Source organism: Pseudonocardia kujensis (genome assembly GCF_021283305.1).
Lineage (GTDB): Bacteria > Actinomycetota > Actinomycetes > Mycobacteriales > Pseudonocardiaceae > Pseudonocardia > Pseudonocardia kujensis.
The window spans coordinates 1-56,292 of the sequence record NZ_JAJSOK010000025.1; the positions used below are offsets into that span (position 1 = coordinate 1).

At 68.9% G+C, this 56,292-nt stretch carries 58 protein-coding genes and 3 pseudogenes (1 of these 61 only partly in view); 43 read left to right on the plus strand and 18 right to left on the minus strand.

Features of this window, described 5'->3' with window-relative positions; translation table 11 throughout:
• Nucleotides 1-349 precede the first annotated feature (349 nt).
• A complete protein-coding gene (locus LWC35_RS18640; protein ID WP_232871523.1) occupies nt 350-1,138 on the plus strand; it encodes a transposase family protein in 789 nt (262 codons plus the stop codon).
• A 303-nt stretch (nt 1,139-1,441) separates the two neighbouring features.
• Here the strand turns inward: LWC35_RS18640 and LWC35_RS39360 are convergent, their stop codons facing one another.
• The 4 genes from LWC35_RS39360 to LWC35_RS18660 form a co-directional block, all read right to left on the minus strand.
• A complete protein-coding gene (locus LWC35_RS39360) occupies nt 1,442-1,957 on the minus strand; it encodes a transposase (protein WP_308194593.1) in 516 nt (171 codons plus the stop codon).
• Nucleotides 1,958-2,082: 125 nt separating this feature from the next.
• Nucleotides 2,083-2,340, minus strand: a complete 258-nt coding sequence (locus tag LWC35_RS18650) for a Txe/YoeB family addiction module toxin (protein ID WP_232871429.1) — start codon at nt 2,338-2,340, stop codon at nt 2,083-2,085.
• Nucleotides 2,337-2,591: a type II toxin-antitoxin system Phd/YefM family antitoxin gene (locus tag LWC35_RS18655; protein ID WP_232871430.1), complete on the minus strand. Its 255-nt coding sequence runs from the start codon at nt 2,589-2,591 to the stop codon at nt 2,337-2,339. The genes LWC35_RS18650 and LWC35_RS18655 overlap by 4 nt, the downstream gene beginning before the upstream one ends.
• A 508-nt stretch (nt 2,592-3,099) precedes the next feature.
• Nucleotides 3,100-3,879: a FadR/GntR family transcriptional regulator gene (locus tag LWC35_RS18660; RefSeq protein WP_232871431.1), complete on the minus strand. Its 780-nt coding sequence runs from the start codon at nt 3,877-3,879 to the stop codon at nt 3,100-3,102.
• Between the two features lie 135 nt (nt 3,880-4,014).
• Here LWC35_RS18660 and LWC35_RS18665 point away from each other — a divergent pair, with 135 nt between their 5' ends.
• Genes LWC35_RS18665 through LWC35_RS18715 form a run of 11 tightly spaced genes read left to right on the plus strand, consistent with a single transcriptional unit; the run spans nt 4,015 to nt 14,889 of the window.
• Nucleotides 4,015-4,614 (plus strand): nuclear transport factor 2 family protein, encoded by a 600-nt coding sequence (locus LWC35_RS18665; RefSeq protein WP_232871432.1) that lies wholly within the window; start codon nt 4,015-4,017, stop codon nt 4,612-4,614.
• Between the two features lies 1 nt (nt 4,615).
• A complete protein-coding gene (locus tag LWC35_RS18670) occupies nt 4,616-5,449 on the plus strand; it encodes a fumarylacetoacetate hydrolase family protein (protein WP_232871433.1) in 834 nt (277 codons plus the stop codon).
• A 40-nt stretch (nt 5,450-5,489) separates the two neighbouring features.
• A complete protein-coding gene (locus LWC35_RS18675) occupies nt 5,490-6,992 on the plus strand; it encodes a CoA-acylating methylmalonate-semialdehyde dehydrogenase (protein WP_232871434.1) in 1,503 nt (500 codons plus the stop codon).
• Between the two features lie 38 nt (nt 6,993-7,030).
• Entirely contained in the window at nt 7,031-8,029 is a 999-nt protein-coding gene (locus tag LWC35_RS18680) for an alcohol dehydrogenase catalytic domain-containing protein (protein ID WP_232871435.1), read from the plus strand.
• A 58-nt stretch (nt 8,030-8,087) separates the two neighbouring features.
• Entirely contained in the window at nt 8,088-8,921 is an 834-nt protein-coding gene (locus LWC35_RS18685) for a mycofactocin-coupled SDR family oxidoreductase (RefSeq protein ID WP_232871436.1), read from the plus strand.
• Between the two features lie 14 nt (nt 8,922-8,935).
• Nucleotides 8,936-10,057 carry a sugar ABC transporter substrate-binding protein gene (locus LWC35_RS18690; protein WP_232871437.1) on the plus strand — a complete coding sequence of 374 codons (1,122 nt, stop codon included), beginning with the start codon at nt 8,936-8,938 and terminating at the stop codon, nt 10,055-10,057.
• 10 nt (nt 10,058-10,067) lie between these two features.
• Nucleotides 10,068-11,582 carry a sugar ABC transporter ATP-binding protein gene (locus LWC35_RS18695; RefSeq protein WP_232871438.1) on the plus strand — a complete coding sequence of 505 codons (1,515 nt, stop codon included), beginning with the start codon at nt 10,068-10,070 and terminating at the stop codon, nt 11,580-11,582.
• Nucleotides 11,579-12,580, plus strand: coding sequence for an ABC transporter permease (locus LWC35_RS18700; RefSeq protein ID WP_232871439.1), 1,002 nt, complete (start codon nt 11,579-11,581; stop codon nt 12,578-12,580). Before LWC35_RS18695 ends, LWC35_RS18700 begins: the two co-directional genes overlap by 4 nt.
• On the plus strand, nt 12,577-13,539 hold the full coding sequence (locus LWC35_RS18705) for an ABC transporter permease (protein ID WP_232871440.1): 963 nt from the start codon (nt 12,577-12,579) through the stop codon (nt 13,537-13,539). The genes LWC35_RS18700 and LWC35_RS18705 overlap by 4 nt, the downstream gene beginning before the upstream one ends.
• Nucleotides 13,536-14,405, plus strand: a complete 870-nt coding sequence (locus LWC35_RS18710; protein WP_232871441.1) for a mycofactocin-coupled SDR family oxidoreductase — start codon at nt 13,536-13,538, stop codon at nt 14,403-14,405. Before LWC35_RS18705 ends, LWC35_RS18710 begins: the two co-directional genes overlap by 4 nt.
• 58 nt (nt 14,406-14,463) lie before the next feature.
• Complete coding sequence (locus LWC35_RS18715) at nt 14,464-14,889, plus strand: nuclear transport factor 2 family protein (protein WP_232871442.1); 426 nt, start codon at nt 14,464-14,466, stop codon at nt 14,887-14,889.
• Here the strand turns inward: LWC35_RS18715 and LWC35_RS18720 are convergent.
• Nucleotides 14,850-15,290 carry a nuclear transport factor 2 family protein gene (locus LWC35_RS18720; protein ID WP_232871443.1) on the minus strand — a complete coding sequence of 147 codons (441 nt, stop codon included), beginning with the start codon at nt 15,288-15,290 and terminating at the stop codon, nt 14,850-14,852. The genes LWC35_RS18715 and LWC35_RS18720 overlap by 40 nt on opposite strands.
• An 83-nt stretch (nt 15,291-15,373) precedes the next feature.
• Here LWC35_RS18720 and LWC35_RS18725 point away from each other — a divergent pair, with 83 nt between their 5' ends.
• From LWC35_RS18725 to LWC35_RS18790, 14 genes and pseudogenes are all read left to right on the plus strand, one after another.
• On the plus strand, nt 15,374-15,694 hold the full coding sequence (locus LWC35_RS18725) for a hypothetical protein (protein ID WP_232871444.1): 321 nt from the start codon (nt 15,374-15,376) through the stop codon (nt 15,692-15,694).
• Nucleotides 15,675-16,235, plus strand: a pseudogene (locus LWC35_RS18730) (sugar phosphate isomerase/epimerase family protein); the annotation flags it as partial. The gene LWC35_RS18725 and the pseudogene LWC35_RS18730, both read left to right, overlap by 20 nt.
• A 20-nt stretch (nt 16,236-16,255) precedes the next feature.
• On the plus strand, nt 16,256-17,092 hold the full coding sequence (locus LWC35_RS18735) for a mycofactocin-coupled SDR family oxidoreductase (RefSeq protein ID WP_232871445.1): 837 nt from the start codon (nt 16,256-16,258) through the stop codon (nt 17,090-17,092).
• 32 nt (nt 17,093-17,124) lie between these two features.
• On the plus strand, nt 17,125-17,655 hold the full coding sequence (locus LWC35_RS18740; RefSeq protein WP_232871446.1) for a cupin domain-containing protein: 531 nt from the start codon (nt 17,125-17,127) through the stop codon (nt 17,653-17,655).
• Between the two features lie 655 nt (nt 17,656-18,310).
• The gene (locus LWC35_RS18745) at nt 18,311-18,784 is read left to right on the plus strand and encodes a hypothetical protein (protein WP_232871447.1); all 474 of its coding nucleotides are present in this window, start codon (nt 18,311-18,313) and stop codon (nt 18,782-18,784) included.
• A 209-nt stretch (nt 18,785-18,993) separates the two neighbouring features.
• Nucleotides 18,994-19,665, plus strand: coding sequence for a hypothetical protein (locus tag LWC35_RS18750; protein WP_232871448.1), 672 nt, complete (start codon nt 18,994-18,996; stop codon nt 19,663-19,665).
• A gap of 279 nt (nt 19,666-19,944) precedes the next feature.
• Complete coding sequence (locus LWC35_RS18755; RefSeq protein ID WP_232871525.1) at nt 19,945-21,024, plus strand: ISL3 family transposase; 1,080 nt, start codon at nt 19,945-19,947, stop codon at nt 21,022-21,024.
• 374 nt (nt 21,025-21,398) lie between these two features.
• Nucleotides 21,399-22,364, plus strand: coding sequence for an isopenicillin N synthase family dioxygenase (locus tag LWC35_RS18760; RefSeq protein ID WP_269804409.1), 966 nt, complete (start codon nt 21,399-21,401; stop codon nt 22,362-22,364).
• The gene (locus LWC35_RS18765; protein ID WP_232871450.1) at nt 22,361-23,056 is read left to right on the plus strand and encodes a dienelactone hydrolase family protein; all 696 of its coding nucleotides are present in this window, start codon (nt 22,361-22,363) and stop codon (nt 23,054-23,056) included. The genes LWC35_RS18760 and LWC35_RS18765 overlap by 4 nt, the downstream gene beginning before the upstream one ends.
• Entirely contained in the window at nt 23,053-24,429 is a 1,377-nt protein-coding gene (locus LWC35_RS18770; protein ID WP_232871451.1) for an amidohydrolase family protein, read from the plus strand. The genes LWC35_RS18765 and LWC35_RS18770 overlap by 4 nt, the downstream gene beginning before the upstream one ends.
• A gap of 28 nt (nt 24,430-24,457) precedes the next feature.
• Nucleotides 24,458-24,874, plus strand: a complete 417-nt coding sequence (locus LWC35_RS18775; protein WP_232871452.1) for a Rid family hydrolase — start codon at nt 24,458-24,460, stop codon at nt 24,872-24,874.
• A complete protein-coding gene (locus tag LWC35_RS18780) occupies nt 24,871-25,674 on the plus strand; it encodes an ABC transporter ATP-binding protein (protein WP_232871453.1) in 804 nt (267 codons plus the stop codon). The genes LWC35_RS18775 and LWC35_RS18780 overlap by 4 nt, the downstream gene beginning before the upstream one ends.
• Before the next feature lie 139 nt (nt 25,675-25,813).
• Nucleotides 25,814-26,794 carry an ABC transporter substrate-binding protein gene (locus LWC35_RS18785; RefSeq protein ID WP_232871454.1) on the plus strand — a complete coding sequence of 327 codons (981 nt, stop codon included), beginning with the start codon at nt 25,814-25,816 and terminating at the stop codon, nt 26,792-26,794.
• 26 nt (nt 26,795-26,820) lie between these two features.
• The gene (locus tag LWC35_RS18790) at nt 26,821-28,521 is read left to right on the plus strand and encodes an ABC transporter permease (RefSeq protein ID WP_232871455.1); all 1,701 of its coding nucleotides are present in this window, start codon (nt 26,821-26,823) and stop codon (nt 28,519-28,521) included.
• Here LWC35_RS18790 and LWC35_RS18795 read toward each other — a convergent pair.
• The gene (locus LWC35_RS18795; protein WP_232871456.1) at nt 28,496-29,497 is read right to left on the minus strand and encodes an Lrp/AsnC family transcriptional regulator; all 1,002 of its coding nucleotides are present in this window, start codon (nt 29,495-29,497) and stop codon (nt 28,496-28,498) included. The two genes, LWC35_RS18790 and LWC35_RS18795, sit on opposite strands and share 26 nt — an antisense overlap.
• Before the next feature lie 1,057 nt (nt 29,498-30,554).
• Entirely contained in the window at nt 30,555-31,124 is a 570-nt protein-coding gene (locus LWC35_RS18800) for a TetR/AcrR family transcriptional regulator (protein WP_232871457.1), read from the minus strand.
• Nucleotides 31,125-31,213: 89 nt separating this feature from the next.
• Here LWC35_RS18800 and LWC35_RS18805 point away from each other — a divergent pair, with 89 nt between their 5' ends.
• Both LWC35_RS18805 and LWC35_RS18810 read left to right on the plus strand, forming a co-directional pair.
• The gene (locus LWC35_RS18805) at nt 31,214-32,179 is read left to right on the plus strand and encodes a ketopantoate reductase family protein (protein ID WP_232871458.1); all 966 of its coding nucleotides are present in this window, start codon (nt 31,214-31,216) and stop codon (nt 32,177-32,179) included.
• Between the two features lie 159 nt (nt 32,180-32,338).
• Nucleotides 32,339-33,544, plus strand: coding sequence for a cytochrome P450 (locus LWC35_RS18810; RefSeq protein ID WP_232871459.1), 1,206 nt, complete (start codon nt 32,339-32,341; stop codon nt 33,542-33,544).
• 262 nt (nt 33,545-33,806) lie between these two features.
• Here LWC35_RS18810 and LWC35_RS18820 read toward each other — a convergent pair.
• Both LWC35_RS18820 and LWC35_RS41230 read right to left on the minus strand, forming a co-directional pair.
• Nucleotides 33,807-34,004 (minus strand): annotated as a pseudogene (locus tag LWC35_RS18820) (replicative DNA helicase); the annotation flags it as partial.
• A 65-nt stretch (nt 34,005-34,069) separates the two neighbouring features.
• Nucleotides 34,070-34,210, minus strand: a pseudogene (locus tag LWC35_RS41230) (hypothetical protein); the annotation flags it as partial.
• Nucleotides 34,211-34,335: 125 nt separating this feature from the next.
• Between LWC35_RS41230 and LWC35_RS18825 the strand changes: the two are divergent.
• Entirely contained in the window at nt 34,336-34,683 is a 348-nt protein-coding gene (locus LWC35_RS18825) for a histone-like nucleoid-structuring protein Lsr2 (RefSeq protein WP_232871460.1), read from the plus strand.
• A gap of 114 nt (nt 34,684-34,797) precedes the next feature.
• Here LWC35_RS18825 and LWC35_RS18830 read toward each other — a convergent pair whose 3' ends face one another.
• Entirely contained in the window at nt 34,798-35,136 is a 339-nt protein-coding gene (locus LWC35_RS18830; protein ID WP_232871461.1) for a HepT-like ribonuclease domain-containing protein, read from the minus strand.
• 6 nt (nt 35,137-35,142) lie between these two features.
• The gene (locus LWC35_RS18835; protein WP_232871462.1) at nt 35,143-35,448 is read right to left on the minus strand and encodes a nucleotidyltransferase family protein; all 306 of its coding nucleotides are present in this window, start codon (nt 35,446-35,448) and stop codon (nt 35,143-35,145) included.
• A gap of 328 nt (nt 35,449-35,776) precedes the next feature.
• On the opposite strand from LWC35_RS18835, the gene LWC35_RS40985 reads away from it, so the two are divergent.
• From LWC35_RS40985 to LWC35_RS18855, 5 genes are all read left to right on the plus strand, one after another.
• Nucleotides 35,777-35,905 (plus strand): antitoxin VbhA family protein, encoded by a 129-nt coding sequence (locus tag LWC35_RS40985; protein ID WP_372463065.1) that lies wholly within the window; start codon nt 35,777-35,779, stop codon nt 35,903-35,905.
• Entirely contained in the window at nt 35,902-36,126 is a 225-nt protein-coding gene (locus LWC35_RS18840) for a hypothetical protein (protein WP_232871463.1), read from the plus strand. The genes LWC35_RS40985 and LWC35_RS18840 overlap by 4 nt, the downstream gene beginning before the upstream one ends.
• An 8-nt stretch (nt 36,127-36,134) precedes the next feature.
• Nucleotides 36,135-37,317, plus strand: a protein-coding gene (locus LWC35_RS18845) for an IS3 family transposase (protein ID WP_232871464.1) whose coding sequence is annotated in 2 segments (ribosomal slippage) — nt 36,135-36,403 and nt 36,402-37,317 — 1,185 coding nt in all. Because the reading frame shifts where the segments join, the coding sequence is not laid out codon by codon here.
• Between the two features lie 62 nt (nt 37,318-37,379).
• Nucleotides 37,380-37,910 (plus strand): Fic/DOC family protein, encoded by a 531-nt coding sequence (locus LWC35_RS18850; RefSeq protein WP_308194595.1) that lies wholly within the window; start codon nt 37,380-37,382, stop codon nt 37,908-37,910.
• A gap of 89 nt (nt 37,911-37,999) precedes the next feature.
• Nucleotides 38,000-38,254 carry a hypothetical protein gene (locus LWC35_RS18855; RefSeq protein ID WP_232871466.1) on the plus strand — a complete coding sequence of 85 codons (255 nt, stop codon included), beginning with the start codon at nt 38,000-38,002 and terminating at the stop codon, nt 38,252-38,254.
• A gap of 657 nt (nt 38,255-38,911) precedes the next feature.
• Here the strand turns inward: LWC35_RS18855 and LWC35_RS18860 are convergent.
• The 4 genes from LWC35_RS18860 to LWC35_RS18875 are packed head-to-tail and all read right to left on the minus strand — an operon-like array spanning nt 38,912 to nt 42,915.
• Entirely contained in the window at nt 38,912-39,904 is a 993-nt protein-coding gene (locus tag LWC35_RS18860; RefSeq protein ID WP_232871467.1) for an acrylyl-CoA reductase family protein, read from the minus strand.
• A 7-nt stretch (nt 39,905-39,911) separates the two neighbouring features.
• Complete coding sequence (locus tag LWC35_RS18865; protein WP_232871468.1) at nt 39,912-40,328, minus strand: tautomerase family protein; 417 nt, start codon at nt 40,326-40,328, stop codon at nt 39,912-39,914.
• 3 nt (nt 40,329-40,331) lie between these two features.
• Nucleotides 40,332-41,354 carry an NAD(P)H-dependent flavin oxidoreductase gene (locus LWC35_RS18870; RefSeq protein ID WP_232871469.1) on the minus strand — a complete coding sequence of 341 codons (1,023 nt, stop codon included), beginning with the start codon at nt 41,352-41,354 and terminating at the stop codon, nt 40,332-40,334.
• A 31-nt stretch (nt 41,355-41,385) separates the two neighbouring features.
• On the minus strand, nt 41,386-42,915 hold the full coding sequence (locus LWC35_RS18875; RefSeq protein WP_232871470.1) for a CoA transferase: 1,530 nt from the start codon (nt 42,913-42,915) through the stop codon (nt 41,386-41,388).
• A 15-nt stretch (nt 42,916-42,930) separates the two neighbouring features.
• Between LWC35_RS18875 and LWC35_RS18880 the strand changes: the two genes are divergently transcribed.
• The 7 genes from LWC35_RS18880 (at nt 42,931) to LWC35_RS18910 (ending at nt 51,719) form a co-directional block, all read left to right on the plus strand.
• Nucleotides 42,931-43,797, plus strand: a complete 867-nt coding sequence (locus LWC35_RS18880; protein WP_232871471.1) for a LysR family transcriptional regulator — start codon at nt 42,931-42,933, stop codon at nt 43,795-43,797.
• Nucleotides 43,798-43,918: 121 nt separating this feature from the next.
• Nucleotides 43,919-44,365: an RrF2 family transcriptional regulator gene (locus tag LWC35_RS18885; RefSeq protein WP_232871472.1), complete on the plus strand. Its 447-nt coding sequence runs from the start codon at nt 43,919-43,921 to the stop codon at nt 44,363-44,365.
• A 72-nt stretch (nt 44,366-44,437) separates the two neighbouring features.
• Nucleotides 44,438-45,625 (plus strand): globin domain-containing protein, encoded by a 1,188-nt coding sequence (locus tag LWC35_RS18890; protein WP_232871473.1) that lies wholly within the window; start codon nt 44,438-44,440, stop codon nt 45,623-45,625.
• Nucleotides 45,626-46,805: 1,180 nt separating this feature from the next.
• Nucleotides 46,806-47,621: an enoyl-CoA hydratase/isomerase family protein gene (locus tag LWC35_RS18895; RefSeq protein ID WP_232871474.1), complete on the plus strand. Its 816-nt coding sequence runs from the start codon at nt 46,806-46,808 to the stop codon at nt 47,619-47,621.
• A gap of 86 nt (nt 47,622-47,707) precedes the next feature.
• The gene (locus LWC35_RS18900; protein WP_232871475.1) at nt 47,708-49,882 is read left to right on the plus strand and encodes an acetate--CoA ligase family protein; all 2,175 of its coding nucleotides are present in this window, start codon (nt 47,708-47,710) and stop codon (nt 49,880-49,882) included.
• Nucleotides 49,879-50,238, plus strand: a complete 360-nt coding sequence (locus LWC35_RS18905) for an ArsR/SmtB family transcription factor (RefSeq protein ID WP_232871476.1) — start codon at nt 49,879-49,881, stop codon at nt 50,236-50,238. Before LWC35_RS18900 ends, LWC35_RS18905 begins: the two co-directional genes overlap by 4 nt.
• Nucleotides 50,239-50,399: 161 nt before the next feature.
• A complete protein-coding gene (locus LWC35_RS18910) occupies nt 50,400-51,719 on the plus strand; it encodes an MFS transporter (RefSeq protein WP_232871477.1) in 1,320 nt (439 codons plus the stop codon).
• 442 nt (nt 51,720-52,161) lie between these two features.
• On the opposite strand, the gene LWC35_RS18915 is transcribed toward LWC35_RS18910, so the two are convergent.
• Nucleotides 52,162-53,172 (minus strand): IS110 family RNA-guided transposase, encoded by a 1,011-nt coding sequence (locus LWC35_RS18915; RefSeq protein ID WP_232871478.1) that lies wholly within the window; start codon nt 53,170-53,172, stop codon nt 52,162-52,164.
• A gap of 58 nt (nt 53,173-53,230) precedes the next feature.
• Between LWC35_RS18915 and LWC35_RS18920 the strand changes: the two genes are divergently transcribed.
• Together LWC35_RS18920 and LWC35_RS18925 are read left to right on the plus strand one after the other, a co-directional pair.
• Nucleotides 53,231-54,157, plus strand: coding sequence for an IS110 family RNA-guided transposase (locus tag LWC35_RS18920; RefSeq protein ID WP_308194589.1), 927 nt, complete (start codon nt 53,231-53,233; stop codon nt 54,155-54,157).
• A 735-nt stretch (nt 54,158-54,892) separates the two neighbouring features.
• Nucleotides 54,893-55,141 carry a hypothetical protein gene (locus tag LWC35_RS18925; RefSeq protein WP_232871479.1) on the plus strand — a complete coding sequence of 83 codons (249 nt, stop codon included), beginning with the start codon at nt 54,893-54,895 and terminating at the stop codon, nt 55,139-55,141.
• A gap of 44 nt (nt 55,142-55,185) precedes the next feature.
• Here LWC35_RS18925 and LWC35_RS18930 read toward each other — a convergent pair whose 3' ends face one another.
• Entirely contained in the window at nt 55,186-55,404 is a 219-nt protein-coding gene (locus LWC35_RS18930) for a response regulator transcription factor (RefSeq protein WP_232871480.1), read from the minus strand.
• A 593-nt stretch (nt 55,405-55,997) separates the two neighbouring features.
• Nucleotides 55,998-56,292: the final stretch of an acyl-CoA dehydrogenase family protein gene (locus LWC35_RS18935; RefSeq protein WP_232871481.1), read on the minus strand. Its footprint extends 869 nt past the window's final position; the window shows 295 of its 1,164 coding nt (coding positions 870-1,164); its start codon lies beyond the right edge, outside the window — the gene reads right to left on this strand; it ends in the stop codon at nt 55,998-56,000.

The window sequence follows — 56,292 nt, forward strand, 5'->3', positions numbered from 1 at the left end:
GCTGAGCGAACTGCTGGTGATCAATCCGAGCCCGCGGCATGGGCTCGATCGTGTCGGTCATCGCTGGTCCTTCCCCCGGGACACGCCCGGAGCTACAGACCAGTTACACCGAAGATCGGACACTCCCGGAGGAGGCCGCTCGGGTGCGTGAGCTCGAGCAGGAGGTCCGCGAGCTGAGTCGGGCGAACGAGATCTTGAAGCGGGCCGCGAGTTTCTTCGGGTCAGTGAGCCCTTTCCATCCTGGTCGGAAGCGGGCGTGAGCTGCTGCGGCGTGGCGTCACCCGAATGAGTGAAGCTCCTGGTAGACGGGCGATTGACTAGATCAACACGTCTTGACCAGGAGCTTCGGTTGCCTTCCTACCCTGCGGGGTTGTCTGTGTCCAACCACGCCCTCATCACGCTTTCCGATGCCCTGCGGCACCGCCGAGGTGCGCTCGGGACTCGCTGGCGTCGGCTGAGTGTCGGCGAGCAGGCGCGGCTCGTGGTGGCGCATCTGCGCAAGGGCGAGACCTACGCCGATCTCGCTGCCGGTCACGGGATCGGCACGACCACCGTGTTCCGCTATGTCCACGAGGCGATCGAGGTCCTCGCCGCCCTCGCCCCAGGACTGCAGGCGGCGGTCGAAGTCGCCGCGCGGAAGGCGTTCGTCATCCTCGACGGCACCCTGCTGCGCATGCACCGGGTCGGGATGGGGTCGGGTCGCGATCGGCCGTGCTACTCGGGCAAACACAAGTGCCACGGCATGAACGTGCAGGTCATCGCGGATCCGGCGGGCCGGCTGGTGTGGGCCTCACCCGCGCTGCCCGGCGCGCGGCACGACATGGGAGCCGCCCGCGATCACGGCATCCTCGACGCGCTACGCGACGCGCAGGTGAAGGTGATCGCCGACAGCGGCTACCGGGGAGCCGGGTTCGAGGTCCCGCAGCGCCGACGAGCGAAGGATCCCGAGACCGGCAAGCGCCGGCGCCTGTCGGCCAACCAGAAGGCGGTCAACACCGCGCACGCCCGCCAGCGCGGCCCCGGCGAACGAGCGAACGCCCAGCTCAAGACCTGGCGGGTCCTACACAAGATCCGCTGCTGCCCCCGACGCGTGACCGACATGGTCAAGGCCGTCCTGGTCCTCATCCACGCCGGCTGACGCCAAGTGGAAAGCGCTCAGTGCCACGATGATCACGCCTGGCAGGGTTCGCTCCTTTCTTCGGTGCCCGCCACGGTGGCTGACCGTGGGGTGGCTTCTCGGCGATGTGCGGCCCTGCCAGGCGTCCGGATCGCCCGGGACGCGTGGCCTGATAGGAGCGTGCGCTCGGCCCGACTGAGGCGTGCCCGCTCCCGGGCGATGCGGAGGACCGACCCCTTCGCAGCTTCAGGAGCCGCCCTCGTGGTGATGATCGGAACCGACTCGCTCCGATGTCATCGAGCGCGACCACGGTATGGGTGCGCTCTATGACCCGGCGTTCCTCGTGGTGGCGTGGGACCGGGTGCGACGCAATTCTGGGGCCCGTTCACCGTGGCCGGCGTGCGCGGTCGCGGGTGGTTCGTCGGCGCGCAGGGCGGCGAACACGGCGTCGGACAGGCGCCGGCGCAGCAGTCGGAGGGCTTCGGTGCGGGTCTTGCCGGCGGCGAGGAGTTTCTCGACGTAGGCGGCGCCGGGGCCGATGCCGCGGGTTTGGGTCAGGGCGATCATGTGCAGGGCGCACTTGGCGGTGCGGTTGCCGCCGCGGTTGAGCCGGACCTTCCCGGCGGTGTTGCCCGACCAGACCGGGATCGGGGCGGTGCCGGTGAAGCGGGCGTAGGCGTCCTTGGACCGGAAGCGCCGCGCCCCGGCGGTCTCGGCGAACAGCGTCGCCGATGCCGCCGCGCGGGGGCGGAGGGACTTGCCCGGCTCCCGCCCGCCCCGACGGGCCCCCGCCGGACACCCTCGATCCCAGTCGAACCGCCACTCAGGACTGTCGAACAGGTGCCTTCACCAATCGCTGTTCCCCGCTGCGACTGGCCCCCGTGAGGTCGGCCGCGGAGGCCACACCTTGACCGACGTCGGAACCCGCGGTCGCGCTCAGGGACTACCTTCTCGGCTGCGTCGGCTCACTCGTAGTGGTATCGGCAGGCAGCGATTCGGACTTCGTCGTCCTCGACCCGGTACACCAGGCGGCGCTCATCGGTGATGCGCCGGGACCAGTAGCCGTGGAAACCGTGTTTCAGTGGCTCGGGCTTGTCGATGCCCTCGTTGCCGTCACGGATGATGTCCTGGATCAACCTGTTGATGCGTTTGAGCACCTTGCGGCCCTGGGCCTGCCACCACAGGTAGTCCTCCCACGCCCTGGAGGCGAACACGATCTTCACGCCTCGTGCAGCTCCTGGACCTGACCCCCGCCGCCCTCCAGCTCTTCGATCGACGCCAGGAGCCTGCGGGCGTTGACGGGCGAGCGCAGCAGGTAAGCAGTCTCCTTCAACGACTCGTAGTCATCGAGCGCCACCATTACCACCGGCTCGTGTCCGGCCCGGGTGATGACGACCTCCTCACGGTCGTCGGTCACCGAGTTCGAGGTCTCCGCGTACCGGGCCCTGGACTCGGAGTACGGTATGGTCCTCATAGCCACCTCCACACGACGTACGTAAAATTGTACGCGTTCCTAGCAGGCTGCGACCAGCGAGAACCCGCCCCACAGGACGGCCAGGGGCATGACGCGGCGGTGGCGTCGGAGCCTTTAGAGTCCTCAGTTACTCCACGGAAACCCCCGAAAGGGAGTCACGTGCCCACTCTCCTGCCCCGATCGGTGTCGCCAAGGGGCCGGCTGCTGACTTCACGAGGGGCATGGTGCCTCCATCTGGCCGTTCCCTGAACATCGACACCTCTCCCAGCGCTCATGAGCAGTCCGTAAATCGCGATCTCGCTGGCCATGCCCGATGCCCGCTACGACCGCCCACAGGTCGGAGTCGGTCACGGAGGCGCGCCGAGAGCCGCGGAGGTCGACCAGCCTGCGACTCCTCGGCTTGTCACTGCCGCGATCGCGCGCTCAACGTTGCTGTCGGACTCGGGCCTGCCGCTCGGCGAGGCATCTCCCGACACCATCTGCCACAGGGCACCACGGACGCCTCCCGCTACGACTCCGGCCGGGCGATGCCGGCGTTGTGCTTATGTAGCACCCGTCCCGCGGCTCTGACGTCCCCGCTCGCGATCGCGTCTACGAGCTGCACGTGCACCCGGTACCGCTTCTGGTGGAAGCCCGCGAGCGGGCGCTCGGCCCGGTCGCTGGCGATCGCGATCGTGTGCTGCTCGATGAGGTTGAGCAGGCTGACGTAGAAGGCCTTGAGGATCGGCCGCGGGCTCACGTCCGCGATGACCGCGTGTAACTGCCAGTTGGCGTGCAGGAAGGCGATGCCGTCGTCGTCCCGCACCGCGGCCGCCATGTGGTCCAGCTGCTCGCGCATCAGCGCGAGGTGGTGGCTGGAGTGGTGCTCGATGGCGTCCTGGATGAGCAGGGGGTCGAGGACGTCACGGATGTCCATGGCCTCGGTGACCGATGCGGCGTTCGTGTCGAGCTGCAGTACGGCGTGCCCGAGTTGGGCCATCGGGGACCGTTCGGCGACGAAGAGCCCCCCGTGCGGCCCGCGCCGGAGCTCGATCTGCCCCTGCGACTGCAGGATCCGCAGGGTCTCATTGAAGGTGCCGACGGAGACCCCGGTCCGCTCCCGCAGCTCGTTCTTGGTGCCCAGACGCTCCCCGGGGCGCAGCTTGGCGATCACCTCGCTGAGCTGTGCGGCGACCTGGTCGGCCCGACTCGGCGCCAAGGCCGCGCGCCTGACCAGCGGGGTGAGGTCGACGGCGACAGCCGACGCGCCACCGTCGACGGGCAAGCCGTCCGGACGAGATGTGGTCACCGAGGGTGCCTCCTGTCAGCGCCTCCGCGGCGTTGTGCCGCCCAATCACCATATTCACAATACTCAACCTTGACCGGCGAGCGGAAGTGATGCAGTCTGCCGAAGGCCGTATTCATCATGTTCATTGGAGAGCACATGACCGCCGCTGCCCACGTCGGCACGTCCCCCGACGCCTCGGACGTCGGTGCCATCCCCGCCGACGTCGACGTCTCCACGCTCTCGCGCGACGAGCTGATCGCCCACAACCTCAAGGTGGTCGAGGCACATTTCCACAACGAGAACCCGGAGAGCATCGACAAGGCCATCGCCCTGTACGGCCCGGACATCGTGTGGGAGGCGCCCAACCGCGGTCAGGTCTACACCGACCGGGCCCAGGTGCGCGAGGCCTACATGGCGATCTTCCGGACGGTGCATTTCAACCGGACGATCACGCTGCGCCGCTTCGCTACCGAGACCCACGTGTTCGACGACCAGCTGTGCGACCTCACCGTCGTCGGGGACGAGATGCCGAACCTCGGCTTCCCCCCGGGCGCCCGCATCAGCATGCGGCTCGTGCACTGCTTCGAGATGAAGGACGGCAAGATCGCCCGCGAGATCGCCTACGAGATGTCGCGCCCCTACGGCGGCCCTGCGGACTTCGACTCGGTCCCCGCGGGCTCGCCGGTCGAGGAGTTCCCCGACGGGCCCCACTTCGCGGACCTGGCTCCCATCCGCTTCGACGACAGGAAGTCCTGACATGCGACTCATCGGGTTCACCGCCGAGGACGGCGAACGCTGGATCGCCGCCCGGGACGGCGACAAGGCCCGTCCGCTTGCGCCCGCCGGTGCGTTCTACGCGGACGCGCGCCGCTACCTCGACCGCCCCACCGAGGAGCTCGTCGACGTCGCAAGCCTCGACCTGGCTCCCGCCGTGCCGATCACCGCGCGGATCTTCTGCGTCGGTATCAACTACCGCAGCCACGCGGGCGAGTCCAAGGAGCTCGCGGGGCTGGACGAGCCCGCCCTCCCGATGATCTTCGGTCGCTGGCAGCAGTCCCTGGTCGTCGAGGGCACTCCGGTGCCCGCCCCGCCGAACGAGGCCGGGCTGGACTGGGAGGTCGAGCTCGCCGCCGTCATCGGGTCACCGGTGTGGCGGGGCGACGAGGCCACCGCGCTGGATCACGTGCTCGGGTACGCGGCGTTCAACGACCTCAGCGCGCGGCGCAAGCAGCTCGAGACCCCCCAGTTCACGATCGGCAAGAACGCTGATCTCTCGGGTCCCATCTCGGAGATCGTCACCGCGGACGAGGTCGGCGACATCAGCGCGGGGCTCCGGGTGACCACGCACGTCAACGGCGAGCTGATGCAGGACGGCAACACCCGCGACCTGATCCACACGGTCCCGCGGATCATCGCCTACATCACCGACACGCTCACTTTGCAGCCCGGCGACGTGATCGCCACCGGCACGCCGGGTGGCGTGGGGGCCGGTCGGAAGCCGCCGGTGTTCCTCACCGACGGCGACGAGGTCGTCGTCACCGTCGAGCAGGTCGGGTCCGTGCGGACGCCGATCGTCGCCCCGCGCGACTGACCGCGTCCACGCGTCTCCCGCAGAAAGAGAGGGTGTCCTCATGACACCGGACCTGACCCACTTCATCGCCGGAAAGCGTGTCCCGGGGACGAGCGACCGGTTCTCCGATGTCTTCGACCCGAACGCCGGGACGGTCGCGGCCCGGGTCCCCCTGGCCTCTACCGCGGAGGTCGACGCAGCGGTCGCCGGCGCCGTGGCGGCCCAGCGTGAGTGGGCGAGGTGGAATCCGCAACGCCGTTCCCGGGTGTTGCTCCGGTTCTTGCAGCTGGTGAACGAGGAGATCGACTCGTTGGCCGCGCTGCTCGCGAGCGAGCACGGCAAGACCGTGCCGGACGCGCGTGGGGACGTCCAGCGCGGACTCGAGGTCATCGAGTTCAGCGCCGGAGCACCGCACCTGCTCAAGGGCGAGTACTCGACCGAGGCCGGGACCGGCATCGACGTCTACTCGATGCGGCAGCCCCTCGGCGTGGTCGCCGCGATCACGCCGTTCAACTTCCCCGCGATGATCCCGCTCTGGAAGGCCGGACCGGCCCTGGCCAGTGGGAACGCGGTGATCCTCAAGCCCAGCGAGCGGGACCCCAGCGTGCCGCTGCGAATCGCCGAACTCTTCGTCGAGGCCGGTCTCCCGCCGGGTGTGCTCAACGTGGTCAACGGCGACAAGGAAGCCGTCGACGCGCTCCTGCACCACCCCGACATCAAGGCCGTCGGGTTCGTCGGCTCGACGCCGATCGCCGAGTACGTCTACACCACCGCCACGGCGAACCGAAAGCGCGCGCAGTGCTTCGGCGGGGCGAAGAACCACGCGATCGTCATGCCCGACGCCGACCTCGACCGGACCGTCGACGCCCTGATCGGCGCCGCATTCGGCTCCGCGGGCGAACGGTGTATGGCGATCTCGGTCGCGGTCCCGGTCGGTGAGGAGACCGCGGATCGGCTTGTCGAGAAGCTGGCCGAGCGGACCCGTAGCCTGCGTATCGGGGTGTCCTCCGACGAGTCGGCCGATCTCGGCCCGCTGGTCACGGCGGCGGCGAGGAAGCGGGTCGTCGACTATATCGACCTGGGTGTGCAGGAGGGTGCAGAGCTCGTCGTCGACGGGCGGGACTTCGTTCTCGACGGCCACGAGCAGGGCTACTTCCTCGGCGGTTCCCTCTTCGACCGGGTCACCCCGGACATGACGCTCTACCGCGAGGAGATCTTCGGGCCGGTACTCGTCGTCGTCCGGGCGAAAGACTACGAGGAGGCGCTGCGCCTGCCGTCCGAGCACGAGTACGGCAACGGCGTCGCGGTCTTCACCCGCGACGGCGACGCCGCCCGCGACTTCGCCGCCCGGGTCGACACCGGGATGGTCGGGGTCAACGTCCCAATCCCGGTGCCGATCGCCTATTACACCTTCGGCGGCTGGAAGGCCTCCGGCTTCGGCGACCTCAACCAGCACGGCCCGGACGCCTTTCGCTTCTACACCAAGACCAAGACCGTCACGTCGCGCTGGCCGAGCGGGGTCAAGGACGACGCGAGCAGCTTCGTCATCCCCACGATGGCCTGACGATCCCAGACCTGACGCCACAGAACGGAGAAGGACCAGTGCACGCTGCGGTGCTCCAGGCCTATGACCGACCCGTCGTCCTCACCGAGGTGCCCGATCCCGGCCCGGGTGCGGGCGAGGTGCTCATCCGGGTCCGCGCCGTCGGCATCTGCGGCACGGACGTCAAGGTGACGACCGGGCTGATCCCGAACCTCCCGCTGCCGCTCATTCCTGGCCACGAGGTGGCGGGCGAGGTGCTGGAGGACGTCGGCGACCTGCGTGCCGGTCAGCGGGTCGCGGCGTACATCTTCCAGCCTTGCGGGGTCTGCCAGTGGTGTCGCCGTGGCCAGCAGACGATCTGCGCGACCTCGCCCCGGATCGGCTTCGAACGCGACGGTGGCCTCGCCGAGTACCTGGTGATGCGCCCGCAGGACCTGCTGCCCTTCTCCGACGAGCTCGACTTCGCCCAGGCCGCGGTCACCATGGACGCGGTCCTCACCCCATGGCATGCGCTCCGCACCCAGGGCGGTGTGCAGGAGGACGACACCGTCGTGATCGTCGGGGCAGGCGGGCTCGGCCTCCACGCGGTGCAGATCGCCAAGGCACTGGGGGCGCGGGTGGCCGTGATCGACGTCGACGAGGGACGTCGGGAGTTCGCGGTGAAGCTCGGGGCCGAGCTGGCCGTCGGTCCCGAGGAGGCGCCCGAGCTGCGCGTCTGGACGGGCGAGGGCGCGGACGTCGTGCTCGAGGCGTCCGGCGCGCCCGCGGGCTTTGCGGTCGGGATGGACCTGGTCCGTCCCGGCGGGACGGTCGTGGTCTGCGGCTACAGGCCCGGGTCGGACCTGCCCGCCGACTCGATGCGGCTGGCGCTCTCCGAGATCACCGTCGTCGGCTCCCGGAGCGGGTCCCTCGCCGATGCGCGGGACGCGCTGCGCGCTGTCGAGGAGGGCCGGATCGCGCCGCTGATCGCCGACACCGGGTCACTGGCCGACGTGCCTGACTTCCTCGAACGGACCAGGCGGGGCGGCGTGCTGGGACGCACCGTCGTCCGGCTCTGACCGGCCCCACCCACCCCGAGACCACAGCCGTACCGACCGAGAAGAGTGTGGGACAACGATGTCGAAACGCCTGGAAGGCCTGGTCGCCTTCGTGACCGGCGCAGGTCGAGGACAGGGACGCAGCCATGCCGTCCGGATGGCCCAGGAGGGCGCGGACGTCATCGCCGTGGACGTCTGCCGCAACGTCGACGGCGTCACCTACGACATGGCCGATGAGGCCGACCTCAAAGAGACCGCGCGGCTGGTCGAGGCGACAGGACAGCGCGTCGTCGCGCGAGTCGCCGACGTCCGGGACATGGCGTCCCTCGCCGCCGCCGTCGACGAGGGGGTCGGCGAGCTCGGCAGGCTCGACATCGTCTGCGCCAATGCGGGCATCAACATCCCGTCGTCCGACGGCACCCTGAGCGAGGCGGACTGGCTGCAGGTCATCGACGTCAACCTCACCGGGGTGTGGCGCACGACCACGGTGTCCGTCCCGCACATCCTCGCCGGGGGCCGCGGCGGCTCGATCATCCTCACCAGCTCGGCGGCGGGTCTGCGCGGCTACGCCAACATCGCGCACTACACCGCCGCCAAGCACGGGGTGAACGGCCTGGTCAAGACCCTGGCGCTGGAGCTCGGCCCGCACCGGATCCGGGTCAACACGCTGAACCCGACCCAGGTCGACACCCCGATGATCATGAACGAGGCGAGCTACAAGCAGTTCTCGCCCGACGCGCCGAACCCGAGCCGGGACACCTTCGCCCCGGTCTCCCAGTCGATGCACGTCCTCCCGGTCCCGTGGGTGGACCCGGTCGACGTCAGCAACGCCGCGGTCTTCCTCGCCTCTGAGGAGTCCCGCTACATCACCGGCATCGCCCTCCCCGTCGACGCAGGCGTCCTGCTCAAGTGAAGAAGGAAACCCCGATGACACTGAAGTCCGGGCTCGGAGCCGCGCTGTGCTCCGTCGCCGTTCTCACCCTCGCCGCCTGCGGGCAGGCGGGCGGTGACTCCGCCTCGTCCGACGTCGAGGGGACGGGCACCCTCGACGGCGGCGGCAAGCAGATCGTGCTGTTCTCGCCGTCGGCCGCCAACGTCTACAGCGGCAGCGTGATCAAGGCCGCCACGGAGACCGCCCAGAAGTACGACTACACCCTCAAGGTCTTCCAGAACGACTTCGACCAGTCGCAGCAGGACCAGCAGGTCCAGCAGTTCCTGGCCAGCGGGGAGAAGCCCGCGGCGATCATCTGGTGGCCGAGCAACGTCGACGCGAGCGTGAACTCGCTGCGCCAGCTGTCTCGGGTCGCGCCGGTCATCCAGATGAACCAGGCGGTCCCGGAGGAGGCGAAGCAGTACGTCAAGGCGTACGCGGGCGCCAACGACCTGGTCGTCTCGGGCACCGCGGGCCAGGAGGCGCTGAAGGCGCGCGACGAGGCCGTTGCGGCGGGCAAGCAGCTCGCGGACCCGAACGGCAACCTGATCGAGTTCCGCTTCGGCACCGGCTACAAGGGCGGAGACAACCGGCACCAGGGGTTCATGGACGCCACGGGCGCCAAGCCCTTCACATTGCTCACCGTCGAGGCCGCCACCGCGGGCTTCGACGCCCAGGACGGCTTCAACCACGCGTCGCAGATCGTCCCGAAGTTCAAGGCCCAGGGCATCGACTTCGTCTACGCCCAGAACCTCGACATGGGCTCCGGCGTCGTGAAGGCGCTGGAGCAGAACGGGCTGACCCCGGGTAAGGACGTCACTGTCGTCGCGGGGAACTGCTCCGGGAACCTCGAGCCGCTCGCGGACGGGAGCGTCTACGCGGCGGTTATGCAGCCGCCGCTCATGGAGGGCAAGCTCGCCGTCCGGACCGCGGTGCAGTACCTCGCCACGGGATCGGTGACCGACGAGGAGGTCACCCTTCAGCCCGACGCGCAGGAGCCCGAGCTGACGGCCGCGCCCCCGCCGCGGGCGACGTACCTGCCCGCCGCGGCGCTCACCAAGGACACCATGAACAGCCTGACGGTCTGGGGTCTGTCCGGCCCCCAGTTGTGCAGCTGACCCGATGACCATGAAGACCGAAGAGACCGTCCTGTCCCTCCAGGGGATCACCAAGGCCTACGGCTCCGTGCACGCGCTCACCGACGCGACGTTCGAGCTGCGGGCGGGCGAGGTGATGGCGCTGCTCGGCGAGAACGGCGCGGGCAAGTCGACCATGGTCAAGGTGCTGTCCGGCCTGGTCCAGCCCGACTCGGGCACGATCCAGATCGCGGGCGAGCAGCGCGAGCTGCGGTCCAGCGCGGACGCTCAGGCCGCGGGGATCGCGGTCGTGCAGCAGGAGTACAGCGCGGTCCCCGCGCTGACCGTGGCCGAGAACCTGGCGCTGGGTGACCGCACCCGGTCCTGGTGGTGGTCCCGACGGACCCTGCACGCGGGTGCCCGTGAGGTGCTCGACCGGGTCGGGCTCGACCACGTCGGCCCCGACCGCGTCGTCGCTACCCTCAGCGTGGCCGAGACCCAGCTCCTCGAGCTCGCCCGGATCTTGCTGCGGGACGCCCGGATCCTCATCCTCGACGAGCCGACGGCCGCCCTGTCGGACCGGGAGATCGCCCGGATCCTCGCGGTGATGCGCGATCTCGCCGTCGAGGGCCGGAGCATCGTCTACGTCACCCACCGGCTCGACGAGGTGTTCCGCCTCGCCGACCGGGCGACCATCCTCAAGGACGGGCGCAGCCGACCACCGGTCCCGGTCGCCGACCTCACCCACGACTCCATCGTTTCCCTCATGCTTGGGCGGCGGCTGGCCAGCATGTTCCCAGACAGGACACCCGTCGACGACGCGGCACAGCCGCGAGTCGAGGTCCGGGGACTGCGCGCCGTCGGTCTGACCGCTCCGGTCGACCTGGCCATCCGGCCCGGGGAGATCGTCGGGCTGACCGGGCAGTTGGGCAGCGGCGCGAGCTCGCTCGTGCGGGCGCTGGCGGGTACCCTCCCCGTCGCCGAGGGCGAGGTCCTCCTCGACGGTGTGCCCGTCGACCTGCGCGGGAGGTCCCGCGGCATCCGGCAGCGGATCGCCTACTGCTCGGACGACCGGAAGAAGGACGGGATGTTCCCCGGTCTGCCGGTCCTGGCGAACCTGTCCTCACCATGGCTGGCTGCGGTGTCGCGGGGGTCCTGGATCGACCGGCGCCGAGAGAAGGAGAAGGCCGCGGACATCGCCCGCGCGTTCTCCTTCGACACCCGGCGCCTCACCACCGAGATCGACACGCTTTCGGGCGGCAACCAGCAGAAGATCGTGCTCGGCCGGTGGGCTGGTGCGGAGCCCCGGCTGTTCCTCATCGAGGAGCCCACCCGTGGGGTCGACGTCGGGGCCCGTGCCGAGATCTACACGAAGTTGCGGATGCTCGCCGACCAGGGCGCGAGCATCGTCGTCTGCTCGTCGGACTCCACCGAGATCCTCGGTCTGTGCGACACGGTCCTCTCCTTCTACCGCGGCCGGGTCACCCGGCAGGCGGCCCACTCCGATTGGAACGAGGAGTCCTTGATGGCGGCCACCCTGCACGAGGGAAGGGAGCGGGCCGCATGAGCGACGTCGACTTCGCCCCACCCGCTCAGTCGACCCCGCCGGCGGCCGAGCCCGCGCGGCGGAGCCTCGGCTCCCGCATCGTCTCGGTCGGTCCCCTCCCCGCCGCCCTGCTCCTGCTGGTCCTGGTCGGTACCGCGACCACCAGCGGGTTCGCCACCGTCGACAACATCCGTGCGATCCTGACGGCGGCGTCGATCACCGGAATCGTCGCGGTCTGCATGACCTTCCTGACGCTCTCGGGGAACTTCGTCTCGCTCGGCGTCCAGCAGAACACGGTGTTGGCCGCGATCCTGTTCCTGTCCCTCACCGCCGCCGGGGCACCGCTCGTCCTGGCGGTCGGCGGCCCGCTTGTCGTGCTCGTTGTCATCGCCGTCGTGCAGGGCGTGGTGGTGGCCCGCGGGATGAACACGGTCATCACCACGCTCGCCGTCGGGGCCATCCTCTTCGGCGCGATGTCCTCGGTCACCGGTGGTCAGGTGATCACCACCGGTGGTCGGAGCGTCGGCGTCCTCGGGCAGAGCCTGCTTTTCGGCGTCCCGGTCGTGGTGTACGGCCTGGTCGTCGTGACGGCGGTGGCGTGGCTGATCGCCACCCGCACGTCCCTCGGCAGGCGGTGCCTGCTGCTCGGCGCCAGCCGACCGACGGCCGTGCTCAGCGGCGTCAGCATCACGCGGACCACGGTCTTCGCGTTCGTCGTCCTCGCCGTGGGCGCGACGATCGCGGGGGTGCTCACCGCGGCCCAGCTCGGCCAGGCCACGGCCAACGACCTCAGCACGCTGACGATCGACGTGGTCGCCGCGGTGCTCGTGGGCGGCACGGCGATGGCGGGCGGCTCCGGCTCGCCGGTGCGCTCGGCCGCGGGTGCTCTGCTCATCGCACTGCTGAACAACCTCATGGTGCTCAACGGCTTCACCACCGGCTGGCGTCTCGCCGTGCAGGGCGCGCTCGTGGTCGTCGTCGTGCTCGCGGTGCAGCGGTTCTCGAGGGCGGCACGATGACCCGCCTCGCCGTCTCGCTCCACCGCTACGGCGTCCAGGTGGCGATCCTGCTGGTCGTCCTTGTCGTCCTGACGACGACGAGCACCCAGTTCCGCGGACCGAGTGCCGCCTTCTCCACGCTGGAGGGGTTCGGGCTGCTGGGGATCGTCGCCCTGGGCGTGGCGGTGACCATGATCGCGGGTGAGCTCGACCTGTCCGCGGCATCCATGACGACGCTCGGCTCGGTGGTCGCTGTGCGCGCGTCGGACCTCGGCCTGGTGCCCGCGATCCTCGCGGCCGTGGCCGTGTGCCTGCTGATCGGGCTGGTCCACGGCCTGGTCATCGCCCGCACGGGGATCAACTCCCTGGTCCTGACCATCGGTTCGCTCGTCCTGCTCCAGGGGGTCGCCTGGGTGGCGAGCGGGGAGGGCCCCATCGTCGTCACGAACTACGCCGTGTCCGACCAGGTCCTGCTGCGCTGGTGGATCCTCTCCCCCTCGTCGGTCATCGCACTGGTCGTGTTCGCGGGCGTCGGGGTGTTCCTGGCCAAGACGCGCAACGGCCGGGAGATCTACGCGATCGGCGGAGGCCGCAAGGAGTCGTTGGCCGCGGGGGTGCCGCTGGCACGACCCCTGACCACGGCGTTCGCGATCTCGGGCGCCTGCGCCGGGCTCGCCGGGGCGCTGGCCGCCATGCGCAGCGGCAGCGCGACCCCTGACGCCTTCGAGACGCTGCTGCTGACCGGCGTCGCGGCCGCGCTCATCGGAGGCATCGCGCTGTCCGGTGGGTCCGGGACGGTGCTCAACGTCGCCATCGGCGTCGCGGTGCTCTCCCTGATCACCGCCGGGTTCTCCGCGCAGGGCGCCGCCACCTACGTGGTGCAGCTGTGGACCGGCGTCGTACTCATCGCCACCATCGCCATCCGCCTCGTACTCGACCTCGTCCGCACCACCCGCACGAAGACAGGAGACACGACATGACAGGGCAACTCGAGGGCAAGGTCGCGCTGGTCACCGGCGCCGGACGCGGGCAGGGGCGGGCCGAGGCGATCGCCCTCGCCCAGGACGGGGCGTCGGTGGTGTGCCTCGACGTCGGCGACACGAGGATCGACTCGATCGACTACGAGCTGTCCTCCGAAGCGGACCTGCACGACACGGTCGCGCTCGCCCAGAAGACGGGCGGAGCAGCCGTCGCCGTCGTCGGCGACGTCCGATCGCAGGCCGACCTCGACGGTGCCGTCGCCACCGCGCTCGCGGAGTTCGGCGGGCTGGACATCGTCGTCGCGAACGCCGGCATCTGGGGCCTGGCCAACCTCTGGGAGATCACCGAGGAGCAGTGGGCCGACACCCAGGACGTCGTCCTGGCCGGTGTGTGGCGCACGGTGAAGGCCGCCGTGCCGCACCTCATCGCGCAGCGCTCGGGCTCAATCGTCGTGACCTCGTCGGTCAACGGCGTGGAGGGCGGAACGCGGTTCGCCCACTACACGGCTGCCAAGCATGGCGTGCTCGGGCTCATGCGCTCCGCCGCGCAGGAACTCGCCCCGCACAACGTACGGGTCAACGCCGTCCTCCCCGGTTTCATGGACACGCGAATGAACATGTGGCAGGGCGCCTACGACATGATGGCCGGCCGCCCGGGCGGGACCCCGGAGGACCGGGTCGCCTCGGCCTATCACTGGAGCGCGCTCGCGGGTCGCGGCGCACTCCCGGCCGATGCCGTCAGCGACGCCGTCCGGTGGCTGGTGTCAGACGGCGCCAAGCACGTCACCGGCGTCGCCCTGCCCGTCGACGGCGGCCACCTGGTGCTCCCCGGCTTCAACACCGACCCGCAGCACGAGTCCGACTGAGCGGGTGCGGCGCCGCCGCGGCGGCGCCGCACCTTCTCGGACAGTGAGGAGCAGTTCCATGACATCCGACACCGCCGCGATCATCACCGAACTCGAGGACCGGCGCTTCGCCGCCGTCGAGCAGGGGGACTACGGCGCCTTCGCCGCGCTCGCCCACCCCGATCTCGTCTACGCCCACTCCAGCGGGGTCGTCGACACGCTCGACAGCTACCTGGCCAAGTGCGACAGCGGGTTCTACGTCTACCACCGGGTCGAGCACCCGATCGACCGGATCGTCGTCGCGCCGGGGACGGTGGTGGTGGTGGGCGAGATGCACGCGGATATCACCGCGGGCGGCGTGTCCAAGCACCTCGCCAACTGCTCCGTCGCCGTGTGGACGCAGACCGAGGACGGGTGGCGGCTGCTGTCCTTCCAGGGCACGCCGCTCCCCGCCTCCGCCCCGGCTCAGCCGCAGGCCGCGGCCACCTCGGCCGTGTCCCAGTAGAAGGGCCGGAAGTCGCGGATGAGGTCGTCCTGGATGCGGACGACGTGCACCATCGGCATGTCGACCTCCCGGCCCGTGGCGCGCGATCGGGCGCGGAGCCGGAGCACGATGGCCACGGTGTCGTCCGTGGTCAGGAACTCGGTGTCGGTCACCTCAAGCGAGGACCAGGTCTCGCTCATGGCGGTGAAGAACCGCTCGACGCCCTCGTGCCCGGTCCACTCCCCGCCGTAGGGCAGGCCCGCTGCCTGGTGCATGACCACGTCCGGGTGCAGGGTCGCGGCCATGCCGTCGAACGACGCGCCGCCCGCGGGGCCGCCCGCGGCGAGGTAGGCCATCTCGGCCTCGTAGAACCGGTTCAGTGCCGCCTGTGCGGCGGAAGGGATCGTGTCCGGTGTCGCCATCGTCATGCTCCTTCGCATCTCCTCATGGCCTAAATTCGCGTATTCATCATAGTCAATATCCCGTCACCGACGACAGGAGACCAATGACTCGCCACGAGCTGATCCCGGCCTGCTGGACCACCGCGGGCGCTTGCGAGCCGCTGACCGACCGGGAGCTGAGCCCCCTCCCGATCCGGCGGCGGGTCGAGATCGCGGCCGCCGCGGGGTTCGCGGGGTTCGGCATCCGGCACGGCGACCTCCTCGCCGTCGAGCGCGACCTCGGGTTCGCCGAGTTCCGCCGGGTCCTCGACGACCACGACCTCCGCCACCTCGAGCTCGAGTTCCTGGAGGGCTGGTACGAGGACGGGCCCGACCGCGCGGCGTCGGACCGCGTCCGCGCCGACCCTCCTGCGGGCCGCGGGTGAGCTGGGCGTGCGCTGCATCAAGATCGGCGGTCGGCTCTCCGGTGGCACGTACGAGCCGGATCGGGTGGTCGCGGAGCTCGCGCTGCTCGCCGAACAGGCCGACCGCGCCGGGACCACGGTCGGCCTCGAGCCGATGCCGTTCGCCGACATCCGCACCCCGCAGGACGCCCTGGACGTCGTAATCGGTGCGGGTCATCCGGCCGGCGGGATCTTCCTCGACGTCTGGCACGTCGGCCGGGCCGGTCTGGACATGGCGACCGTGGCCGACATCCCTGCCCACCACATCGCGGGCGTCGAGCTGGACGACGCAGACGCCGAGGTCCGGGGCTCGCTGCTCGAGGACACCCTGCACCACCGGCGGTTTCCCGGGGAGGGGGATCTCGACGTCGTCGGGTTCGTCAGCGCGGTCGCCGCGACCGGATACGGCGGGCCGTGGGGTGTGGAGATGCTCTCGCGGGAGTTCCGCGCCCTCGATCCCGGCGAGGCGGCGCGCCGCGCGCATGACACCACCGCCGGCGCCCTCCGGGCCACCGCCGCATGAACGACTCAGGAAGGACAGCCATGACGGACTCACCTCTCGCGGGCAAGGTCGCGCTGGTCACCGGTGCGGCACGGAGCCAAGGTCGCTCCCACGCAGTACGGCTCGCCCAGGCCGGCGCCGACGTCGTCATCCTGGATATCGCCGCCCAAATCCCGAGCGTGCCGTACCCGATGGCGACGCCGGAAGACCTGCAACGGACCCAGGCACTCGTCGAGGCCGAGGACCGCCGCTGTGTCGTCGTCCAGGGGGATGTCCGCGACACCGCGGCCGTCGACCAGGCCGTCGAGGCGGCCCGCGACACCTACGGACGGCTCGACGTGGCCGTGGCGAACGCCGGGATCGTGCAGGTCGTGGACGCGCTCGAGACGACGGACGCCCAGTGGGCGGACATCGTCGCCGTCAACCTGACCGGGGTGTTCCACACGGTCCGTGCCGCGAGCCGCGTCATGGTCGAGCAGGGCCAGGGCGGCTCGATCGTCTGCACCGGATCGGTGTGCTCCCAGCGACCCCAGCCCGGCCTCACCGCGTACACCGCGTCGAAGCACGGGGTGCTCGGGCTCGTCCGGAGCTTCGCCCTCGAGCTGGCTCCGCGGAACATCCGGGTCAACGTCGTCGAACCCGGCAACGTCGACACTGACATGATCCACAATGACACGCTCTACAAGCGGGCCCGCCCCGACCTGGACCTCGCGACCCGTGAGGACGTCGCCGCGGCGTTCCAGGCCATGAACGTCATGCCCGTCCCGTGGGTGCAGCCGGTGGACATCAGCGAGGCAGTGGTGTGGCTGGCGTCCGACGCCTCGCGCTTCGTCACCGGCATCGAGCTGCCCGTCGACTCCGGGCTCCTGCTCGTCTGACCGTGAACCACGACCGAGAAAGGCCTAGGCCGATGGACGCAGAGCTGCACCGAGACCCCATACCGCAGGCGATCGCCGTGCCTCCGGACGGCGGGGACCACCTCACGCTCGGCGCACTGCCCTTTCAGCTCATGGTGAACCAGGAGTGGGTCGGCGGGGCGTACACGCTGGCCAAGCAGCCCATCGCCCCCCGGCTGCTCGTCGCCCCGCACGTCCACCGACACCAGGACCAGGTCGCCTTCGTCACGCGCGGGACCGTGGGCTTCCGCGTCGGCGAGGAGGAGCACGTCGTCGAGGCGGGCGGTCTGTCCTTCCGCAATCGCGGCGAACCCCACGCCCTTTGGAACCCCACCGACGAACCCGCCGAGATCCTCGAGATCACCAGCCCGGGGGACTTCGAGCGGTACTTCCGCCGGATCGGGGCGCTGTCGGCCGCCGGAGAGGTCACCGCGGACGCGGTTCAAGAAGTCGCCGACGAGTACGGCCTGAGCTTCTTCGACGACTGGAACAAGGACTTGATGCGCCGCTACGGGGTGTCTCTCACCGGTGGCTTTTGGGACTGAGGCCCGCCCCGTCGGCCGAGTCCCGATCCCACGTCGAGGCGCGAGCCCGGTCAAGACTGCGCATTCGTGCTCCAGCACCTCGCGATCCGGAACGCGTAGATCTTCCCGCTGTGACTGCCACGGCGTGGCAGTCTTACCCACCCCGTCGGGCCTACGCGCGTAACCAGGCGGAAGCCCGAGGGCCACCGCGGTCGCCTCCACTCGGCCTCACGTCCGATGCACGCCGAGACTGAGGTGCCGTCAGGCGTTCTGGGGGAAGGCCACGGGCCCGGATAGCTTCTCGGCACCGTCCGCGATCACGGTTTTGGTCACCATTTAAGACTTCAGATGGGCAGGTTCCAGCTACGACATGCACCGTGTGCAGGTCGTAGAACCTCCCCGTCCCCCTGGAGGTCGTCACCACTCTGAGCGCGACAACGTCTGAAGTGGTAGAAATCGTCACTCTCAAACCGGTCGCATGCTGACCAGATCGCGCTGGCTAGCGGAAGTCATTTACGCAGTCGGCCGGGTGGAGGATCTGCCGTCAACAGGAATGGGATGCCGTCGCGGGACCTCCAGGCCCGCTCGGCGCACTGAGTACGGAACTGTTGACAGAAAGGCTGCTGACGCCTACTGTGAATGGCGTCACGCGGAGGGATCTGCGCGTTGAGGGTCAGTGGCATTCTTGCAGAACCAGACCTATTTCGATGCAGTCGAAGTCCTCGACGCTGAATCGGCTGACCTGGGGGCTTTGCTCCAAACGCTCGACGGAGAGCGAGACTGGTCAACGCCGACCAACCTGGTACCGGAGGGCGGGGGTCTGCCGCCGTGGCGTGTGATCGATCTAATCGCTCACATTGATATCTCGATAGGGCTGACGCACCAGTTGCTGGATTCACTGCAAGACGGACAGCCGGGCCGTGATCGCGCCGGCTTCTTCATCGCTAACCGAAGCGAGGTCGCTCCCGTCATATATGACTATGCACGTGCCACGGCCAGGGATCACGCTCCCGAAACCGTTTTTCCGCGGGTCCTGAATACGCTTGAGACGTCACTGAAGCGAATCCGCGAGCCGCAAGCAGAATTCGTGGGATCCGGATACTCCACTCTGATGAGTCTGGAAGAGTGGGTTGCCGACGAGAGTTGTTGAAGCGGTAGCGCACGGGCTCGATATCATCGACGCGCTCGAAATGGAGCCGATCGCGACTCGGGTTGGCCTCGAAATGACGGCAGCTATTCTGGACGAGCTGCTCGCACGCAAGACTGTCGGCGGACGACCTCGGGACCTGGGCGAAGATCTGGACTGGGTGCGCGCCGGCTCCGGTCGAGCTCCACACTCTCGAAGGCTTCCAGCAGCGCATGCGGGCTGGGTGCCCGCCGAACTGGCAGGACCTCGAAGACGACGTCGATCTCTGGGACCTCATTGAGATTGCCGAGGATGGTCTGCCCACGGCTTGGGTGCCTCGCAAGGAGGTGCTGAAGGACTTGCTCGCTGCCGCCGATGACACCGCACGCAGGCAGGTCTTCTGCGACCGCCGTGACGAGATCCTCGAGGACTGCAGGACCGCACTGAAGGAAGTCACCTCAGCCGAGCTGGCCGAGTACGTCGACATGCTCGACGAGGCGCTGACGGTCGCCGAAGCGGGTCACCTCGCTGCCGCGCAGGCGTTCGCTGCCTCGATCTTCGACACGGTCATCAGGCGGGAGATCAAGCCTCAGAAGCTAAACGGCTACTACGGCAAGGTCAAGGAGGAGATCCAGGCCCGGCACGAGAACGCCAACATGAGCGAGCTTCGTTGGGGCGTCGTGTTCATCCCTGCTGTAGACGTCCTCGAGAAGTTTGATGCCCCGAAGGGTGACCCCGTCCCGGAGAAGTTCAACCGCCACGCCAGCGCTCACGCTGTCGGCAAGGTGCAGTACACCGAGACCAACACCGTCATAGCTCTCGCTCGGTCGACCTCGATGGTCCGTGAAGCTCACGAGCAGATCGTGGAGGCACCGCCGCCGGCCGCTGGAGGGACGACGCCCTAGTCACTCACGAGAGAGCGCACGCAGCCCCGCAAAGGGCACGTGCGTGCGAGACGGCAACAGCACAACGCCGCCCTTCGCCAACGGCACCTCTGTGGGAGTGTCCGATCAACGGCTCTGGCTCAGAAGCGGTGGTGCGCCCAGCGGGCGTGTCACGAACGATTGAACGGGCACGATCTGTGAGGGTGGCCCCGGTGCGGTCATGATCTTGACGAGCTCCTGTTCCCTGGGCTGTCGTCGCTGGTGGTCGGGGAGGTGGCCCTCGCCGACGCGGTGGTGCGGGTGAGGGCTCGCTGCGCGAGTGCGGATGCGGCGTGCCCGTCGTGTGGGACGCGGTCGCGGCGGGTGCACGCCTGGCAGGTCCGGCAGCTGAGCGACCTGCCGGTTGCGGGCCGATCGATGGTCGTGGAGCTACGCGTGCGGCGGCTGGTCTGCGCCGAGCAGTCCTGTCCGCAGCGGACGTTCCGGGAACAGGTCCCGCCGCTCGCGGCCCGCTACGCGCGACGCACCCTCCGGTTGACCGGGCTGATCGGGCAGACCGCGGTCCGGCTCGCCGGCCGGGCCGGTTCCGCGGTGCTGGGCCTGCTCGGGGCCACAGTGTCCCGCTCGACAGTCCTGCGGACGTTGATGGCGCTCTCCCTGCCGGCGACCACCAGTCCGGTGCCGTCGGTGCTCAGCGTGGATGACGTGGCGCTGTGTCGTGGCCGCCGCTACATGACCATGGTCATCGACCCGGTCACCCACCGCCGGATCGAGGTCCTACCCGACCGCAAGGCGGCGACTTTGGCCGATTGGCTGAGCCGTCATCCCGGGGTGAAGGTCGTGTGTCGGGACGGCTCCGCGGCCTACGCCGAGGCCATCGGTGACGGCGCGCCCGACGCGGTGCAGGTCAGCGACCGCTGGCATCTGTGGCACGGGCTCGGGGGCGCGGTGGAGAAGACCGTGATCGCGCACTCCGGCTGCTGGCGTCCCGATGTCGACACCGACCCGGCACGATCGGTTCCCACGACCGCGGCGCCATCGGGTGGGACGCGGCACGGCCGACCGCTCACCGAACGCACCAGGGCCAGGCACGCTCAGGTCCACCAGCTGCTCGGTCAGGGGGTCGGCCTGCTCGGGTGCGCCCGGCGGCTCGGCTGGGCGTCGATTGCGGTGTTCGACTCACCGTCCGCGGCGGCCAGCACGATCTTGCTGCGCAGAGCGAGTGCCTGCGAGGACTTCGCCCGCCGTGACCACCGGACCAGCGTCTTGCGCTGCTCGTCGGTCAGGTTCACCTCGGCCACCGGCCGGCCCCTACTCGGCACGACCGGCGGCATACCGATATTTAGCGAATTTCAGGCGCAGGACACTAGACGCCGCTAAACACCCCTCGAGCAAGATCGAGCCGGGCGGCAACTACGCAACGATTGGTTCTCGTGCTGGCAGATTGCGGGGTCAGCCACGCAGGCCACGGGAGAGCGGACGGGTCCGCTCGATCGAGGGCAAGTCATTGCCGCAGCCCAGCAAGTGCGAGTGCGACCGCGCCTTCACCCAGATCCCCGCCAGTCCGCGCAGGGGGCAACAGGTCACCCGCTCGAGCCAGGCTTGGCCATTATGTTGTGCCACAGCTCTGAAGCCTTAGTTCATCAACATGTAACTCTCTTCGATGTGCTCATAGTGTCAGCGCTGATCTAGCCTCCAGTGTCACGGGAGGGCGCACCCCTCCGCGAACCCTCGTCAAGGGAGTAGTGCTCGACATGACTGGGATTCCCGTCTTGGACATTGGCTCTGCGGTGGCAGGGGCGCCGACCGACGCGTTGGTCGGTGAGGTCTCCGATGCTGCCCGGCGGGTCGGGTTCATGCAGGTGATCGGCCACGGTGTTGATCTCGCCCTGCTCGACGCCGTCTACGCGCAGGCCGACGCCATGGCCGCGTTGCCAGACGACGTCCGCGCATCGCTGCGTTCGGCCACCGGTCACGTGTTCCGCGGCCTGCACGAGTCGATGGACCGAAACGGCGTGCGCTACTTCGGCCAGTACCAGGTCAACACCTACGACGACGCGGTGGAGGCGCTCGCCGCCGGAGTCGACGAGCGGTACGCCGACTACTTCCATCCGAACGTCCGCCCGGATGGTCTGATGCCGGAACTGCGGCCCGCCCTCGACGCCTGCTCGCAGGCGACGCGCGCCCTCGGCCGCGTCCTGATCGGCTTGTTCGCGCGGGCCCTCGATCTGCCCGGGGACTACTTCGACGCGGCCTTCGAGCACGACGTCACACAGTTCGCGCTGAACTACTACCCGGCGCGCGCCTCCGTCGCGGACAAGCCGCTGATCGCTCAGGAGCACGCGGACTCGGGAGTGCTCACCATCCTGCACCAGCGCGGGGACTACTCCGGGCTCCAGGTACACAGCAGCGGGCGCTGGATCGATGTCCCGGTCCGGAACGACGCCTTCGTGATCAACATCGGCCAGCTTATGCACCGCTGGACCAACGGAGTCCTGCCGGCGACCCTGCACCGCGTCGTCGCCGCCGACTCGCCGGAGAAGAGCCGCAAGGCGATCGTCACCTTCATGCTCCCCTCTGTCGATACGGTGATCGCGCCGATCCCGTCCCTGGTCGAGGGCAGGCCGGTGTTCGCCCCGGTCACCCCGTACGCGTGGGAGTCGGACTACCTCGAGAGCATCGGCCTGCCGCGGGCCGCAGCGAAGCGGGCTTCGGTGTGACCCGCACCCGCGCCATCGCCCTGACAATCACGGACGGCGTCCCGGTCCTGGTCGCCGAGGCCCGCACGGCCGAGCCGCATGGCACCGCGGTCGTCCTGCACGACATCTTCGGCCTGTCGGACTACATCGAGGACGTGCTGGGCGCGCTCGCCGGGGCCGGCTGGCACGCCGTCGCGCCGGCCTTGTTCCACCGCAGCGACGTCACCGTCGTCGACTACTCCGAGTTCGAGCGCGGCCTGGAGCTGACTGCGCCGCTCTCCGCTGCCAGCGTGCTCGACGACCACGATGCCGCCGTGCGTTCGGCGCCGACGCCGTCGCGGCGCACCGCGGTCATGGGGTTCTGCCTGGGAGGCTCGCTGGCCTCCCACGTGGCGGCCCACCGGGACGTCGCCTCCTGCGTGAGCTTCTACGGCGCCCCCACGCACGGTGAAGGCGTGGACATCCCGCCGTTCGTCGAGGTCATCGACCGCCTCGGCGCGCCGTGGCTGGGCATCTTCGGTCAGGACGACCCGCTCATCCCGCAGGCCGAGGTACGGCAGCTCGAGAGCAGGCTCACGGGCACCGACGCAGGCCGCGGGGTGCTGGTCCTGCCGGGCGGGCACGCCTTCCACCGGCACACTACGCCCGAGTACCACCATCCCGAGTCGGCCGCACGAGCCTGGCGGGTCGCCCTCGGCTGGATCGCGCCGTGAGCGTCTCTGCACCGGCGGACCTGCTGATCCAGAACGCCGCCGTCATCACGTTCGACGCCGCGGGCACGGTCGTCGAGGACGGGGCAGTCGTGATCGCCGGGGGCCGGATCGTCGACGTCGGGCCCACGGTTGAGGTGGCGCCCCGTTGGGAGCCCACCCGCCGGATCCACGCCGGTGGCCGGATCGTGTCCCCGGGACTGATCGACGCCCACTTCCACACCGGACAGACGCTGATGCGGGGCGTGCTTACCGCCCGACAGAAGCAGGAGAACCTGCGGGTACCGACCTGGCGCGAGTACCTGGTGCCCTTCGAGAACGCCCTCACCCCCGAGGACGTGCACCTCTCGGGCCTGCTCGCCTACGCGTCGATGCTGCTCAACGGGACCACGACGTTCTTCGAGGCGGGCGGCCCGCATCCGGAGCGGATGGCGGCCGCGGCGCTGGAAACGGGCATCCGCGGCAGCGTCGCCCTGTCCACCATGGATGGCGGCTCGCGGTTGCCGTCCAGCTCCGTGATGGCGACGGACGAGGCGCTCAAGCGCAATGTCGAGCTTGTCGAGACGCTCCCGCCCGCGACGGACGGCTCGACCAGGGTCTTCGCGGGCATGGCGCTGCGGCAGATCATCGCATGCAGTCCGGAGCTCATCGTCGACATCCACCAGGAGGCGACGAAGCGGTCGGTCAAGGTCCACACCCACCTCGTCGAGGGCAGCTACGAGATCGACTACTGCCTGGAGCGCTTCGGCCGCAGGCCCATCGAATACCTGATCGACCTGGGCGTCTTCGACGGGACGCTGCACGCTGCCCACTCGATCATGGCCGACGACGCGGACATCGACCGCTACGTGGCGCACCGCACCTCTGCCTGCCACTGCCCCAAGGGCAACTACACGATCGGCGCGGCGCCTGCCCTGCGGATGTGGAGGCGCGGGGTCGACATCGGACTCGGCACGGACGGCGTGGTCAACTACGGCACGCTGGACCTGTTCCGAATCGCTGCGATGGCGAGCGTCGCCCAGCAGTTCCTCGAGGCCACACCCGTGCACAACCGCAACGGGGTGCGCGCCGACGAGCCACTGCGGATGGCCGTGACCGGGGGGGCGCGCGCCATGGGCCTGGCCGACCACATCGGCAGCATCGAGCCGGGTCGGCGTGCCGATCTGGTGGTGCTCCGCACCGACGGTCCGGACGCGGCGGGCTACGACTCGGCGGAGGCCTTCTTCTTCGAGTGCGCGAGCGGCCGAGACATCGACACCGTGCTGGTCGACGGCGAGGTCGTGGTCTCCGGCGGCGAGCTCCTCACCGTCGACCTCGCCGAGATTCACCAGCGGGCCGCTGACCGTCAGCGCCGACTCTGCGCCGAGCTGTTCTGAGCCCACTCATCCACGACTGAGGACGATCATGATCAAGTACCTGGCCGAGGCGGACCACGCTGCCGCTCCGGCCGCGAGCTACTCACTCGCGGTGGACCTCGGCACGGCCGTGGTCACCGCGGGACAGATCGGCCGCTCGGCGACCACGGGCGAGCTGGCCGACGGACTCGAGGCGCAGATCACCACGGCAATCGAGAACCTGGCCGCGGTCCTGGGCGCCGCCGGGTCGGATCTCGCGCACGTCGTCAAGACGACGTGCCTGCTCGCGGACATCGCTGACTTCGACCGTTTCGACGCGATCTACCGTCGACACTTCACCGCCCCCTACCCCGCCCGAACCACCTACGCGGTGTCTTTCCCGCCGGGACTGCGCTTCGAGATCGAGGCCGTCGCGATGCCCTCGGAGATCGCGGCCGCCGCCGACCCCGAAGGCGGCCGGGCATGACCGACGGGGCCACCGTCGAAGACGGCTTCCTCGTCGACGGCGTCACCAAGGTCTTCACGCTGACCGGCGGCACCGAGGTCACCGCACTCGCCGAGGTCAACCTCTCCTCGCGGGCCGGGGAGTTCACCACGCTGCTGGGCCCGTCCGGATGTGGCAAGTCCACCGTGTTGCGCATGCTCGCGGGGCTCGAACAGCCCACCGCCGGTGAAGTCTGGCTGCACGGCGACCCGTCCGCCGTCGTTCAGGCCCGACACGAGATCGGCGTGGCGTTCCAGGGCCCTGCGCTGCTGCCGTGGCGGTCGGTGGAGCGCAACGTCCGGCTCGGGCTCGAGATCGCCGGCACTCTGAAGACCAGCGTCGCGAGGGCCGCGGTCGACGACGTCCTGCGCCTGGTCGGCTTGGCGGAGTTCGCCCGGGCCCGCCCCGCGCACCTCTCAGGAGGTATGCGTCAACGCGTCGCCATCGCCCGCGCCCTGGTTACAGACCCGCGGATCCTGTTGCTCGACGAGCCCTTCGGGGCCCTCGACGAGCTGACCCGCCAGCACATGAACATCGAACTGCAGCGGATCTGGTCCGAGCGTCGCACCACCACGTTGCTGGTGACCCACTCCATTCCCGAGGCAGTCCTCCTCTCCGACCACGTCTACGTCATGTCCGCACGGCCGGGGCGGGTCGTCGAACGCGTGGACATCCCGTTCGGCCGGCCCCGGGCCCCGGCGCTCCTGCACAGCCCGGAGTTCCACGCGATGGTCGACCAGCTCACCGAGATCCTCGCCTCCGGCGCCGTTCCTGTCGGCTGAGCCCGTCCTCCCGAGCGGCCCAGCGGCCCCGTCACAGGCTTCCGACCATGTCGCTGCCGAAACGGCACCTACCAGAGAAGGCGAGAACATGGACCGACGGCAATTCCTTTTCCGCGCCGCGAGTGTTGCGGGGCTCGCGGTGGCAGCCCCCGTCCTCGCGAGCTGCGGTGCGGACGGCGCCTCCACGGGCACGGGGACCGCAATCGGCTCGATGGCCTACCAGCTCGGGTGGATCAAGAACTTCCAGTACGGCGGCGAGTACATCGCCGACGACAGCGGCTTCTACGCCGCCGAGAAGCTGACCGTCGACCTCGTGGCTGGGGGGCCGACCGCCGCGACGGACGCGGCAGTGCAGTCCGGCAAGGTGCTGCTGGCGCAGAGCGGACCAGACCTCACGGCCAATGCCGTCGCCCAGGGGGCGGACCTGAAGATCATCGGCGCGAATTACCAACGCTCGCCCTACGCAATCATCTCCCTCGGCGCCCCCATCTCCTCGCCTGCCGACCTTGCCGGCAAGCGGATCGGGGTCCAGTCGGTCAACGAGGTTGCCTGGGCCGCGTTCCTCCAGCTGGCGCGCATCGACCCGTCGTCCTTCACGAAGGTCCCGGTGCAGTTCGACATGACGCCCCTGACCTCCGGCGAGGTCGACGGCTTCTGGGGGTTCACCAACGACAACGTCGTGACCCTGAAGCTGCGCGGGCTCAACCCCACGGTCATGCCGCTCGCCGACTACGGCTACAAGATCATGACCGCCACCTACACCGCGCGCACGCAATCGCTGCAGAGGCCGGACGAGCGGGATGCCATCATCCGTTTCCTCCGCGCGTCGATCAAGGGGTGGCAGGCCGCTGTCGCCGACCCGGCCAGGGTCGCCGAGCTCACGGTCGACAAGTACGGACAGGGCAACGGGCTCGACCGGGCCGTGCAGGAGGCTTCGTCCGCCGCGACCAACGAGCTGATGGTGACCGCCGAGACGCAGGCCAACGGGCTCATGACGATGAGCGACCAACTCATCACCGACACCCTCGCCACACTCTCCGCCAGCGGTATCCATGCCGACCGGGCACTGTTCGACCAGTCCGTCCTCGCCGACGTCTTCGCCGGGAAGCCCACGCTCTGACCGAGCCCTCCGAGAGAGGACGTGCAGTGCGCACATCCGCGACACGACCTGCCGGCCCGCTCATCGGGGTGGTGGTGTTGCTGCTCGGCTGGCAGCTACTCGCCGCCGGCCGCGCCTCGGTCGGGCAGGTCGTCCCCGGCCCGGCGGCGATCGTCGGGCAGTTCGTCACCGACGGACTCGGCCAGTACCTGGGCTCGGCATACCACACTGGCCGCGCCGCGTTACTCGGCTGGCTGTGGGGCAACATCGCCGCCATTGCGGCGGTGGTCCTCGCCGTGGTGGTTCCGCGGCTGGAAGCGTTGCTCCTGCGCCTGGGCGTGGTGTCGTACTGCCTGCCCATCGTGGCGATCGGGCCGCTGTTCTCGATCCTGTTCTCGGCGGACACCTCGCGTCAGGTCCTCGCGGCCCTCGCGGTCTTCTTCATGACCCTGGTGATCGTCACCGCGGGGCTGCGCACCGTCGACCCCGGCTGGCTCGACGTCGTGGCGGTCCACGGCGGCACGGCACGGACGAACGTGGTCAAGGTGCGGCTGCCCGCGATCCTGCCGAGCCTCGCACTTGGCCTGCAAGCGTCTGCGCCCGCGGCGGTGCTCGGGGCGATTGTGGGAGAGTACATCGGGGCCGACGACGGCCTCGGCGTGATGATGATCAATGCGCAGCAGGCGACGAACGCGCCGCGGACCTGGTGTGTCGCACTGGTGGCCACGGTACTGGCCGGGGTGGGCTACGCAGTCCTCGGGCTTCTCGGCCGGGTACTGCTGCCGTGGCGCACCGAGATCGCGGCGACCGAGCTCCGCGCGTCCACAGCCCCACACGGGCGCAACGGCAGCGACCGGCCGTGGGCCCGACAGATGGCGTCCTCCGTGGCGAGCGTCATCGGTTCCGTGGTGGCAATCCTGCTTGTGTGGGAGGCGTTCCTCGCCGTGTTCGACGTGTCGCCGTTCATCGGCAAGCGACCGCTCGACGTTCTCGCCTACCTCACCGGGCCGAAGGTCGACTGGGCGGCACTGGGCGCTGACGCCGCGATCACTGTGCGGGACTCACTGCTGGGCCTGACCGGTGGTGCGCTGGTTGCGTTCACGGTGGCGGCGATGTTCAGCCTGGTCCCCTGGCTCGGCAGCGTCCTCATGCCGGTCGCCCTGGCCATGCGCGCCGTGCCGCTGGTCGCACTGACCCCAGTGGTGGTGCTGGCCTTCGGGCGCGGGTTCGCTGGAGTTCTGGTTATCGCCGCCATCGTGAGCTTCTTCCCCACGCTCGTCGGCGTCGTCGACGCCTTCCGGCGCACCCCCGCGGAGATCGTCGACGTGGTGCGCGCGACGGGCGGATCGCGCTGGCAGGTGCTCCGCCGCGTCCAAGTGGTTACCGCAATCCCGGTGCTGTTCACCTCCATGCGCGCAGCCGCGCCGCTCGCCGTTGCCGGCGCACTGCTGGCGGAGTGGCTCGCGACGGGACAGGGATTCGGCTCCTCGATGTCGTTGTCCCTGAGCACGTCAAACTATCTCCTGCTCTGGTCACAGGTCGTTCTTGCGACCACGATGTGCGCCGCCCTGTACTTCGCGGTCGGGCTCCTGGAGCGCGGGTTGCTCACGCTGCTAGCCCACGAGCGGAGGGACTCTGCAACGACGGCGTCCACAGAGGCGCCCCAAGTGGAGCAGGTCCCGCCCCGTGATCCCGTCGGGGCAGCTGTGGCGCGAAGCGCGGCTAAGACCAGCGCCCCGCACTCTTGACGATCTCCTGGTGCAGGAACACGCGCACCGAACGGACCCCTGCCAGGCCGCGGACCCGGCTGAGGGTCCGGGCAAGTGCGGTCGGGTCTGCACAGACGAGCTCGGCGCGGATGTGGTACTTCCCCGAGGCCTCTGTGACCCAGGTCGCCTCTGGCAGGGCGGCGAGCTCTTGCGCGACCGCCGCCGACGAGGAGGTGACCTCGACGCCGAGCGTGGCGACGGCATGCAACCCGAGGCTCTCGATACTCGGCCGGCACTGAATGCGCAGCAGCCCACCCTCGACGAGCCGAAGGTAGCGCTGGCGCGCGGCCGGCACGGACAGACCGACCAGCTCGGCGAGCGCAGCGAACGTGGTGCGTCCATCCCGTTGCAACTCGCGCAGGATGGTCCGATCCACCTCGTCCAACGGTTTACTGGTGCCGCCGGAAAGCCATGGAACGTGCGACTGCGATGGCGCCGTTACGGGCACATCAAAGCCGAAGCGAAAAGCGGTCGAGTAGGATCGCAATCCGATATCGGCACGCGCCGAATCGACACCTTCTATGGCACGGATCTGATGGTCGACAAGGTCGAGAAGATCCGCGTTGTCGGCAACGCTGACCTGCGCGAGAATGGTCTGAAAATCTGCGATGATCGTGGCCCACAGAATCTCCTGATGTGCCGTCACCCGCTTCGCGACCTCGTACACGTCCTCACAGACGGTGATGGTTAGGAAGGCAACCACGGGGCGGCCCAGAACCGCGGGATCTACGAGACCGACGATCCGCACGGTCCCGGAACCGCGCAGCTTGTCCAGCCTGGCATGGGCGGTTGGCGCGGAGATCGACAAGTTGTCGGCGATTCTGCGGACAGACATCCGGCCATCCTCCAGGAGGAGGCGAATGATCCCGCGATCGGTCTCATCAAGGCTGGTGTGCGGCCTTCCTCCTGTCATTTCGCCGACGTCCATGATTTCGCGTCGAGTGGAGCGGGTCACCGGCCGAATATAGCAGCCGAGCCATTCGTAATGGTCCGCTCGGCGGCGGGTCGAGGCGCTCGGAGCGCCGCCACAGTCGACACGATGACCGCCCGCGACGGCGACGCCGATTCTGGCTGCGAGGTCACGGCGCCGCTGGCGACGATCGGTCCGGAACCCAGCTCGACCGGCGACACGCCCCGCCCCCCTCGACCGGGCATGCTCCCGTCACGCTGCGTCCCATCAGTCGCCCGGGGGCTGCGCTGCTGACCACGGCGACGCCGGTGACGTCATGGTCGTGGTGGTCGTCCGGGCCTACGGAGTCGTGGTCGGCTGCGCGGCCGGCCGAATGGTGGGCATGGCCGGAAGCCGCGGTGTCAGAATCGTCGACACGAGGGCCAGCGTCCCGTCGATGGGTATGCAGCACGTGTGGAAGCCACCGTCGCGGTGGGCGCCCGGTGGTCCCCCGTGTGGACGCCGGGTGACGCGCTCGCCGACACGGTCAGCGTCAGCGCGGTCGCCACGACCGCGCCCAGCACCAGTGCCGCACCCGCCGCTGACCGCCCGTCGGGACTTTCAGCTCGCACCAGCGATTCCGCATGATCGTCGATCTACGAGGAAGCCGGGGTGGTGGCGACTGTGGCTGGCAGCCGAAAGCAGCCGCCTCGCTACCAGCTACACTGCAGCCGCTTCGTCGACCTCGCGCGAGAGAACTGCTCAGGCCGAGTCTGATGGCGGCGCCGACGACGAACGTCACCGCTGCGTTGAGCTGGCCGACCCGGAGCTGGCCGGCCCGCGGCGTGGATCAATTCGCATGTCCAGCGGGAGAGGCGCAGTCGCCGCTACTTGTTGCGTTCGGCCTCGGTGAACATCTTCGCGTACGCAGACAGCAGCTGGCATCGCGAAGGGCGCCACGTAGTCAATGGCTGCCCGCAGGGCGTCTTCCAGCGGGGCGATGTCGCGGGCGACCTGGGCCAGGAGCACGCCGCCCTGAAAGGCGCCGCTCACGTCGGTCCTCACAGATGACTCAGGCTAACCCGTTCCTGCACTCGCGTATTCGACCTCGTGTTGCACCGTGTCAAAGGGGGCGGCGCAGCCCGTCCAGTACGAGGGTGATGACACCGTCGGCCTCGGCCCGCCAATCGGGGCGGTCATGGGCGGCACCGATGCCGTGCAGCGCCATCATCACGGTGCCGGCACCCACGTCGTTGCGGACGGTGCCGTCCCGCACGGCGGCGGCCACCAGGTCGGTGACAGCCTGCTCCAGCGCCCGGCCGCCCTCGGCAAGGACACCCGAGCGACCGGCCATGAGCGTGGCCAGCGTCCGGGCCAGTCCCTTGTGGGCGTCCATGTGGTCGACCATGCCGCGTAGGAAGCTCGCTAGGGCCTCGGCTGCGGGCAGCGTGGCCTGTAGCTGGCGGGCGCGGTCGCACAGCGCGGCGACTTCGCCGTGGTAGACCGCCTCGGCCAGTGCTTCCCGGGTGGGGAAGTGGCGGTACAGCGTGCCGGTGCCCACCCCGGCCAGGCGGGCGAAGTCGTCGAAGCGCAGGTCGAAGAAGTCGCCGGCGTCGAAGACCTCACGTGCCTTGGCGAGCAGGGCCTCGCGCTTGCGCCGGGCGTCGGCCCGCAGCGGCTTGTCGGCGGTCATGCGCTACCTCGCGTTGACAATGGAGACGATCTCCATATTTTGACAAGTGGAGATGACCTCCACATCGATCGTACCCCACGAGGTGCAGCGTGAAGATCCTGATGTTCGGCCGAGGCGTGATCGCCACCATCTACGGCTGGGCCCTGCAATGGGCGGGACACGACATCGAGTTCTACGTCCGGCCAGGCCGCGCCGCGACCTACGGGGACACCGTGGACCTCGACCTGATCGATACGCGGCGCCGGGTGTGGGGGCAGCGCGTCGTCGAGAAGTGGCCGGTGCGCTACCGCGAGGCACTGGAGCCGGACCACGACTTCGACCTGATCATGCTTAGCGTGCCGCACCACCGCCTCGCGGAGGCGGCGGCCTTCCTGGCCCCACGCGTCGGCCAGGCCACCGTGCTGGTCTTCGGCAACATCTGGACCGAGCCGCTGGCGGCGATCGGCGCGCTCCCCGTTGACCAGATCGCCTGGGGCTTTCCCCAGGCCGGTGGTGGTTTCGGCCCGGACGGCGTGCTCCGTGGGGCGCTGATGCCATCGGTCGTCTTCGGCACCCTCGACCAGCCCCCGACCGACCGGGAGCGGGCCGTGCGCCAGGCGTTTCGCGAGGCCGGGCTCCGACTCAAGGAGCAGCCCGATTTCCGAGGCTGGCTGTGGGTCCATTTTGTGTCGGATGCCGGCCTGTTCTCGCAGGGCCTGCGGCTGGGTTCCCTGTCCGACCTGGCCGGGGCGACGCGCGACCTGCGCGAGGGATTGCTGGCAGCCCGCGAGCTGCTGCCGCTGCTCGAGGCGCGCGGGCTCGACCTGCGACGTCACCGCGGCGGTGTGCTGCTGTTCCGGGCGCCCACCTGGCTGACAGCCCCCGCGCTCGCCTGGCTGACTGCTCATGTCGCGCCCGTGCGCGTGAACTTTGCGGCGCACTCCGACCCCGGCGCCGAGGAGCCGCGGGAGGTCTGCCGGGACGCCCTGGCCGAAGCACGACGGCTGGGCATCTCGGTACCGCGATTGGAAGCGGCGGAACCCAGCTTCGCCCGTGAGGGGACGGGCCGAGCCTGAACCCGCCGACGTCGTCGGTCCCGGTGCTCCATCGCAGGCTCCCCGGTACGCCGCATACCACCGCCAACCCGGTCGCACCGGTCGACCAACTGCCGTTCTCGCACGGCCCGTCGCTGTCCAGCCCCTCTCGCCTGTCCGTCACGTCGCGAAAGGAAAGTCATGACCACCGCCGAGAAGCACGAGCTCCCCATGGCCCGTACCTGCCCGTTCACGCCGCCGCCGGCCTACGAACAGATCCGCGAGGAAGAGCCGGTCTCGCGGGTTCGTCTGCCCGAAGGCGGGTGGGCCTGGGTGGTTAGCCACCACGACGACGTGCGAACCGTGTTGAACGACCGGCGGTTCAGCGCCGACCGGCAGCATCCGGACTTCCCTCAGCTGGTCGAGGGCGAGGCGGCGGCCCGGCGGCCGGACGAGGAACGTCCCTTGATCGCGATGGACGCGCCCGAGCACGGGCCGGCGCGCAGGGCCGTGCTCGGCGAGTTCACGCTACGCCGGCTGGAGGCGCTGCGGCCGCGGATCCAGGAGATCGTCGACGGGCAGATCGACGCGCTGCTGGCCGGACCGCGGCCCGGTGACCTGGTGGACTCGCTGTCGCTGCCGATCCCGTCACTGGTGATCTGCGAGCTGCTGGGCGTGCCCTACGCCGACCACGCGTTCTTCCAGGAACACACGGTGACGTTGATCAAGCAGTCGACGCCGCCCGAGCAGCGGCGGGCGGCCGTGGTGGCCATCCAGGCCTACATGGCCGACCTCATCATGGAGAAGGAGAAGAACCCGCCGGACGACCTGCTCGGGCGCCAGATCGTCAAGCTGCGCGAGGACGGCACCTACCGGAGGGCGGCACTGGTCGCCATGGGCTTCCTGCTGCTCGTGGCCGGCCATGAGACGACGGCGAACATGATCTCGCTGTCGACGATGGCGTTCCTTCGCAACCCGGAGCAGCTCGCGATGCTCAAGGCCGACCCGGGCAGAACACTCGACGCCGTCGAGGAGATGCTGCGGTACTTCACGATCATCGACGTGGCGACGGCCCGGTTGTGCGTCGAGGACATCGAGGTCGGCGGGCAGCTGATCCGCGCGGGCGAAGGGGTGCTGGCGCTCGACTACTCGGCCAACCGGGACCCGCGGGCGTTCGAGAACCCCGACGAGCTCGACATCGAACGCGGCGCACGCCACCATGTCGCGTTCGGTTTCGGGCCGCACCAGTGCCTGGGCCAGAACCTGGCTCGGATGGAGCTACAGATCGTGTTCGACACCCTGTTCCACCGCGTCCCCACGCTGGAGCTGGCGATGGATGTCGACGAACTGCCGTTCAAGTACGACGCGAACATCTACGGCCTCTACCGGCTCCCGGTGACCTGGTAGAGGAACCGCCGTTCCCACCCCGGAAGGAGAGGGCCATGAGGATCATCGCCGACACGGGCAAGTGCGTCGGCGCCGGACAGTGCCTGCTCCCCGAGCCCGCGCTGTTCGACCAGAGCGAGGACGAGGGCACGATCATCCTGATCAACCAGACACCGGAGGGCGACGCAAGGTCGAGTCCCGTCAGCAGGAGGTCTCACTGTTCTCCGGCAGATCAGGCTGCTGGCCAAGGAGCTCGAGGTGCCGGTGGTGGCGATCAGCCAGCCAGCCCGTGGGTGCACGCATCCAGGTCCTGGAACCCGGTCGGTACGCCCAGCGACACCCCGCCCCGCGAGGCGATCGCGTCGATCTCGTCCATGGTCGGCTGCAGCAGCTCCTCGAGCGCGACGTAGTCCTCGCTCGTGGACCGCTCGGTGACCTCGTAGATCGCCGCCTGCGCCCGGTCGACGACCTCCTCGACCTCGGCGCCCTCGGCCCCGTGATAGCAAACAGCGCCGCGTCGTCGAAGGTCTGACGACAGCCGCGGCAATGCGCACGGTCCATCCCCACCCACACGCTGCCACACGCCCGACAGCGCAGTGCCGCCATCTCGGGCCTATCCCGCATGACCGGCAAACTGCGGGCCATACCGCGCGCTGTGATGGACGACCCGCCGTATGTGGCGCACATCTAAGATCGGCGCCGAGTCCCTGGTCAGCACCAGAAACCCCGTCCGTGTGGTCGACTTGCCCGCATCCTTATTGTTGCCGTAGAAACTACGCTGAACCCCCTTAAGAAGCCGAGTGAGGACACGAGTGGCTCGACACGTCCAGACCACCCTGGTCGACGATATCGACGGCGGCACCGCCGACGAAACCGTACCGTTCAGCTGGAACGGAACATCCTACGAGATCGATCTTTCCCGCAAGAACGCCGACGCGCTCCGCGCGCTGCTTGAGCCCTACATCAAAGCCGGCCGCCACACCCGGTCTCACGCGAGCCGCCGGGCCCGCGGAAGCTCGCGGTCGACCACCACCAGCAAGCAGCGCAACCAGGCGATCCGCGAATGGGCACGCGCGCAAGGCCTGCAGATCGCCGAACGCGGACGCATCCCCATCGAGATCATGCTGCGTTACGATAATCGGCAGCAGGGCCGAGTGTGAGGTCAGCGCCCGCGCGGTGCCGCGGCATTTCCTACGACGTCAGCTCGCGGTGATATGGCCAAACCAGCCGACGCTGGTCACGGATACTTGTGAGCGGTATCCGCCCTATCCTGACTACGTATCCTTGGGTGGAGCGGGAAGCGCCTTCAGGAGTTGCGGTAGGTCGTCGGTGACGGTGGTCCAGAGGATGTCCAGGTTGATGTCGAAATAGTGGTGGATGAGTCGGTCCCGCATCCGGGCAGCCGCAGACCACGGCACCTCCGGATGCGCGGAGCGCAGTTCGGCAGAGACTTGTTTGGCCGCTTCGCCCACGATTTCCACGAGTTTGGTCAGGGCCAGCCGCAGCAGCTCGTCGTCGTCAAGGTCGCGGCGGTCGCGATTCGCGCTGTAGGCGATGGCTTTCGAAGCGGCTTCGGCGAGATGCTGGAGCCGGATTCTGTCCTCGGGCCGCATGCAGGCTCAGGCAGCGTAGAGGGGACGCGCATCCGCGGTGACCTGGTCGCGGAAGTACCGGCTGAGATCTTCGTAGGTTCGGAGCTCAACGGGATGGCCCAGGTGTCCTTCCAGCTCCAGTTCCATCTGAGCCAGATGCAGCAGCCCGGGAGTGCGCCCGGGCAGGAACTCAACGAGCAGGTCAACATCGCTGTCCGGGCCGAAATCGGATCGCAGCGCCGAGCCGAACAACGCCAGCCGACAGATCCCGTGACGCGCCGCGAAATCGCGCAGCACGGAGTCAGCGATCGTCAGGCCCGGGCGCAGCTGCACGAGACCATGATGCCGCACCATCGTGGGCCACGTTCATCGTCTGCCACCGGACTGCGGATGTGACGAAGATGTCGGATCCTCAGGGCGGATGGCTCGTTGAAGGTGCTGCCTCGTCGGTGTGGGGAGCCCGTCCGGCGAGGCGGGGGGGTCCGCGGCCGGTCGGATACGTGACGTAGCCGGTCCGGTCGCGGACGTGCCGCTGAGAGGTATCGGGCCTGGACACGTCGGGTCGACGGGCCTCGAGCTTCAGTTGTCGTCGTGGCGGCGGTAGACCCAGTGTCCGTCGAACTGCTCGCCGGTGAGGGCGTAGGTTCCCGGGCGGACCGGGTTGTCTCCGGTTCGCGCCGAGGGCCTCGAGCCCAGCGACGAGGGTCTGGAGATGTTCGAGGCGATCGCTGAGGGACGCATGACCCCCGAAGAGGTCCGCGAGCGCACCCTGGCGCGATACCGCAAGTGAGCCCGCAAGACCCCTACACCGACCCCGCCAGCGGGGTCCTGCGCAACAAGCTCGGCCTCACTGATGTCGCCGAGCTCGAGCGTGCCGAGGCCGACCTGACCGGTTTCCGCCTCATCGAGCTGCACCAGCACGACCTGCCCGGCGCCTACGACCTCGCCCACCTGTTGAGGTGCCCCGTTGTTCTCGGACCACGATCCAATAGGATCGGGGCCGGAAGGTGATGTGGGAAGTGGCAAGGAAGTACCGCAAGTTCAGTCCTGAGTTTCGGGATGAGGCCGTGCGGTTGGCGATCGAGACGTCGCGTCCGATCGCTCAGGTCGCGCGGGAGTTAGGCGTGAACGAGGGAACTCTCGGGAACTGGGTGAACCAGTACCGGAAAGACCACGCAGGCGAGGAACCTCCGCTGACCGTGAGCGAGCGGGCCCAGCTCGCCGAAGCCCAGCGTGAACTGCGCGAGCTCCGCATGGAGAACGTATTCCTGAATAAGCCGCAGCGTACTTCGCCCGGGATCCCCGGTAGCCGAGAAGTACGAGTTCATCGACTCATGCCGAACAAGCGACGCGAAGTACGCCTATCCCGTGAAGAAGATGTGCTGGCTGCAGGTGTCGCCATCGGGATTCTTCGACTGGCGCCGACGCCCGGACTCGGCGACCGCGAGACGCCGGGCCCGACTCGCCGAACTCATCCTCGCCCCGTTCACCGACTCCGACGAGACCTACGGCTACCGACGCATCCACGCCCAGCTCGCCCGCTGGGGCGTGCCGTGCGGCCCCGAACTCGTCCGCAGCATCATGCGTGAACTGGGGCTACAGCCCTGCCAGCCCCGCCCGTGGCGGACGAGCCTGACCGAACAGAACGGCCACGAACACCGCCTCCCCGACCTCGTCGATCGCGACTTCACCGCCGAGACCCCCGGCGTGAAACTCGTCGGAGACATCACCTACGTACCGACCTGGGAAGGCTGGCTGTATCTGGCCACCGTGATCGACTGCCACACCAAGATGGTCATCGGGTACGCCATGGACGACAACTACCGAACCGGGCTTATCTCCGACGCGCTACACCGGGCAGTACAACGAATCTCCCTCGCTCCTGGCGTGATTTTCCACTCGATCCGCGGAAGCAATTACACCTCCCGCGAGTACGCCGCGACCATCCGCAGCCTCGGTATGCGCCAATCGGTTGGACACGCCGGCATATGCTACGATAACAGCATGGCCGAGTCGTTCTTCGCCGCTCTGAAGAATGAACGTGTCCACCGCACCGCATACCCGACCCGCGCACACGCCCGCGCCGACATCGCTCGATACATCGAGTTCTGGTACAACACGAAAAGGCTCCACTCCGGCCTGGGCTACAAATCCCCGCAGGAAGCCCTCAACGAGTGGGAGAAATCCCAGCAAGCCGCGTAGACGACGACAATTCAAGCGGTCCGAAAATTTCGGGGCTGATCATGTAGGCCTTCCACCGCTTCATCTTCGGCGACCTCTACGACTGGGCCGGCCAGCTACGCACGGTGGCGATCGCCAAGGAAGACCTGTTCTGCCTGCCCCAACACATCGAGAGCTTCGCCGAGGACATCTTCGGCAAGCTCGCCCGCCGCGACGACTATCTGCGCGGCCTTGGACGGCCTGAGTTCCTTGACAAACTCACCGAGCTCCTAGCCGACCTCAACGCGCTGCACCCCTTCCGCGAGGGCAACGGCCGCGCCCAGCGTGCCTTCCTCGCTCAACTCGCCCGCGCCGCCGGCCACCCGCTGCACTGGGAAGCGATGGACCCCAACATCAACATCACGGCCTCCCAAGCCGCGCACCGCGGGGACGCCGAGCCCCTGCGACAAATGCTCGAGCAACTCGTGCAGGACCCCGATCGGTCCGCGGCAGACGAGGCCACTACACCTGAGCATCCGGCGCGCGCCGCCGGCGCGGCCCTCACTTCGCCCGAGGATGGCCGTGGGCAACCCCGGGGCAGTCGGTCCCGGCGTTCACCTCTGCGGCCGCCGTAGCCGCGTGGCTCCCCTGAGCAGGGCCGCGATCGCGGTCCGTCTCGGTAGGCGCTGACCCGGCAGATGCGTGGGATGTCAACGGTTTGTTCTTGGGCGCGGCGACGTCGCTGCCGCTGGGCATCGGGGCCCCGGAGGAGATCACCGAGGATCCCGAGTTCGACCAGACCACTCCCGGGTACTGGCGGATCCGCACTCTGACCTGGGAGCACGCCCGCCTGCCCGACCCGCTGCAGGTGGCCGGCCGCCGACGCGGCGGCGACTATCTGTGGGTCACCACGCCGACGATGAAGATCCTGACCGAGCTGTACGGGCTGACCCCGGAGATCAGCAAGGCCTACGTGTGACCGCGCGGTAACTCGGTGCGGGTGCTGGACAAGTGGGCCCGCGACCTGCGCAACGCCGGCAAGGTCCTGCTCGCCGGTACCGGCCCCGACCGCAGCTCACGGCCACCCGGGTGTCCTGGCGGGGCCGGCGGGTTCGCTGCGGCCGCGAAAATGTTTCATGGTCTCGGCGCGGACCGGGCGCGGGCGGGGCTACCGCCCCGGTGATGGCCGGCGTTGTACGAGGGGTGAGAGGTAGTCCAGTCGGGAATGGCGGGGCATCGGCCGTGAGCGCAAGGGTGCGTTGTCGAACGCGCCGGTGGGAGCCGCCGCGGTGTGTAGCGCCGCGATATCAAGATGCCCGACACGGTCCGCGAGCTTGCGGACGTCGGGACAGAGGCGTTGTCGCCGGAGAAGGACCTTACACAACGGGCTGCTCTCCGGACTCGAGGAGAAACCCGGTCACGGTGCCGTCCGAGGCGTACGACTCCGGCGGGGCCGTGTGCCTCCGCAATCCGGTGACGCGGATGCTGGTGCCGTGCCGGTGGATGACGGGTAGTCGCTGGGGCGGCCTGACCGTCAGGTCGAGTATGGGTGCGCGCCCCAGCGTAGTCGAGGAGCGCGGTCGCCCGCCGATCAGCGTGAACCGGAGCCCTCCGTCCCGGGTGCCGCCCTGTCGGGTCACGGGGTTACCTCCACGACGGTGCGACCCGTTCCGCGGCCCTCGAGCAGCGCGCTGGCGGCGGTCTTGGCCTGATCGAGCGGGACGGCGCGGGTGACCGCGTCAAGGTGGGCGGGGTCGAGGTCGCGGGCGAGGCGCTCCCACGCGGCCTGCCGCAGCACGGGGTTTGTGCGCACGGAGTCGATGCCGAGGAGGGAAACGCCGCGGAGTATGAAGGGGAGCACCGTGGTCGGCAGCTGCGAGCCGGCGGCGAGCCCGAAGGCTGCCGCCGCGGCGCCTTGCTGGAGGGTCGCGAGCGCGCCGGCGAGAACGGCCCCGCCGGCGGAGTCGATCACGCCGGCCCAGCGTTGCGTGCCGAGCGGACGGGTCTGGGTCTGCAGTTCTGCTCGATCGATGATCTCGGCGGCTCCGAGGCCGGTGAGGCGGTCGCGGAGCTGCTCTGGCCTGCCGGTCGCGGCGACGACCCTATAGCCGGAGCGGCTTGAAAGGGCGACCGCGATGCTGCCGGACCCGCCGCTGGCTCCGGTGACCAGCAGCGGCCCGTCGCCGGGGGTGAGTCCGTGGCGTTCAAGGGCGAGCAGGGCCAGTGCCGCGGTGAATCCGGCGGTGCCGAGGGCGGCGGCTTGGGCCGGGGTGAATGTGTCGGGAACGGGGACGAGGTCGTCGCCGTTGACACGGGCGATCCCGGCGAGCCCGCCGTGGAGATCCTCGCCGAGGCCCGCGCCGCTGAGTGTGACGACGTCGCCGGGCTTCCACCGGGCGTGTCGGGTCTCGATGACCTCACCGGTGAGGTCGATGCCCGGGATCAGCGGGGTGCGACGGATGACGCCGGGGCGGCCATGGAGGGCGAGGGCGTCTTTGTAGTTGATGCTGGAGTACCGCACGCGCACCGTCGTGTCGAGGTCGTCGAGGCCGTTCGTGTCGAGGGCCTCGAGCGTGGCTGTGTTCGCGCCGTCTTCCTTGCGGACGATCCATCCGTGAAATGCCGTCATGCGGGGCTCACTTCGTGCTCTCGTCGGGGGTGTTGGGGAGGTCTCCGGTGAGGAACTGCGCGCGGCCTCCTCCGAAGGACCAGTCCGCGTCGGTGTTCTCGGCGATGGAGATGATGATGTCGTCGCCGCCGATTCCGAGCCGCGCGTGCAGGTTCTGCGCGATGAGGGCGTACAGGCGCTGCTTGGCCGCCTCGGGGCGGGCCTTGCTGATCACCCGAATGATGGTCAGGTTCTGGCTGCGGGTGTACCCGAGACCGGTGTCGAGGGCGCGGATCTCCAAGGGCTCGTGCTGGGTGAGGATTTGGTATCGGTCCGTGTCGGGCACGGCGAGCGCTTCGACGACGGCGTCGTGGATGCCGTCGAGCAGGGTGGTCAAGTGGGTTTCGTCGTGTCCTCTGATGACGTCGACGGCGATGAGGGGCAAGGTTCAGACTCCTTCGGCGAGGTGGCGGATGACGTCGGCGGCGGGTCCGGTGGCGGCGTTGCGCCATCCGGTTCCGGCCCACAGGTGGAGCCGGTCGGCGTCGCCGGATTTCCCGGCGGCCTGTCGTAGCGCCCGGGTGAGGTGGTGCACGGCCGGGTAGGCGTTCAGGCCTGTCTGGTGGTGTCGGTCGATGAACCCGTTGCGCAGTGCCCGCGCGGGCCGGCCCGTGAACGCGCGGGTGAGCACGGTCTCGGTGAACGCCGGGTCGCCGAGCGCCTGCTTGTGGGTGGGCGAGGTGCCGGCCTCGTCGGTGCGCAGCAGCAGCGTTCCGACCGCGACGGCCTGCGCGCCCGCATCCAGCAGCCGACGCACCGCGTCAGGCCCGTCGACGCCGCCGGCGGCGATCACCGGCAGGTCGACCGTCTCGAGTACCTGCTGGATGAGGATGGCGGTATCGACAGGATCGAAAGTGCGGGTGGGGTCGAACGTGGCGCTGTGGCCGCCGGCATCGGACCCCTGCGCGACCAGGCCGTCCACTCCGGCCTCCCGTGCCAGCCGGGCCTCGTCCGGCGTGGTGACGCTGGCGAGCACCCGGCTTCCCGCCTTCTGCAGGGCGGCGATGTCGGCCGGGTCGGGCAGCCCGAAAGTCAGTGACACAACTGGGACCGGGTTGTCTGTGAGCAGCGCGAGCTTCTCGCCCCACCTGTCATCGTCGGCGACCGGGGAAGGGTCGAAACCCAGCCCGTACTCCTCGGTCTCCGCCTTCAGCTCCTCCGCGTAGGCAACGAACGCGGCCTCGTCCACCGGGTCCTGCGAAGGGACGAACAGGTTCACCCCGAACTCCACCCCGAACGCGCGGACCTCGTCGATCTCCGCGGCGAGGGCGTCGGGGGTCTTGTACCCGGCGGCGAGGAACGGGAAGCCACCGGCGTACGCGACGGCACGCGCCAGGGCGACCGTGGAGGGCCCGCCGGCCATGGGCGCGGCAACGATCGGCAGTCGGGAGTTCAGAAGTCGTGCGGTCATGCTGGTTCCATCTTCCTTGACGCGTCGTGCGTCACCGGGGCAGCCATTCGGGGCGGCTGCTGCCGAGGGCGGGTGTGGTGCGAGCCCAGGACGGCGACGTCTCCGACATGCGGATCACGGGGCCGAGGCTCTTGAGGTCGCCGTAGATGGTGCCGTCGTCGTAGGAGGCGTAGCGCTCGAACTCCGCCGGCGTGAGGGCTCCGGGAGCGTCCGCGAACCCTGCGAGGAGCCCTTGGCGCTGCAGCAGCATCGCCGCGCCCGCCAGTGAGACCTCCACGCGGTAGCTGCCGCCCTCGACGGCGCGGCGGCGCAGCGCCACCATCGCGCCGAAGCTCGCCATGAAGCCGGTGAGGAAGTCGCACAGGTACACCGGCGTCAGCTGGGGTCGTCCGGCTCCCGTCGTCTCGCCCTGAGTCTGCGCGATGCCGGTCACGGCCTGCGCGACCTGGTCCCATCCGGCGCGGTCGCCGAAAGGACCGTCGGAACCGAAGCAGTTGACCGTGACATAGATCAGCCCGGGGCGCGCCGCCGCGAGCTCGTCGGACCCGAACCCGTGCGCGGCCAGGCGGTGCGGACGGTACCCCTCGACGAACACGTCGCACTCTCGCACCAGGCCGTGCAAGATCCCTGCCTGCTCCGGGTCCTTGATGTCGAGGAAGGTGCTGCGCTTGCCGTGGCTGGTGTCCCGCACGAACGGCGTGACCTGGGGAAGGTGAGGAGCAGTGACCATGAGCACGTCCGCGCCGTGCTCGGCGAGGCTCAGCGAGGCGGTCGGCCCCGCGAGGATGCGGGTCAGGTCGAGCACGCGGATGCCTGACAGCGGTTGAGCGCCCTCGGGAAGCGGCTCCGGCTCGCCATCGCCGATCTTCGTGATGCGCACGACAGGCTGCGCGGCCAGGTGCGCCCCGTGAGGATGCGCGAGCCATTCGTCGCGGGTACGCACGATGCCGCCCGCGGCCTGCGCCTCTGCGATCGCGTCCTCGAGGTCCTGCGCATCCCATCGGCGAACGGCTGTGGCGACCGACTCGGGCGTGGCCTCGGCGTCCAGGACGTCGAGCACGCGCCGCTCGAGGTGGGGCAGGTTGAAGTGCGGTACGAACCACCGGTCGTCCTTGGTGCGCCACGGCTGGGTCAGCGCCACCATGTGCTCAACATCGGGCGAGACCGGGATCGGGCGGTACTGGCCGTCACCCCCGCGGGCTAGGGTCATGTCCTCGCCCCCGAGAGCGGTCGCAGCGGCTGCGCGCACGTCGATGCTGATTCTCTGTCGACGCCCGGTCCGGAGCTCCCACAGATCGTTCACCGCGACCGCCCGCGCCGCCAGGGCGTCGGCCAGCGTGTGACCGATCCGGAACGGGGAGGCGAACAGCGGGTCGTCTCCCGTGCGCGTGATCTCGTCGTCCGCGACCGGGCCTCGCCCGCGGACGTCGACGAGTTCGTCGAGAGCGCTGCGAGCTGTTGTAGGTGTGCTCATCAGGTGCAACTCCTCTACTGCTCTTCTTCGGGCGTCTTCGACGTTATGCAGGTGGACATCGGGAGAGAATTGCCGGTCCTCCAGCATCTATGCTCAGAAGTTATGGATGTGGAGCTGCGTCATCTGCGCGCGTTCGCCGCCGTCGCGGAGAACCTGTCGTTCACGGCCGCCAGCCGGCACCTGCTGGTCACGCAGCCGGCGCTCACCCGCACGATCCAACAGCTCGAGCAGGCGCTGGAGGTCAAGCTGCTAGAGCGGTCCTCCCGCTCGGTGCTGCTCACCGACGCCGGGCGAGCCTTCCTCACACGGGCGCAGGGCGTTCTCCGCGACCTCGACCTGGCCATGGCGGAGGCCCGAGGAGAGCGCGATCTCAGGATCGGGTTCTCCTGGGTGCTGCCGGACCCCTGGACCGGCGACGTCATCGCGGCGTTCGAGGAGACCACCGGTGCCGCCGCCCGCCTCATGCGCCGTGACGACCTCGCGACCGCCCTCGAACGCGGCGACATCGACGTCGCCCTCGCTCGGCACGACCTCCCGGTGACCGGCGCGACCTGCCTGACCCTGTTCGAAGAGCCCCGAGTCGCGGCCGTCAGCAGCCGCTCGCCCCTCGCCGGCCACGACCGATTCGCCTGGAACGAGCTCAGCGAGCACACCGTCGTCATCAACACCAGCAGCGGTAGCACCCGCCCCGACCTGTGGGACGCCGCCCACCGCCCCGATATGTTCATCGAATGCGACAACTACGACGAATGGATAGCCCTCATCGCCGCCGGCCGGGGCGTCGGCGCGACGGCCCTCTCCGCAGCCTCGGCGAATGCCCACACCGGTGTCGCGTTCATCCCCCTCGCCGATGCGCCGCCCGCAGCCCTGCGCCTGGCCTGGCTTCCCGGCCGGGCCGGCGCGCTGATCAGGCGCTTCGTCGAAGCGGCGACCGGGCAAGGCCGTCCCCGCGACGGAGGCCGCCGCTAGAGGATTACCTCGCTCCTCCGACCGCTGGTTCGCACTAGTCACCGGATCGAGGGCGAGTACGTGTCCCTGAACACGCTCCGTTAAGTCGACTCAGCAACTCCACTTATCTAGTGTCGCTATCGTGCGACTGACCGCGGCCACCGATCTGGCGCTGCGCATCCTGATGCGGATGGCGGTGCTCGACCAGGGCGAGTGCCCGCCCACCCGTGAGATCGCCGCGGCCGTGGGGGCGCCCTACAGCCACGCGGCCAAGATCGTGACCCGCCTGCAGCACCTCGGGGTGCTCGAGGCCCGGCGCGGTCGCGGCGGAGGCCTGGCGCTGACCTCGGCGGGCCGGTACGGCTCGGTCGGCCGCCTCGTGCGCGCCCTCGAGGGCGAGGGCGACGTCGTCGGCTGCGACGACGACCCGGCCTGCCCGCTGCGCTCCGGCTGCCGGCTGCGCACGGCGCTGCGGGAGGCCCGAGAGGCCTTCTACGCCGCGCTCGACCCCTACTCGATCGACGACCTCGTCGACGCCCCGACCGGTCCGCTGCTGCTCGGCCTCGCCCCGCCGGCGCCGACCGGCTGAACACCCACCACGTGCGCGCGGAGCCACCGCACGGAGAACACGAATCCGGATTCTGATTTGGAGCCGCTCCCGATGCTGTCCGAGAAGTCCGCCATCACCGTCCGGGCGACCCTGCCCGCGGTCGCCGGCGCGGTCGACGAGATCACCACCGTCTTCTACCGCCGGCTGTTCGCCGCCCACCCCGAACTGCTGCGCGACCTGTTCAACCGCGGCAACCAGGCCAACGGCACCCAGGCGCGAGCGCTCGCCGGGTCCATCGCGGTGTTCTCCACCGCGCTGTTGGACCGACCCGATGAGCGGCCCGACACGATGCTGACCCGCATCGCGCACAAGCACGCGTCGCTCGGCATCACCCGGGACCAGTACGCGATCGTCCACACCCACCTGTTCGCCGCCATCGTCGAGGTGCTGGGCGAGGCGGCCACCGAGGAGGTCGCCGCGGCCTGGGACGAGGTGTACTGGCTGATGGCCAACGCCCTGGTCGCGATCGAGTCGCGGCTGTACTCGGAGGCCGGTGTCGACGCGGGGGACACCTGGCGCGAGCACCGCGTCGTCGGGCTGCTGCGCGAGACCGACGACGTCACCACCTTCATCCTGCGGCCCACCGACGGCGAACCAGTCGCCGTGTCGCGGCCCGGGCAGTACGTCTCGGTGCAGGTCGCGCTGCCCGACGGTGCCCACCAGATCCGCCAGTACAGCGTGTCCACCCAGCGTCCGGACACCCTGCGCTTCAGCCTCAAGCGGGTCACCGGGACCCCGAACGGGGAGGTCTCCGTCCACCTGCACGACCGGGTGCGGCTCGGTGACATGCTGCGCGTCAGCCGGCCCTTCGGCGACGTCATCCTCGACGAGGGCGATCGGCCCGTGCTCCTGGCCTCGGCCGGCATCGGTGCCACGCCGATGATCGACATGCTGGGCCACCTCGCGGCCGTCGACTCGCCGCGCCGGGTGCTCGCCGTCCACGCCGACCGCACCCCGCACAGCCACCCGCTCCGGGCCGACCTCGAGCAGCTCGTCGCGAAGCTGCCCGACGCGCAGGCGGCGGTCTGGTACGAGCGCCCCGAGCAGCCCTGGCCGACCGAGCGCACCGGGCTGGTCGACCTGGCCGGTCTCGACGTCCCCGCCGACACCGTGGCCTACCTGTGCGGACCGGTCGGGTTCATGCGCTCCGTGCGTGCCCAGCTGCTCGAGCGCGGCGTGCCCGCCGCGGACATCCACTACGAGGTCTTCGGCCCCGACCTCGGACTCGACGAGGGCTGACCGATCGGCCGATTGTCTCCTTAGGTGGCCGGGTACCGCGGCTCCCAAGCGGTACCCGGCCGGAGTGCAGCTACGGCCCTATCTCGGACGAGCCGCCGCAGTCTCGTTCCGGACCCCTGCGGGAGCGACGACGTGACAGCACGAAGCCGGAAGCGTGTGCGACGGGCCTGCGGCATGCAGATCGTCGCCCTCCACGGCGCCCCGCCAAGCCTCCCGAACCGGGCTTCCCATTCCGGCGCCAGGAACACCCGAGGATGCGAGCACGCGTCGTTCACCCGGAGCGATCAGCACCAAAACGAGCGGCTCGACGCTGTGGCGGCGGCGTGCCCGGGCCAGCGCATCCGCATCCACTCCGAGAACCCCGAGCTGACCTGACCTACGCCGAGCTGGTGGCCTCGTCAACGTGAACGGCTGCCGGCCAGGCCGACGGTGCCGGACCAGGAGACACGATTGGCCTGCTCGCCCTCAACGGGCGGGAATTCCTGCAGGCCGTCTTCGCCGCGTCCCGGCTCGGTGCGGCGGCCTGCCGGTGGCGCGGCCTGCCGGTGCCGCTGCCTGCGGGTGCCGCTGCCTGCCGGGCTGCGGGACCTCGTGGAGTACGGCCACCGGACGGCGACGATCGTCGCCGCGTCCGGGATCCGCTGGTAAAAGGCAGCTTGACAACGCCTCCTACCGACACTTCAATATTGCGAGAGTTATCGATCCATCGTTGGGTTGCTCGCGCGATGGACGAGCTGGGCGGCAGATCACGACGGGGTGGGTCATGCGTTGCTTCGCTGGAAGACGGCGGCTTGAAGTTCCTTCGTCAGTCCGACCTGCCACTGCGCTCGTCCTTCGGCCCGGCGGTGCCCTCGTCGTCCCGCTGGTGTGAAGGGGTCCCGGCTCTCGCAAGCCGCGGAAGTCGATCACTGGCATCCGCTCGAAGGCTCAAGGCCTTCGCTCCGTCGGTTTCGTCACTAGCGGCAGAGGGCCACGGCCGGCGTTCTGAAGTAGTGCACTACCAGCAAATCTCAGCTCTCGGGTCACGGTCGACAACTCGCTCGATCGGCTGGCCTTTCCTACCTCTCGGCCCAGAGAGGTTGTCTATTGCCCGACGCTTTAGCGTCCCGACCCGGCAGTCCTGGCGGCCGCAACGACGACCAGGATCGTGATCGCGAGCCTATGTGAAAGGAATGCGAACGTGAGCGAATCGGCGGAGCAGGGTCTCGTCGAGTTGGTTTCGCATGGTGACGTGCAGGAGATCGCTTTGAACAATCCGGCTGTTCACAACGCGATAGATCCGCAGATGTATGAGGCTCTGGACGCCGCGTTCACAACGGCGCAGGCGGATCCTGAAGTCAACGCGATTGTATTGAGCGGTCGCGGCAAGTCATTCTGTTCCGGCTTCGATCTGAAACAGTCTTCTGATCTGGCCAAGCAGCCGGTGTTCGACCAGTACCAACTGCTCGCCCAACAGCGTGCGACGCTTCTCAAGGTTTGGGACTCCCCGAAGCCGGTCGTGGCGGCAGTGCAGGGGCACTGCCTGGGAGCGGGGTTCCATCTCATGAACCACGTCGACATCGTGGTCGCATCCGAGAACGCGAAGTTCGGAGAGCCTGAGGCGCGGTACTCGCTCCTTCCTCAACCGTTCAGCGTCTGGCTGGTGGGTGCTCGCAAAGCCAAAGAGCTGCTGCTGCTCGGCGATACCATCGACGCAGCCGAGGCGCACCGCATCGGTCTCGTGAACCGCGTAGTTCCAGAGCAAGATCTGCGTGACACAGCGTTCGCCGTTGCTCGGCGGGTCGCTCTCATGCCACCAGAGCTCATGGGGATGACAAAGCGGATGGTCAACGCGACCTTGGATGCGCAGGGCTTCCGGACGATGCACGAGTGGGCCTGGGACCAGTTCCTGATCACGAAGCTCATGACCACTGAGCTGAAGGAGAAGTTCCTGAGCATCGGAGCGAAGGACGGTATGCGCGAGGCGTACACGTGGATGCGGAAGCGGTTCAGCTGATGCCGGTGGAAACTTCTGTCAACGACCCGGCGCCGCTTAGCAACAGTCCGTGGGAGCAGCTGACGAGGCCCCAGACGATCGCGTCGGTGGGAGCCTCAGAGCGAATTTCGTTCCACGCGAAACTTGTAAAGAACAACGAACTTCTCGGCTATCGGGGTCGAATTGTCCCGGTGAATCCGAACAGGGCGACCGTGTTCGACGTCGCGTGTTCACCGAGCTTGTCAGACCTCGACGCGCCGGCCGACGTCGCGGTCGTCAGTGTCGGTGCTAGCAGAGTGCTCGACGCTGTCGAGAGCGGACTCGCTGCCGGGATTCGAGCGTTCGTCGTGAACACCGCTGGACTCGGCGAAGCCGACGCGCGCGGCCGCGCCGCTCAGGTTCGGATTGCGCAGCGTTGTCGAGAGCACGGCGCGATGCTCATCGGGCCCAACTGCCTCGGTCTCATCAATTTGCACGAACCCGTCGCACTCTATGGCGCCGAGGTGCCTTATGGACTGCCAGTCGGTGGCGTCGCCCTCATAGCGCAGAGCGGGTCGGCCACGATCTCGATGATGAACACCGGGCGCTCGTTCGGATTCTCGACCATCGTGTCCACCGGCAACGAGGCCGTCGTGTCGTCGGAGGACATCCTGGAGAAGCTGGTCGAAGACCCGGCGACCACCGCCATCGCGTTGTTCACCGAAGGTCTGCGCGACGGCGAGCGGTTCCGTAGAGCGGTGCTGCGCGCCCACGAGCTGAACAAGCTCGTGGTCGTCCTAAAGGTCGGTATGACCGAGGGATCGCGGAAGATCGTCCAGAGCCACACCGGTGCGTTGGCTGGACACGGGCGCGTGACCGAGGCGGTCTTCCGCGATCTCGGGGTCGTTCTGGTGCGGGACTACGATGAGCTGTGCGAGGTGCTGACCCTTGCAACCTCCGCGCGGTCGACGACCATCGGATCCTCGATAGGTCTGGTCGCGTTCTCTGGCGGGGAGCTATCGCTGGTCGCCGACCGCGCCTCCGACGTGGGGCTCAGCCTGGCACAGCTGTCCCAGCCCACACAGGAGCAGATCCGAACGAGCATCGGGATGTCGCCTCACGACTCTGTCGACAATCCGTTCGACGTTGGCGCGGCATCAGCTTTGTCCCTGCCGCTAGGCAAGCGTTTCGCAAGCGCTGTCTCGGCGATGCTTCAGGACGACGACGTCGACACGGTCGTCGTCGCCCAGGACGCTCAGCACGCGTTCAACGCCGGTCAAGTCGCCTTTTACCAGGAGATCTTTGAGAATCTCAGTGCAGAGGGCGCGACCGCCACCAAGCCACTGGTGCTACTGAGCAACCTCAATGCCGACATCCACCCGTCCCTGGCCGCCGCTCCGGCGTCGGCGGGCATTCCGATCCTTCGCGGAACGCGGCCAGCACTCACAGCTATTGCAGCGATCGCCGCCAGGAACGCGACGGTCGGGAGACTCGCGTCGGCTGGGGTTGCACCCGGCGGCCCATCGGCTACTGGGGCCGCCTTCGACCGCTGGGTCGCGGGCCTGCGCGGTGCCGAACCAGCTGAGGACGAACTCCGTGAGCTGTTGAGGGCATATGACATCGACGTCGTCCCCGAAGAGTTGTGTTGTGACAAGGTGAGCGCAGCCGCTGCAGCCGCACGATGGGGTCGGGTCGCGATGAAGGTAGTGTCACCTGATATCGCGCACAAGTCCGACGTAGGCGGTGTCGTTCTTGACGTCGCCAATCCAGCTGACGCGGAACGTGCGTACGAGTCGATCCTGACCCGAGTCGGGGAGGCGGCACCCGAGGCGAGGATCAATGGGGTCCTCGTGTCACCCATGATCGGCGAGTCTGCCGCCGAGGTCGTCGTAGGAGGATTCGTTGACGAGGTCCACGGACCGGTGGTCATGCTCGGAGTCGGCGGAATCCTGGTCGAGCTTCTCGACGACGTCGCCTTCGCGATGGCTCCGGTCACGGCTGAGCACGTCCAGGACTTGCTGCGCACCATCAAGCTGGGAACACTCCTCGGGGGTGTTCGCGGACGGGCCCCCTTGGCGGGCACGGAGCTCGCGGGTGCGATCGCCCGCTTCAGCAGGTTGATCTCCGACGCCGCAGATAGTCTGGTGTCGATCGAGATCAACCCGATACTCGTCGGTCACGACTCCGCAGTGGCAGTCGATGCCGCGGCTGTCCTGAAGACGGGGTGCCGACGAGCCGTTAGCCGAGGCGTCGAGCCCGTGCGCGCGTCGAGCACCTCGCTCGTCGAAGGGTGCGACGCATGATCACAGCGTCCGGTGAACCACGCGGCGAGACCATGGCCGCTCGTCACGGCGGCTCCGTCGCACCGCTGCACGATTCGGCGACGGATCAGCTGATTGCCATCTTTAAGGCGCTCGGCGAGAAGAGCCGGATGGAGGTCTTCCGTCTGGTCTTGGAACACGGTGAGATCGGCTGTACCGAACTCGAAGAACGCCTGTCGGTCTCCAAGTCGACCATCAGCTATCACGTCAAGACGTTGTACCAAGCCGGGTTGATCGAGATCCAGCGCCGCGGACGGTTCTTCCATTACTACCTGCGGCAAGACGTTGCGGACCGCTATGTGCCGTTCTTGGCCGGAATCCTGTCCTCTGAGTTCTGACCTTGCGCTGTTTGTGAACTGCGCCTCGTCGCGCGGGGTGTAGTTCGGGCGCCCTCGCCGCACGGGCGCGACGGGACGTCGAACCCGTCTTGGCAATCGGTGAATGCGCATGTGGACCCTCTCGCGAGCTCCTCCCATAGAACGAAGTAGGAGTGTGCCCTATGGAACAGCCAATCAGTATCTCGGAGACCGAACCGGCGGTGTCTCATTCCACGGTGCGCCGAGTGGTCGCCGCATCGACTGCGGGAACGGCACTGGAGTGGTACGACTACTTCGCTTACGGCACGGCGTCGGCGCTGGTCTTCAACCGCCTCTTCTTTCCGAGTCTCAGTCCGCTCGCTGGCACTCTCGTGTCGTTTCTCGCGTTTGCCTCAGGGTTTCTGATGCGGCCGCTCGGCGCGGTCGTGTTCGGTCACATGGGGGACCGGTACGGGCGCAAGTTCACGCTCCTGGTGACTGTGACAGGGATGGGTATCGCGACCGGGTTGATCGGTCTGCTGCCCACTTATGAAGCCATCGGGACGCTGGCGCCGATTTTCCTTGTGAGCCTGCGCCTCCTTCAGGGTTTGAGTGTCGGAGGTGAGTGGGGTGGAGCTGCGACGATCTGCTTGGAACATGCGCCTCCCGGCTACGCGGCGCGCTACACAATGTTCGTGCAGATGGGCGGGCCGATGGGCACCCTGCTCTCAACCGGCATGTATGCACTCTTGAACCTGCTGCCGGGCGACGACTTCATCAGCTGGGGTTGGCGCATTCCGTTCCTGGCGTCATTCGTCTTCGTGTTCATCGGCATGTACATGCGCTTGCGGATCGAGGAGTCGCCGGTGTTCCAAGAGGCGCTCGAGCGCGAGAACGTCGCCAAGGCACCGCTCATCGCCACACTTCGTACATCGTGGCGGCAGGTGGTCGCCGGAGTGTTCGTCGTGCAGAGTGGCTTCTACGTCGTCACCACCTTCGTCCTCAGCTACGGTACGACCGTACTCGGCCTGCCACGTCCGCTCATCCTCACTGCGACACTGCTGGGTACAGTCGTGGAGATTGGCGTGATCTGCATCTACGGAATCTTGGCCGACAGGTACGGAGCCGTCAGGGTGTTCATCGTGAGCACCGCGCTCAACATCGTAGTGGCCTTTCCGGTTTTCCTACTCGTCGACACTAAAGTTCCCGTCCTGGTCACGCTCGGTGTCGTGTTGGGGATCGCGATTGTGGCGAGTCCGTTCGGAGTGCTCGGTGTGGTGCTCGGGAAATGGTTTGCCGTCGAGACGCGCTACACGGGACTGTCGGTCTCTTACCAGGTCGGCAGCATCGCGAGCGGCTTCCTGCCGAGCATCTGCATCGGTGTGCTCGATGTCGCCGGAGGACGATCATGGGGCGTGTCGGCATTGCTGGTGCTGATCGCGATCATCGCGCTGGTCGGATGCCTCGCAGGCCAAGCCACGCTTAAGCGCACGTCGGCATCTTCCATCGTGTCATCCCTGTAGGAGCGGGGCCGGGCAACCCCCAGTTCTTGTAGTTGATCTATTTCTTTCGGTCCTTCGCCGTGTTCTTGGGCGCGTCGGAGCAGGCGGCGGGGTCAAGGAGCGCCCGTGAGGGCGCCCGCGTCAGCGGCCGGAGGTCCTTGAGCCCGTCGCCGATCGACGCACGCTGTTCGAGGCGGAGGATCGGTGACGCGGCGTCTCCGGGTGCTCGGGTCGACGAGTCTGCTGCTGCTCCAGTGGCCGAGGATCCCCGGCGGGATCGGACAGGCCCAGAAGGGCTGTCAGTCATCCCTTCGCCGCCCGGGGTGTGCGGGCGGCATGGTGCGCTGCGCAGGGTCGCGGTGGCGAGGTCAATCACAAGGGGCGACCACGCCGCCCCGGAGCACGCCGGGTGCGGGGGTCATGACACGAAACGACCTGCGCCGCCGCGAGTTCTTCAGGGCGCTCACGCCGACCTGGCCCGGGTCCGGGCCGGGGCCGGTAGGCAGCGGATCTGATGATCGCGCAGCCCGTAGAACACCAGCTCCACCAGTTCCCGGGCCGCCGCGACCACCCCGGTGTTATGCCCGCGCCGCTCACCGACCCGGTCCCGCAGCCGGCCCAGGCGCGTCTGCGCCGGGACGCGTTGCACCGCCTCGACCGCGGCCCAGCGCACCAACCGGCTGCCCTGCTTGGTGATCCGGCCCCGGTGACAGGTGGTGTCGGACTCGTGATGCTTGGGCGTCAGCCCGGCCCAACTGGCCAGCTGCTGCGGGCGGGCGAACCGAGTGACATCGCCGATCTCGGCGACGAACACCGCGGCCAGCACCGGACCCACCCCCGGGATGGCCTGGATCGCCACATACCCGGGATCACCGCGCAGCCGCCCGGCCACCAGCCGCGCGAACGTGTCGATCTCGAAGTCCAGCATCCCGATCAACCGCAGCAGCGAGTCCACCCGAGCCCGCGACTCCACCGCCAACGGCGACGCGGCCAGCAACCGCTGCCCGCCCGGCCCGAACAGATCACTCATCGGCACCGCCACCCCGGCCGCCGCGAGCAGCGCATGCACCTGGCACTTCAGCCCGGTGCGCGCCCCGACCAGCTTGGCCCGGTGCCGCACCCACCCGCGCAGCTCCCGGGTCGCCGGCGGGGCGATCCACGCCTCCGGCAGCCGGCCCATCCGCAACAGATCCGCCAGGTCCGCGGCATCGCGCTCGTCGTTCTTCACCCGCCGCAACCCGAACATCGTCACGCCCAGCGGATGCGCCAGATGCACCCGCGCACCCAGCTCGGCCAACGCGTCCGCCGCCCAGTACCAGCCGTACGTGGCCTCCAGCACCACCTCCGGCGCCTCACCCGCCCGCGCCATCACCCGCCGCAGATACTCCCGATCATTGGAGATCCGCACCGTCTCCAGCCGCTCCCCGGCCTCGGTCATCCGCACCAACACCGACCGCCGCCGATGCAGATCCATCCCGACGAACTGCCGTCCCTCGTATGCTCCACTCACAGGGGCCTCCCAAATCGTTGATGTGAAGCACCTCGAGCATGAGCCGAGGGTCACGAGGAGCGGAGGCCCCGCTCCTTCATCGCATCACAGGCGAACAACTCACAGGAAGCGGTATAGAGAAAGACAAATCAAGCGGTCCGAAAAATTCGGGGCAGACCACCTGGCGCACCCCGCTGGGGTGAAGATGTTCTCCTACCGAAGGGTCAAGAACGATCAGCGGGATGCCGCGGACCTGGCGGATCTGCTGCGGATGGGCCGGCTGCCCGAGGCCTGGATCGCCCCACCGGCGACCCGGGAGCTGTGCGGCTGGGTGCGGCATCGGGCGAAGCTGGTCGGGCTGCGCAGCAACCTCAAGTGCCAGGTGCACGCGGTGCTGGCTGGCGCCGGGGTGGCGGTGCCGATGAGTGATCTGTTCGGCCCGTCGGGTCAGCGGTTGCTGGGTTCGGCCCGACTCTCGCTGGAGTCGCGCTCACGGGTGGACTCGTTGTTGGGGCTGATCACCGCGCTGGACGTCGAGATCGACACCTTCGCCACGCTGGTCGCCGGGCGACTGCGCGCCGACCCCGGCTACCGGGCCATCCAGGCCTTTCCCGGGGTCGGCCCGACCCTGGCCGCGGTGTTTGTCGCCGAGGTCGGCGAAATCAGCCGCTTCGCCCGGCCCGGGCAGCTGGCTTCCTGGGCAGGGCTGACCCCGATCCACCACGAGTCCGACACTCGGGTGCGCCGCGGCCGGATCACCAAGCAGGGCTCGCGGTTGGTGCGCTGGGCCGCGGTCGAGGCCGTCCAGCGCGTGCCCGGGCACACCCGCCTCGGGCAGCGTCGTGACCGGGTGGCTGAACGCCGCGGCCGCAGCATCGGGGTCGTCGCCGCTGCCCGTGACCTGGTCACACTGGTGTTCTACGGCCTACGCGATCACCATCTGCGTTGCCTGGCAGCCCCGGCGGCATGAGGCAGCCGATCCTGCGGTGGACGCGGATCGGCACAGTCATGATCCCCGAGCCGGCTCGAGGCTGTCGGCTCGGCGTGATCGCCCCGTCTGATTGATCTCGTCCACCGCAACCCCGTTGCCGCAGCGCACCATGCCGCCCAGACCTTCCGGCGCGGCGAAGGGATGACCGACAGCCCCGACGGGGGCCTGTCCACCCGGCCCGGGCGATCCGGCCCTGGAGCAGCCACACGACCACCGATCACCCCCCCCCCCGGAAGGAGAGCAGATCCGACCGGCTTCTCCGCTCCCAACAGCGTGCGCCGACCGGTGACGGCGCCAAGGACCTCCGGCCGCTGGTGCGGGCGCCCTGCGGGCGCTCCTTGACTCCGCCACCTACCTCGACGCGCCCACAACCACGCGGACAACCTCTAACAAAAAGATCAACTACAAGAACGGGAGGTTGACCGGCCCCGCTCCTTCAGGGATGACTGTGAGGATGGCGTAGCCGGCCCGGTGATGGTGGGTTGGTGGTGACAGCGGCGGTGTGGCCCTTGTCCTGACTGGCCCCTGCGGGGTGCCTTGGCGCGGACTTGCCCGCTCGTCGTTGTCGGCACCGGCCCGTGGCCGGAGTAGCTGGCCTGATCAGGAGCATGACCGCGGAGCTCAGACCCTCTGGCGTGTCTCGTCACAGTCCTGCCGGCTCCGACCCGGGACCGGGACCTTCACGTCCCTCCAGGCAGAGGAGAACGCCCGGCCATGGTGACAGAACACGCGCCACAACAGCAGAGCGAGCAGCGGACCGACGGGCAGGTTCGGTTGGCCGAGCTGGTCGAGTTCGTGATCGGGGTGGACACCCACGCCGACACCCACACGGCCGCGCTCGTGGCGGCCGCCAAGTCCGACCCGATCGACGCCGAACGCGCCGCCCGCGACGCCCTGGCCCGCAAGGCGACACTCGGGCCGCCACGCTGCCCACACCTAATCTGTGACCCGACCAGCACCTAGCGACCAAGGATCGCTAGCCCGGCCAATAAAGATCAACACGAGGCCTACTCGCGGATTCGGGTCTGATCGAGCGCCGTGTCAGGTCCGACGAGGAACGCCAGGTCGGCTCGCCGGCTCACCTCGAACTTGCGGAACAGGTTCTTGACATGCCCCTTCACGGTGCTCCAGCCAACCCGGAGGCGAAGACCGATCTCGCTGTTCGTCCAGCCCCGGGCCACGAGCGCCAGGACATCCCGTTCGCGCGGAATGAGCCGAATCGACATCGTCGGGACCTCGGGACGACGGTGCTCGGGTCGGCCGGGATGCGGAGGGCGGCGGGGCGGGGCGGGGCGTCCTCGAGCGCCCATCTCCTCCTTGTGGCGTTCTCGGTCCGGGAGAGCGGCCCCCGCCGCTCGCTGGGCCGCAGCCCTGCGTACAGCGTTGATCTTGTCGGCGGGCGAGGAGTCCCGTGGGATGACGCTCAGACAGGAGGGGCGCAGCGCGCACCCACACCTGGTCATCGGCGGAACCGGTGAGCAGCAGCATGGTCGGCATGCCCGGCCCCTGCAGTTGGCGCACCCAACCGAGATCGTCGATGTCGTTGATCAGATCGGCGTCGACGACGACCACGTCGGCGGCCCTCGTGGCTGGGGCCGAGGCGGCCATGGCCGGGTCCGGGATTCGGAGACCACGCGTGCATGGGTCGGTCCGCCGATGAAGGTCGGTGCGCAGTGCCAAGGCCGTCTGTGGCGGGCATACCAGCGCCACCCGCAGTGGGTGTCCCGCCCGCGGCGCGCCACGAACAACGGTGGTCGCCTGTCCGCGGGCCCCCGGTCTGAGCCGGAGGAGTCCTCCGGCAGTCGGCGGGCCGGGACGCTCATCGGAAGGCACTGATCCCGGTCATGGCCTGGCCGAGCACCAGGGTGTGCATCTCGACGGTTCCTTCGTAGGTGAGTACGGACTCCAGGTTGGCCATGTGTCTGATGACCGGGTACTCGAGGGAGATGCCGTTGGCGCCGAGGATGGTCCGGGCCGCGCGGCAGATCTCCAGGGACTCCCGGACGTTGTTGAGCTTCCCGAGGCTGACCTGGGTGTGTTCTAACACTCCGGAGTCCTTGCGACGGCCGAGGTGCAGAGCGAGGAGCAGCCCCTTGAGGTACTCAAGGTTCATG

Coding starts and splice junctions, on each gene's coding strand:
- LWC35_RS18655 (WP_232871430.1), bottom strand. CDS start 2,591: ATGAGGACCATACCGTACTCCGAGTCCAGGGCCCGGTACGCGGAGACC.
- LWC35_RS18890 (WP_232871473.1), top strand. CDS start 44,438: ATGCTGTCCGAGAAGTCCGCCATCACCGTCCGGGCGACCCTGCCCGCG.
- LWC35_RS18670 (WP_232871433.1), top strand. CDS start 4,616: ATGCGACTCATCGGGTTCACCGCCGAGGACGGCGAACGCTGGATCGCC.
- LWC35_RS18775 (WP_232871452.1), top strand. CDS start 24,458: ATGATCAAGTACCTGGCCGAGGCGGACCACGCTGCCGCTCCGGCCGCG.
- LWC35_RS18830 (WP_232871461.1), bottom strand. CDS start 35,136: ATGCGGCCCGAGGACAGAATCCGGCTCCAGCATCTCGCCGAAGCCGCT.
- LWC35_RS18675 (WP_232871434.1), top strand. CDS start 5,490: ATGACACCGGACCTGACCCACTTCATCGCCGGAAAGCGTGTCCCGGGG.
- LWC35_RS18870 (WP_232871469.1), bottom strand. CDS start 41,354: ATGACCGCACGACTTCTGAACTCCCGACTGCCGATCGTTGCCGCGCCC.
- LWC35_RS18720 (WP_232871443.1), bottom strand. CDS start 15,290: ATGGCGACACCGGACACGATCCCTTCCGCCGCACAGGCGGCACTGAAC.
- LWC35_RS18740 (WP_232871446.1), top strand. CDS start 17,125: ATGGACGCAGAGCTGCACCGAGACCCCATACCGCAGGCGATCGCCGTG.
- LWC35_RS18810 (WP_232871459.1), top strand. CDS start 32,339: ATGACCACCGCCGAGAAGCACGAGCTCCCCATGGCCCGTACCTGCCCG.
- LWC35_RS18910 (WP_232871477.1), top strand. CDS start 50,400: ATGGAACAGCCAATCAGTATCTCGGAGACCGAACCGGCGGTGTCTCAT.
- LWC35_RS18690 (WP_232871437.1), top strand. CDS start 8,936: ATGACACTGAAGTCCGGGCTCGGAGCCGCGCTGTGCTCCGTCGCCGTT.
- LWC35_RS18710 (WP_232871441.1), top strand. CDS start 13,536: ATGACAGGGCAACTCGAGGGCAAGGTCGCGCTGGTCACCGGCGCCGGA.
- LWC35_RS18760 (WP_269804409.1), top strand. CDS start 21,399: ATGACTGGGATTCCCGTCTTGGACATTGGCTCTGCGGTGGCAGGGGCG.
- LWC35_RS18715 (WP_232871442.1), top strand. CDS start 14,464: ATGACATCCGACACCGCCGCGATCATCACCGAACTCGAGGACCGGCGC.
- LWC35_RS18705 (WP_232871440.1), top strand. CDS start 12,577: ATGACCCGCCTCGCCGTCTCGCTCCACCGCTACGGCGTCCAGGTGGCG.
- LWC35_RS18780 (WP_232871453.1), top strand. CDS start 24,871: ATGACCGACGGGGCCACCGTCGAAGACGGCTTCCTCGTCGACGGCGTC.
- LWC35_RS18725 (WP_232871444.1), top strand. CDS start 15,374: ATGACTCGCCACGAGCTGATCCCGGCCTGCTGGACCACCGCGGGCGCT.
- LWC35_RS18925 (WP_232871479.1), top strand. CDS start 54,893: ATGGTGACAGAACACGCGCCACAACAGCAGAGCGAGCAGCGGACCGAC.
- LWC35_RS18800 (WP_232871457.1), bottom strand. CDS start 31,124: ATGACCGCCGACAAGCCGCTGCGGGCCGACGCCCGGCGCAAGCGCGAG.
- LWC35_RS18665 (WP_232871432.1), top strand. CDS start 4,015: ATGACCGCCGCTGCCCACGTCGGCACGTCCCCCGACGCCTCGGACGTC.
- LWC35_RS18700 (WP_232871439.1), top strand. CDS start 11,579: ATGAGCGACGTCGACTTCGCCCCACCCGCTCAGTCGACCCCGCCGGCG.
- LWC35_RS18685 (WP_232871436.1), top strand. CDS start 8,088: ATGTCGAAACGCCTGGAAGGCCTGGTCGCCTTCGTGACCGGCGCAGGT.
- LWC35_RS18880 (WP_232871471.1), top strand. CDS start 42,931: ATGGATGTGGAGCTGCGTCATCTGCGCGCGTTCGCCGCCGTCGCGGAG.
- LWC35_RS18860 (WP_232871467.1), bottom strand. CDS start 39,904: ATGACGGCATTTCACGGATGGATCGTCCGCAAGGAAGACGGCGCGAAC.
- LWC35_RS18695 (WP_232871438.1), top strand. CDS start 10,068: ATGAAGACCGAAGAGACCGTCCTGTCCCTCCAGGGGATCACCAAGGCC.
- LWC35_RS18905 (WP_232871476.1), top strand. CDS start 49,879: ATGATCACAGCGTCCGGTGAACCACGCGGCGAGACCATGGCCGCTCGT.
- LWC35_RS18735 (WP_232871445.1), top strand. CDS start 16,256: ATGACGGACTCACCTCTCGCGGGCAAGGTCGCGCTGGTCACCGGTGCG.
- LWC35_RS18930 (WP_232871480.1), bottom strand. CDS start 55,404: ATGTCGATTCGGCTCATTCCGCGCGAACGGGATGTCCTGGCGCTCGTG.
- LWC35_RS18915 (WP_232871478.1), bottom strand. CDS start 53,172: ATGGATCTGCATCGGCGGCGGTCGGTGTTGGTGCGGATGACCGAGGCC.
- LWC35_RS18875 (WP_232871470.1), bottom strand. CDS start 42,915: ATGCTGGAGGACCGGCAATTCTCTCCCGATGTCCACCTGCATAACGTC.
- LWC35_RS18750 (WP_232871448.1), top strand. CDS start 18,994: ATGCGGGCTGGGTGCCCGCCGAACTGGCAGGACCTCGAAGACGACGTC.